At 69.4% G+C, this 55,496-nt stretch carries 57 protein-coding genes (2 of these 57 running past the window's edge); 38 read left to right on the plus strand and 19 right to left on the minus strand.

Annotated elements, in window-relative coordinates:
• The 4 genes from FGL15_RS09000 to FGL15_RS09015 all read left to right on the plus strand — a co-directional run.
• On the plus strand, positions 1-420 hold the final stretch of the coding sequence (locus FGL15_RS09000) for a carbohydrate ABC transporter permease (protein WP_085511469.1). The gene continues 525 nt to the left of window position 1, outside the view; only the last 420 of its 945 coding nucleotides appear in the window; its start codon lies off the left edge, out of view; the stop codon is at positions 418-420.
• Positions 417-1,286, plus strand: a complete 870-nt coding sequence (locus FGL15_RS09005) for a carbohydrate ABC transporter permease (protein WP_079704354.1) — start codon at positions 417-419, stop codon at positions 1,284-1,286. Before FGL15_RS09000 ends, FGL15_RS09005 begins: the two co-directional genes overlap by 4 nt.
• Before the next feature lie 78 nt (positions 1,287-1,364).
• Positions 1,365-2,687: an ABC transporter substrate-binding protein gene (locus FGL15_RS09010; RefSeq protein ID WP_138945772.1), complete on the plus strand. Its 1,323-nt coding sequence runs from the start codon at positions 1,365-1,367 to the stop codon at positions 2,685-2,687.
• Between the two features lie 7 nt (positions 2,688-2,694).
• Positions 2,695-4,794, plus strand: a complete 2,100-nt coding sequence (locus FGL15_RS09015; protein ID WP_370282175.1) for an alpha-galactosidase — start codon at positions 2,695-2,697, stop codon at positions 4,792-4,794.
• An 86-nt stretch (positions 4,795-4,880) separates the two neighbouring features.
• Here FGL15_RS09015 and FGL15_RS09020 read toward each other — a convergent pair whose 3' ends face one another.
• From FGL15_RS09020 to FGL15_RS09030, 3 genes are all read right to left on the minus strand, one after another.
• Positions 4,881-5,294 (minus strand): peptidoglycan-binding protein, encoded by a 414-nt coding sequence (locus FGL15_RS09020; protein ID WP_138945773.1) that lies wholly within the window; start codon positions 5,292-5,294, stop codon positions 4,881-4,883.
• Positions 5,295-5,384: 90 nt separating this feature from the next.
• Positions 5,385-5,816 (minus strand): hypothetical protein, encoded by a 432-nt coding sequence (locus tag FGL15_RS09025; protein ID WP_138945774.1) that lies wholly within the window; start codon positions 5,814-5,816, stop codon positions 5,385-5,387.
• A gap of 105 nt (positions 5,817-5,921) precedes the next feature.
• Positions 5,922-6,461: a hypothetical protein gene (locus FGL15_RS09030; RefSeq protein ID WP_138945775.1), complete on the minus strand. Its 540-nt coding sequence runs from the start codon at positions 6,459-6,461 to the stop codon at positions 5,922-5,924.
• Between the two features lie 272 nt (positions 6,462-6,733).
• On the opposite strand from FGL15_RS09030, the gene FGL15_RS09035 reads away from it, so the two are divergent.
• From FGL15_RS09035 to FGL15_RS09055, 5 genes are all read left to right on the plus strand, one after another.
• A complete protein-coding gene (locus tag FGL15_RS09035; protein WP_138945776.1) occupies positions 6,734-7,582 on the plus strand; it encodes a carbohydrate ABC transporter permease in 849 nt (282 codons plus the stop codon).
• Complete coding sequence (locus FGL15_RS09040; protein WP_240773876.1) at positions 7,579-8,517, plus strand: carbohydrate ABC transporter permease; 939 nt, start codon at positions 7,579-7,581, stop codon at positions 8,515-8,517. The genes FGL15_RS09035 and FGL15_RS09040 overlap by 4 nt, the downstream gene beginning before the upstream one ends.
• 94 nt (positions 8,518-8,611) lie before the next feature.
• A complete protein-coding gene (locus FGL15_RS09045; RefSeq protein ID WP_138945777.1) occupies positions 8,612-9,946 on the plus strand; it encodes an ABC transporter substrate-binding protein in 1,335 nt (444 codons plus the stop codon).
• Positions 9,947-9,985: 39 nt separating this feature from the next.
• Entirely contained in the window at positions 9,986-11,890 is a 1,905-nt protein-coding gene (locus FGL15_RS09050; protein WP_138945778.1) for a BNR-4 repeat-containing protein, read from the plus strand.
• A gap of 73 nt (positions 11,891-11,963) precedes the next feature.
• On the plus strand, positions 11,964-12,857 hold the full coding sequence (locus FGL15_RS09055; RefSeq protein WP_138945779.1) for a LacI family DNA-binding transcriptional regulator: 894 nt from the start codon (positions 11,964-11,966) through the stop codon (positions 12,855-12,857).
• Between the two features lie 61 nt (positions 12,858-12,918).
• Here FGL15_RS09055 and FGL15_RS09060 read toward each other — a convergent pair whose 3' ends face one another.
• Positions 12,919-13,746: a DeoR/GlpR family DNA-binding transcription regulator gene (locus FGL15_RS09060; protein ID WP_205858714.1), complete on the minus strand. Its 828-nt coding sequence runs from the start codon at positions 13,744-13,746 to the stop codon at positions 12,919-12,921.
• 95 nt (positions 13,747-13,841) lie between these two features.
• On the opposite strand from FGL15_RS09060, the gene FGL15_RS09065 reads away from it, so the two are divergent.
• The 4 genes from FGL15_RS09065 to FGL15_RS20850 all read left to right on the plus strand — a co-directional run bounded on the left by FGL15_RS09065 (position 13,842) and on the right by FGL15_RS20850 (position 16,256).
• On the plus strand, positions 13,842-14,840 hold the full coding sequence (locus tag FGL15_RS09065; protein WP_138945780.1) for an acetylxylan esterase: 999 nt from the start codon (positions 13,842-13,844) through the stop codon (positions 14,838-14,840).
• Positions 14,841-14,852: 12 nt separating this feature from the next.
• Positions 14,853-15,374 (plus strand): GNAT family N-acetyltransferase, encoded by a 522-nt coding sequence (locus FGL15_RS09070; protein ID WP_138945781.1) that lies wholly within the window; start codon positions 14,853-14,855, stop codon positions 15,372-15,374.
• A 1-nt stretch (position 15,375) separates the two neighbouring features.
• Entirely contained in the window at positions 15,376-15,795 is a 420-nt protein-coding gene (locus FGL15_RS09075; RefSeq protein ID WP_138945782.1) for a hypothetical protein, read from the plus strand.
• 86 nt (positions 15,796-15,881) lie between these two features.
• Positions 15,882-16,256 (plus strand): hypothetical protein, encoded by a 375-nt coding sequence (locus FGL15_RS20850; protein ID WP_240773877.1) that lies wholly within the window; start codon positions 15,882-15,884, stop codon positions 16,254-16,256.
• A 66-nt stretch (positions 16,257-16,322) separates the two neighbouring features.
• Here FGL15_RS20850 and FGL15_RS21225 read toward each other — a convergent pair whose 3' ends face one another.
• The gene (locus FGL15_RS21225; RefSeq protein WP_205858715.1) at positions 16,323-16,868 is read right to left on the minus strand and encodes an MFS transporter; all 546 of its coding nucleotides are present in this window, start codon (positions 16,866-16,868) and stop codon (positions 16,323-16,325) included.
• Positions 16,865-17,671 carry an MFS transporter gene (locus FGL15_RS21230; protein ID WP_205858716.1) on the minus strand — a complete coding sequence of 269 codons (807 nt, stop codon included), beginning with the start codon at positions 17,669-17,671 and terminating at the stop codon, positions 16,865-16,867. Before FGL15_RS21230 ends, FGL15_RS21225 begins: the two co-directional genes overlap by 4 nt.
• 162 nt (positions 17,672-17,833) lie before the next feature.
• Between FGL15_RS21230 and FGL15_RS09090 the strand changes: the two genes are divergently transcribed.
• From FGL15_RS09090 to FGL15_RS09105, 5 genes are all read left to right on the plus strand, one after another.
• Positions 17,834-19,672, plus strand: a complete 1,839-nt coding sequence (locus tag FGL15_RS09090; RefSeq protein WP_240773878.1) for an FAD-dependent oxidoreductase — start codon at positions 17,834-17,836, stop codon at positions 19,670-19,672.
• A gap of 182 nt (positions 19,673-19,854) precedes the next feature.
• On the plus strand, positions 19,855-20,181 hold the full coding sequence (locus FGL15_RS20860) for a hypothetical protein (protein ID WP_240773879.1): 327 nt from the start codon (positions 19,855-19,857) through the stop codon (positions 20,179-20,181).
• Positions 20,182-20,234: 53 nt separating this feature from the next.
• Positions 20,235-21,017, plus strand: a complete 783-nt coding sequence (locus tag FGL15_RS09095) for an IclR family transcriptional regulator (protein WP_138945783.1) — start codon at positions 20,235-20,237, stop codon at positions 21,015-21,017.
• Between the two features lie 41 nt (positions 21,018-21,058).
• A complete protein-coding gene (locus FGL15_RS09100) occupies positions 21,059-22,027 on the plus strand; it encodes an alpha/beta fold hydrolase (protein ID WP_138945784.1) in 969 nt (322 codons plus the stop codon).
• Positions 22,028-22,105: 78 nt separating this feature from the next.
• On the plus strand, positions 22,106-22,837 hold the full coding sequence (locus FGL15_RS09105) for a YoaK family protein (RefSeq protein ID WP_168223359.1): 732 nt from the start codon (positions 22,106-22,108) through the stop codon (positions 22,835-22,837).
• Positions 22,838-22,875: 38 nt separating this feature from the next.
• Here FGL15_RS09105 and FGL15_RS09110 read toward each other — a convergent pair whose 3' ends face one another.
• A complete protein-coding gene (locus tag FGL15_RS09110; protein ID WP_138945786.1) occupies positions 22,876-23,688 on the minus strand; it encodes an endonuclease/exonuclease/phosphatase family protein in 813 nt (270 codons plus the stop codon).
• Positions 23,689-23,765: 77 nt separating this feature from the next.
• Here FGL15_RS09110 and FGL15_RS09115 point away from each other — a divergent pair, with 77 nt between their 5' ends.
• The 3 genes from FGL15_RS09115 (at position 23,766) to FGL15_RS09125 (ending at position 28,347) form a co-directional block, all read left to right on the plus strand.
• Positions 23,766-24,245, plus strand: coding sequence for a hypothetical protein (locus tag FGL15_RS09115; protein ID WP_138945787.1), 480 nt, complete (start codon positions 23,766-23,768; stop codon positions 24,243-24,245).
• A 131-nt stretch (positions 24,246-24,376) separates the two neighbouring features.
• Complete coding sequence (locus FGL15_RS09120; protein ID WP_138945788.1) at positions 24,377-25,789, plus strand: 3' terminal RNA ribose 2'-O-methyltransferase Hen1; 1,413 nt, start codon at positions 24,377-24,379, stop codon at positions 25,787-25,789.
• The gene (locus tag FGL15_RS09125; protein WP_138945789.1) at positions 25,786-28,347 is read left to right on the plus strand and encodes a polynucleotide kinase-phosphatase; all 2,562 of its coding nucleotides are present in this window, start codon (positions 25,786-25,788) and stop codon (positions 28,345-28,347) included. Before FGL15_RS09120 ends, FGL15_RS09125 begins: the two co-directional genes overlap by 4 nt.
• A 173-nt stretch (positions 28,348-28,520) precedes the next feature.
• On the opposite strand, the gene FGL15_RS09130 is transcribed toward FGL15_RS09125, so the two are convergent.
• Positions 28,521-28,952 (minus strand): Lrp/AsnC family transcriptional regulator, encoded by a 432-nt coding sequence (locus FGL15_RS09130; RefSeq protein ID WP_064293981.1) that lies wholly within the window; start codon positions 28,950-28,952, stop codon positions 28,521-28,523.
• A gap of 162 nt (positions 28,953-29,114) precedes the next feature.
• On the opposite strand from FGL15_RS09130, the gene FGL15_RS09135 reads away from it, so the two are divergent.
• From FGL15_RS09135 to FGL15_RS09145, 3 genes are all read left to right on the plus strand, one after another.
• Complete coding sequence (locus FGL15_RS09135) at positions 29,115-30,143, plus strand: ornithine cyclodeaminase (protein WP_138945790.1); 1,029 nt, start codon at positions 29,115-29,117, stop codon at positions 30,141-30,143.
• A gap of 7 nt (positions 30,144-30,150) precedes the next feature.
• Positions 30,151-31,128, plus strand: coding sequence for a citrulline utilization hydrolase CtlX (gene ctlX, locus FGL15_RS09140; RefSeq protein ID WP_138945791.1), 978 nt, complete (start codon positions 30,151-30,153; stop codon positions 31,126-31,128).
• 177 nt (positions 31,129-31,305) lie between these two features.
• Positions 31,306-32,964 (plus strand): cell wall metabolism sensor histidine kinase WalK, encoded by a 1,659-nt coding sequence (locus tag FGL15_RS09145; protein ID WP_138945792.1) that lies wholly within the window; start codon positions 31,306-31,308, stop codon positions 32,962-32,964.
• Positions 32,965-32,981: 17 nt separating this feature from the next.
• On the opposite strand, the gene FGL15_RS09150 is transcribed toward FGL15_RS09145, so the two are convergent.
• Positions 32,982-33,644 (minus strand): GNAT family N-acetyltransferase, encoded by a 663-nt coding sequence (locus FGL15_RS09150; protein ID WP_138945793.1) that lies wholly within the window; start codon positions 33,642-33,644, stop codon positions 32,982-32,984.
• A gap of 135 nt (positions 33,645-33,779) precedes the next feature.
• Between FGL15_RS09150 and FGL15_RS09155 the strand changes: the two genes are divergently transcribed.
• Positions 33,780-34,769, plus strand: coding sequence for an aldo/keto reductase (locus tag FGL15_RS09155; RefSeq protein WP_138945794.1), 990 nt, complete (start codon positions 33,780-33,782; stop codon positions 34,767-34,769).
• Here the strand turns inward: FGL15_RS09155 and FGL15_RS09160 are convergent.
• Positions 34,757-35,485 (minus strand): NAD(P)H-binding protein, encoded by a 729-nt coding sequence (locus FGL15_RS09160; RefSeq protein WP_138945795.1) that lies wholly within the window; start codon positions 35,483-35,485, stop codon positions 34,757-34,759. The two genes, FGL15_RS09155 and FGL15_RS09160, sit on opposite strands and share 13 nt — an antisense overlap.
• A gap of 63 nt (positions 35,486-35,548) precedes the next feature.
• On the opposite strand from FGL15_RS09160, the gene FGL15_RS09165 reads away from it, so the two are divergent.
• The 3 genes from FGL15_RS09165 to FGL15_RS09175 all read left to right on the plus strand — a co-directional run bounded on the left by FGL15_RS09165 (position 35,549) and on the right by FGL15_RS09175 (position 37,302).
• On the plus strand, positions 35,549-36,184 hold the full coding sequence (locus tag FGL15_RS09165) for a TetR/AcrR family transcriptional regulator (protein ID WP_205858717.1): 636 nt from the start codon (positions 35,549-35,551) through the stop codon (positions 36,182-36,184).
• Positions 36,185-36,435: 251 nt separating this feature from the next.
• Entirely contained in the window at positions 36,436-36,933 is a 498-nt protein-coding gene (locus FGL15_RS09170) for a GNAT family N-acetyltransferase (RefSeq protein ID WP_168223360.1), read from the plus strand.
• A 9-nt stretch (positions 36,934-36,942) separates the two neighbouring features.
• Positions 36,943-37,302 (plus strand): VOC family protein, encoded by a 360-nt coding sequence (locus FGL15_RS09175; RefSeq protein ID WP_138945797.1) that lies wholly within the window; start codon positions 36,943-36,945, stop codon positions 37,300-37,302.
• 57 nt (positions 37,303-37,359) lie between these two features.
• On the opposite strand, the gene FGL15_RS09180 is transcribed toward FGL15_RS09175, so the two are convergent.
• The 3 genes from FGL15_RS09180 to FGL15_RS09190 form a co-directional block, all read right to left on the minus strand.
• A complete protein-coding gene (locus FGL15_RS09180) occupies positions 37,360-37,842 on the minus strand; it encodes a hypothetical protein (RefSeq protein ID WP_138945798.1) in 483 nt (160 codons plus the stop codon).
• A 216-nt stretch (positions 37,843-38,058) separates the two neighbouring features.
• Positions 38,059-39,051, minus strand: a complete 993-nt coding sequence (locus FGL15_RS09185) for a phosphotransferase enzyme family protein (protein ID WP_138945799.1) — start codon at positions 39,049-39,051, stop codon at positions 38,059-38,061.
• Positions 39,052-39,158: 107 nt separating this feature from the next.
• Positions 39,159-39,740, minus strand: a complete 582-nt coding sequence (locus FGL15_RS09190; protein WP_138945800.1) for a uracil-DNA glycosylase family protein — start codon at positions 39,738-39,740, stop codon at positions 39,159-39,161.
• Between the two features lie 39 nt (positions 39,741-39,779).
• Here FGL15_RS09190 and FGL15_RS09195 point away from each other — a divergent pair, with 39 nt between their 5' ends.
• The 4 genes from FGL15_RS09195 to FGL15_RS09210 all read left to right on the plus strand — a co-directional run bounded on the left by FGL15_RS09195 (position 39,780) and on the right by FGL15_RS09210 (position 43,302).
• Positions 39,780-41,336 carry a deoxyguanosinetriphosphate triphosphohydrolase family protein gene (locus FGL15_RS09195; protein WP_138945801.1) on the plus strand — a complete coding sequence of 519 codons (1,557 nt, stop codon included), beginning with the start codon at positions 39,780-39,782 and terminating at the stop codon, positions 41,334-41,336.
• Positions 41,337-41,478: 142 nt separating this feature from the next.
• Positions 41,479-41,811 (plus strand): hypothetical protein, encoded by a 333-nt coding sequence (locus FGL15_RS09200; RefSeq protein WP_079706140.1) that lies wholly within the window; start codon positions 41,479-41,481, stop codon positions 41,809-41,811.
• A gap of 88 nt (positions 41,812-41,899) precedes the next feature.
• Complete coding sequence (locus FGL15_RS09205) at positions 41,900-42,271, plus strand: hypothetical protein (RefSeq protein ID WP_138945802.1); 372 nt, start codon at positions 41,900-41,902, stop codon at positions 42,269-42,271.
• Between the two features lie 77 nt (positions 42,272-42,348).
• Positions 42,349-43,302, plus strand: a complete 954-nt coding sequence (locus tag FGL15_RS09210) for a helix-turn-helix transcriptional regulator (protein WP_138945803.1) — start codon at positions 42,349-42,351, stop codon at positions 43,300-43,302.
• Between the two features lie 18 nt (positions 43,303-43,320).
• On the opposite strand, the gene FGL15_RS09215 is transcribed toward FGL15_RS09210, so the two are convergent.
• The 4 genes from FGL15_RS09215 to FGL15_RS09230 all read right to left on the minus strand — a co-directional run bounded on the left by FGL15_RS09215 (position 43,321) and on the right by FGL15_RS09230 (position 48,255).
• The gene (locus FGL15_RS09215) at positions 43,321-43,596 is read right to left on the minus strand and encodes a hypothetical protein (protein WP_138945804.1); all 276 of its coding nucleotides are present in this window, start codon (positions 43,594-43,596) and stop codon (positions 43,321-43,323) included.
• A gap of 143 nt (positions 43,597-43,739) precedes the next feature.
• Positions 43,740-45,428, minus strand: a complete 1,689-nt coding sequence (locus FGL15_RS09220) for an ABC-F family ATP-binding cassette domain-containing protein (protein ID WP_138945805.1) — start codon at positions 45,426-45,428, stop codon at positions 43,740-43,742.
• A gap of 392 nt (positions 45,429-45,820) precedes the next feature.
• Positions 45,821-46,897, minus strand: coding sequence for a phosphotransferase family protein (locus tag FGL15_RS09225; protein ID WP_138945806.1), 1,077 nt, complete (start codon positions 46,895-46,897; stop codon positions 45,821-45,823).
• Between the two features lie 140 nt (positions 46,898-47,037).
• Positions 47,038-48,255, minus strand: a complete 1,218-nt coding sequence (locus FGL15_RS09230; protein ID WP_138945807.1) for an MFS transporter — start codon at positions 48,253-48,255, stop codon at positions 47,038-47,040.
• A 173-nt stretch (positions 48,256-48,428) separates the two neighbouring features.
• On the opposite strand from FGL15_RS09230, the gene FGL15_RS09235 reads away from it, so the two are divergent.
• The 4 genes from FGL15_RS09235 (at position 48,429) to FGL15_RS09250 (ending at position 52,193) form a co-directional block, all read left to right on the plus strand.
• Positions 48,429-48,887, plus strand: a complete 459-nt coding sequence (locus FGL15_RS09235; protein ID WP_138945808.1) for a MarR family winged helix-turn-helix transcriptional regulator — start codon at positions 48,429-48,431, stop codon at positions 48,885-48,887.
• Between the two features lie 156 nt (positions 48,888-49,043).
• A complete protein-coding gene (locus FGL15_RS09240) occupies positions 49,044-50,009 on the plus strand; it encodes a DMT family transporter (protein ID WP_138945809.1) in 966 nt (321 codons plus the stop codon).
• A gap of 58 nt (positions 50,010-50,067) precedes the next feature.
• Positions 50,068-50,868: a carbon-nitrogen hydrolase family protein gene (locus FGL15_RS09245; protein ID WP_138945810.1), complete on the plus strand. Its 801-nt coding sequence runs from the start codon at positions 50,068-50,070 to the stop codon at positions 50,866-50,868.
• Positions 50,865-52,193, plus strand: coding sequence for a M20/M25/M40 family metallo-hydrolase (locus FGL15_RS09250; RefSeq protein WP_138945811.1), 1,329 nt, complete (start codon positions 50,865-50,867; stop codon positions 52,191-52,193). Before FGL15_RS09245 ends, FGL15_RS09250 begins: the two co-directional genes overlap by 4 nt.
• Before the next feature lie 108 nt (positions 52,194-52,301).
• On the opposite strand, the gene FGL15_RS09255 is transcribed toward FGL15_RS09250, so the two are convergent.
• Complete coding sequence (locus tag FGL15_RS09255; RefSeq protein WP_138945812.1) at positions 52,302-53,018, minus strand: NUDIX domain-containing protein; 717 nt, start codon at positions 53,016-53,018, stop codon at positions 52,302-52,304.
• A gap of 189 nt (positions 53,019-53,207) precedes the next feature.
• On the opposite strand from FGL15_RS09255, the gene FGL15_RS09260 reads away from it, so the two are divergent.
• Both FGL15_RS09260 and FGL15_RS09265 read left to right on the plus strand, forming a co-directional pair.
• Complete coding sequence (locus FGL15_RS09260; RefSeq protein WP_138945813.1) at positions 53,208-54,635, plus strand: glycoside hydrolase family 30 beta sandwich domain-containing protein; 1,428 nt, start codon at positions 53,208-53,210, stop codon at positions 54,633-54,635.
• Positions 54,636-54,718: 83 nt separating this feature from the next.
• Complete coding sequence (locus FGL15_RS09265; RefSeq protein WP_138945814.1) at positions 54,719-55,288, plus strand: dihydrofolate reductase family protein; 570 nt, start codon at positions 54,719-54,721, stop codon at positions 55,286-55,288.
• A 197-nt stretch (positions 55,289-55,485) separates the two neighbouring features.
• On the opposite strand, the gene FGL15_RS09270 is transcribed toward FGL15_RS09265, so the two are convergent.
• Positions 55,486-55,496 carry the final stretch of an acetyl-CoA C-acyltransferase gene (locus FGL15_RS09270; protein WP_138945815.1) on the minus strand. Its footprint extends 1,162 nt past the window's final position, so the window shows 11 of its 1,173 coding nt (coding positions 1,163-1,173); the start codon falls outside the window, past its right edge — the gene reads right to left on this strand; it ends in the stop codon at positions 55,486-55,488.

Consider the following 55,496-nt stretch of genomic DNA (forward strand, 5'->3'; position numbering starts at 1 on the left):
GATCTCGTGCTCTGGGCCATCGCGAACGTCGTCACCTGGGTGTTCGTCGGCTACAACATGCTCATCATCTACTCCTCGCTGCTCTCCATCCCCACGGAGATCTACGAGGCCGCCCGGCTCGACGGTGCCGGTCAGGCGCGCATCGCCTGGTCGATCAAGATCCCGCTGGTGATGCCGGCGATCGTGCTCACGGCGATCTTCTCGATCATCGGCACGCTGCAGCTCCTCGCCGAGCCGCAGGTGTTCCGCACCTTCAGCTCGGCCGTCAGCAGCACCTTCACCCCGAACCTCACCGTCTACACCACCTCGTCCATCCCGAACGTGAACCTCGCAGCCGCCTTCTCGGTCGTGCTCGCGTTGGCGACCTTCGTCCTCTCCTTCGGGTTCCTGAAGTTCACGCAGCGAAAGGAAGGCAAATGACCGCCATCCTGTCCACCGGCCGCGGCCCGCAGGAGAGCCGCCTGTCGCGCGCCGGCGCGCTCATCGTGATGCTCGTCTTCACGCTCTACTTCCTCATCCCGATCTGGTGGCTGTTCATCGCCTCGACGAAGTCGTCAGCGCAGTTCGGCAATTCGGCTCCGCTCTGGTTCGCGGACTTCAACCTGTTCGAGAACATCGGCCAGCTCGTCGCCTACCGCGACGGCGTCTACCTCAAGTGGATGCTGAACTCGGTGCTGTACGCCGGCCTCGGCGCACTGCTCGGCACCCTCTTCGCGGCCATGTGCGGCTACGCCCTCGCGAAGTACCGGTTCCCGGGACGCGACCTGATCTTCAACGTCGTCCTCGGCGGTGTGCTCGTCCCCGCAACCGCGCTCGCTCTCCCGCTGTTCCTCATCTTCAGCCAGGTGGGCCTCACGAACACGTTCTGGGCGGTCTTCCTGCCCTCGTTGGTGAGCCCCTTCGGTGTCTACCTGACGCGGATCTTCGCGGCGTCGAGTGTGCCTGAGGAGCTCCTCGAGGCCTCGCGTCTCGACGGCGCCGGTGAGATCCGGACGTTCTTCACCATCTCCGTGCGACTGATGTTCCCGGCGCTCGTCACCGTGTTCCTCTTCCAGTTCGTCGCCATCTGGAACAACTTCTTCCTGCCACTCATCATGCTGCGCGACGAAGCCCTGTTCCCGGTCACCCTCGGGCTCTACTCCTGGAACTCGCAGGTCAACCAGATCCCCGAACTGCGCCTCTACGTCCTCGTCGGCGCATTCCTGTCGATCATCCCGCTCGTCATCACCTTCCTCCTGCTCCAGCGGTTCTGGCGCTCCGGCCTCGGTGCCGGCGCCGTGAAGTAGTCGGACCGACGAGCTGACACTCCTCTCCATCCCGCATCAACACCTATCCCGCACCATTCACAGAAGAACGGATTCGCTATGAACCTCAAGAGAACAGCGGTCGCCGCAGCGGTGCTGTCGGCCGTCGTCCTGAGCGGCTGCTCCTCCACCGGGTCGGAGGGCGGCAGTGCTGCTGCCTCCTGCGCCCCGGCCGAGGGCAAGGTCGACCTCAGCTTCACCTCCTGGATCCCCGGCATCGAGGAGGTCGTCGACGTCTGGAACAAGGAGAACCCCGACATCCAGGTCAAGGTCCAGACCGGCCCGAACGGCAACAGCGGTACCTACCAGAACTTCTTCAACCAACTGAAGGCCGGCAACGCCCCCGACCTCGGCCAGATCGAGTACGACGCCCTGCCGAACTTCCGCGTGCAGAACGGCCTCATGGACCTCGGTGCGTGCGACGACGTCATGGCCGCCAAGGACGACTTCGTCGACTGGACCTGGGGTCAGGTCTCGCTCGGTGAGTCCGACTCGGTCTACGCCGTCCCGCAGGACTCCGGCCCGATGGCCATGTTCTACCGCGCCGACCTGTTCGAGCAGAACGGGATCGCCATCCCGACGACGTGGGCCGAGTACAAGGAGGCCGCCAAGAAGGTCCGCGCCACCGGTGCGTACATCACGAACTTCTCGCAGGGCGACATCAACCAGTTCGCCGGCTTCGTCTGGCAGGCCGGCGGCAGCTGGTTCGACAACGACGGCTCCGACTGGACCGTCGACCTGACCGACCCCGCCTCCAAGAAGGTCGCCGACTACTGGCAGGACCTGATCGACGAGGACCTCGTCTCGACCGTCCCCACCTGGACGACCGAGTGGGACAACGCCTACAACTCCAGCGCCGCCTGGACCTGGAACTCCGCCGTCTGGGGCGCGAACTCCATCGCGTCGGGTGCTCCCGACACCGCCGGCAAGTGGGCCGTCGCGAAGGCTCCGCAGTGGGAGGCCGGCGACTCCGCGGCCGGCAACTGGGGCGGTTCCTCGACCGCCGTCTTCACCGGTTCCAAGCACCCCTATGAGGCGTCGAAGTTCGCGCTGTGGCTGAACACCTCCGATGAGGCGCTCACCATGCTCAACAAGAGCGCCAACATCTACCCGGCGACGAAGGAGGGCCTGAACCTGCCCGTCCTCAAGGAGGGCGTCGACTTCTACGGCGGCCAGCCGATCTACGATGTCTTCGCGGAGGCTTCCTCCGAGGTGTCGGAAGACTTCGCCTGGGGGCCGACGATGACGCAGACCTACAACGACGTGTCCGACGGCTTCAAGGCTGCGGTCTCCGGCGACGGAACCCTCCTCGACGCCCTCACCAAGGGCCAGTCGGCGACGATCGACGCCCTCAAGGCGCAGTCCATCCCCGTCAAGGAGTAACAGAGCAGTGATCCACCACCTTCGTGCCGCGGGCGTCAGCCTGATCGTCGACGCCCGCGGCACGGAGGTGCCCACCATCCTCCACTGGGGAGCCGATGTCGAACTGGCCGCCGACTCCCTCATCGCCCTCGCCGACGGGCTGACGCCGGCGATCCCGCCCTCCTCCATCGACGCCCCGCCGCGCCTCAGCCTGCTGCCCACCGTGTTCGACGGTTGGAGCGGCCGCCCGGGTGTCGGCGTGCACCGGCCGGGCGGAACCGATGCGTCGAACCTGCTCGCGCTGCGGCTGATCGACCAGCACGCCACCGAGACCTCGCTGACCCTCACGACCTCCGACGAGCGCGCCGCGGTGACGATCGTCTCGACGATCGAGTTGACCCCCCAGGGTGTGCTCCGCGTCCGGCACACGGTGCGGAACGACGCCGAGATCGACCGACCGCTCGCCGTCGACGCCCTCGCCGTCGTGCTCCCGGTTCCCGGCCGCGCCACCGAACTCCTCGACTTCACCGGTCTCTGGACGCACGAGCGCACGCCGCAGCGCCACCGCCTCGGGCAGGGCGCCTGGACGCGCGAGCACCGTCACGGACGACCCGGTCACGACGACGCGTTCCTGTCCGTCACGGGCGCACCCGGCTTCGACTTCCGCAGCGGTGAAGTGTGGGCGACCCACCTCGCGTGGAGCGGCGACAAGGTGATCTGGAGCGAGCGCTCGCCACTCGGCCCCGTGGTCACCGGCTCCGGTGAACTCCTCGCGCCCGGCGAGGTCACGCTGGCGCCGGGGGAGACCTACGAGTCGCCGTGGACGGTCGCCGTCTACTCCGACGCTGGTCTCGACGGCGTCTCGGCGCGACTGCACCCCTGGATCCGCTCGTGGAGCACGATCACGAAGCCCCGCCCGGTGGTGCTGAACACCTGGGAGGCCGTGTACTTCGACCACGACCTGCCGACACTGCTCACCCTCGTCGAGCAGGCGAAGCGCGTCGGTGTCGAGCGGTTCGTCCTGGACGACGGGTGGTTCACCGGTCGCACGGACGACCGCCGTGCGCTGGGCGACTGGTTCGTCGACCCGGAACGCTGGGCGGGCGGGCTGTCGCCACTCATCGACGCGGTCACGGGTGCCGGCATGGACTTCGGGCTGTGGGTCGAGCCGGAGATGGTGAACCCCGACTCGGAGCTCGCGCGCTCGCATCCCGATTGGGTCCTCGGGCACCCGGACGCCCCGACCTGGCGCTTCCAACGGGTGCTCGACCTCGACAACCCGGACGCCTTCGCGTACCTCCTCGGACGACTCGACGCGTTGCTGACCGAGTACGACATCGCGTTCCTCAAGTGGGATCACAACCGCGACCTCCTCGGCGGCTCGGCGCACCGGCAGACGACGGCGCTCTACCGACTGCTCGACGAGGTGCGTACCCTGCACCCCGGTGTCGACATCGAGTCCTGCGCGTCAGGTGGCGCGAGGATCGACCTCGGCATCCTCGAACGGGTCGAACGGGTGTGGACGAGCGACACGAACGACCCGCTCGAGCGGCAGTCGATCCAGCGCTACACGGGGCTCGTGATCCCACCGGAGTATCTCGGCGGACACCTCGGCGCGGCCCGTTCGCACACCACCTGGCGCACCTCGGACCTCTCGTTCCGCCTGGCCACGGCCCTCTTCGGGAGCGCTGGCATCGAGTGGAACCTCAACGAGGCGAGCGAGCCGGAGCTCGAGCTGATCGCGACATGGATCGCGCACTACAAGCGCCTCCGCCCGCTGCTGCACACGGGCGAGATCGTCCGCATGGACAGCGCCGACCCGGCACTGCACGCGCACGGGGTGATCGCCCAGGACCGCTCGTCCGCGATCGTCGCGCAGGTGGCGCTCGCCGCACCGCTGACGGCGATCCCCGCGCCACTTCGCGTGCCCGGCCTCGATCCCGAGCGTCGGTACCGGGTCCGCCCGCTCGACCTCGGCGCGCCCGCCCGGTCGATCCAGGACGTGCCGCCACTATGGCTGACCGAGGGCTCGGTCGTGCTCACCGGCCGCGCGCTGGCTGAGGTCGGGATCGCGATGCCGCTCCTCGCTCCCGAGCAGGCGCAGCTCTTCACGATCGACGCGGAGTAGCCTGCTCCGTTCGTTCGCCCATCTTCGGGCGAACGAGAACTCCCTCGCCCAAAGATGGGCGAGGGAGTGTCGTCGTGCGGGTCCGGTCAGATGTTGCAGCCGGAAGCGCGAGCCGCGTCGTACGGGTACCACGAGATCGGGCCGGGACCCATCTGCGGCCCGCAGAGGATGTTCCAGGTCTCGGCGCCCACGACGCCGTCGACCTGCATGCCCCAGTACGTCTGGAAGGCGACGACGGCTGCTCGGGTCTGGTCGCCGAACTGACCGTCGACCTCCAGGTTGGACACACCACCGGGGATCCTCGGTCCGAAGGCGTTGAGCAGGGTCTGGATGTTGGCGACGCACCCGCCGTCTCCGCCGATGGAGTACTGGTAGTCGACGCACTGGCCGGCTGCTGCGGCCGGTGCGGCGGTCGCCACGCCGCCGACGGAGCCGGCGATGGCGAGACCGAGGACGGCCCCCGCGATGGTGATCCTGTTGCGCATCGTTCGTGTGGTCATGTCATGTTCCTCTCGTTCGACTGCTCGGACATCACGAGCGTAGGTCGAGCGTCACGAACCCTGAATGGGCAGTGGTGCCCATGCCAGGGTTCAGTCCGCGAGGAGATCGGGCGGGGTGACGACCAAGCAGAGGACGCCCCAGAACATCGCGCCGAACACCGAGAGGACGACCGGCAGCGCGACCAGGTCGGATCCCGTGCCGGCCAGCCGGGTGAACTCCACCGACCACATCCAGACGACGAGACCCAGCACGGCTGCTCCTCCAGCGAGTGCTCGCTGCACCCGACGGTTCGCCTGCCACGACTCGCGGAGCCCGGCGATGCCGAGGACCGCGGCGACCACGGACAGCGCGAGCGGGACCGCGACCATGAGCCAGGTCGGCGCGGTCCCGTCGACCACTCCGCTCCGGTCGACGTGGACGTCGAGCGTCGATGGTGCGGTCGGCAGAATGGTCCAAGCAGCGACGATCCCAGCTGCCAGCGGGAGGCACATCATCCCGGCCGAGACGACTTCGCGGACCATCCTGCTCATCGGTTCGCCCCCCAGCGCCTCCGGTGTGTCCGTTCGTTCGCCCATCTTCGGGCGACCGTGTGCTCGTTCGCCCACGTTTGGGCGAACGAAGCACGGTCAGTCGATGCCGATGTCCTCGCCGACGACGGTGATCTGGGCCGGGACAGGCCAGGGGTGGTCGCCGACGGGCGCGAGACGGACGAGTTCGGTGACTCGGGGCGCCGGCGCACCAGCGGAACCGATGAGCCAGCCCCCCACGAGGAAGGTGGTGCCGGGGACCGACCACACGGCGATGCCGGTCACGCCGAAGTCGCCGTAGGCGCCGTCGGAGAACCGCACCGTGACGAGGTCACCGTGTGAGAGCTCGGAGAGCTGCGCGACGACGGCACCCGGGTCGGGGTCCACGGGGTCCAGCTCGGGAATCGTCTCGAGCACCTGCAGCGGCTTCGTCGGCTTGCCGTTCTGGTCGAGCGCCGTACCGGCCAGGAGGAGTCCGCCGATGATCGGCGAGCGGCGGGCCCGGCCGACGAGGTCGAACACGCCGTAGCGGGGCACGCTCAGACGCGCTTGCAGTGAAGCAGTGTCCTCGGCCGACTCGATGGCGGCCGTGAGGCCTTTGATGTCGCGGCGAGCAGGAGCGCTGAGGTCGTAGTTCACCCATCAACTCTCCCATGTCCACTCTGGCAGCGGACGGACGCTCTTAAAAGACAGTTTCAATCAAGTATGAACAGTCCGTTATGGAACCGTGACCACCGCGCGTTGACCTGTCACGCGGACACCGGGCATGCTGAACAACACTTGGCCGCTGATAAGAGCGCCTCCGCCCCAGGAAGCCCCGCATGCAGCGGAATGCTCCTCACAAGGATGTGAGTATGACGACTTCACAGTTAGATACAGTTTCGAACAAACCAAGACGGATGCCGGATGGGATGTTCGCGTTCGTCCTCGTCCTCCCGGGGCTCGCGCTCCTGGTGGCGGTCGTCGCCTATCCGCTGCTGACCGCGCTCGTCACGGCGTTCTTCAAGCAGAGCCTGGTCGTCCCCGGACGAGAGTTCGTCGGATTCCAGAACATCATCGACGTGCTCCAGGGTGACTTCCTCAAGCTGCTCGGGCAGACCATGGTCTTCACCCTCGGGACGACCATCGCCCCCTTCATCATCGGCTTCGCGCTCGCCCTCGCACTCAACACGCGCATCCGCGGTGCCAAGATGCTGCGCGGACTCATGCTGATCCCGTGGCTCGTTCCGGGTGTCGTCGTGTCGTTCCTCTGGATGTGGATCTTCAACGCGAACTACGGAGTGGCGAACGCCATCCTCGGTCTGTTCGGAATCGAGGCGCAGGCGTGGCTGGCACAACCGCAGACGGCCATGTTCGCGGTGATCGTGGCGAAGACCTGGCAGTCCTTCCCCTGGATCATGGTCATGCTGCTCGCCGGCCTGCAGACCGTGCCACAGGAACTCCATGAGGCGGCCGAGATGGACGGCGCCGGGACCATTCGACGCTTCTTCTCGATCACGGTCCCGCAGCTGAAGGGCATCATCGGCCTCGTCCTGCTGCTCGAGTTCATCTGGAACTTCCAGCACTTCGACATCATCTACGTCCTGACGGGCGGCGGTCCGGCTGGGAGCACCCAGACCTTCGCCACCGCCGTGTACGAGACCGCCTTCCGCGGCTTCGACCTCGGCCATGCGGGCGCCCTCGGGCTGCTCTGGCTCATCCTCCTGATGGCGCTCGTCGTCGTCTACGTCCGATTCTCGGAGAAAGGCGAGCAGAAATGAGCGTCTCCACCGCCCCGCCTGCACCGCAGGACACCACGCCGGACCCGCAACCCCCGTTCGTCGCGACCGACCTCGGCACCCTGCGACGCCGTCCGTCGCTCTTCCGCTCCGAGAGCCGGGCCGTGCGGATCAGCGCTTGGGTCGCGGTGATCGTCTGCGGCGGCTTCGGGCTGCTGCCGGTGTACTGGTTGCTGGCCACCTCGCTGACCCCGCGAGCCCAGGTCTTCTCCTACCCACCGAAGCTCTTCCCCACGGAGATCAGCTTCGAGGCCTACACCGCGCTCGCCTCGAACCCGGACCTGTTCGGTTACCTGCGGAACAGCATCATCGTGTCCGTCATCACCGCCCTGCTGTCCGTGATCGTCTCGGCCTACATGGGCTACTCGTTCTCCAAGTTCCGCTACCGCGGGCGTCGATCACTCATGTACTTCGTGCTCGCCTCGCAGATGTTCCCGCAGGCGCTGCTGCTGATCACCCTGTACTCGGTGTTCAGCGCCTACGGGCTCCTCAACACCTATGCGGCGCTGGTGCTCTCGTTCACGACGTTCACCCTGCCGCTGTGCGTCTGGATGCTGAAGGGGTTCTTCGACACGATCCCTGACGAACTCATCGAGGCGGCTCGCGTCGACGGGGCGTCCCGCCTGCGGATCATCCACTCCATCGTGCTGCCGCTGTCCGCACCCGGCCTGGTCGCCGCGGGCCTGTTCGCCTTCGTCCGCGGGTGGAACGACTTCATCTTCGCGCTCACGCTGGCGGGACCCGACAAGCAGACCCTCCCGCCCGGCCTCGTGAACACCTTCGTCGGTGAGGCGGCCACGGCTTGGCCCGAGCTCATGGCCGCATCGCTCGTCGTCTCCCTACCCGTGGCGATCGCGTTCATGGCCCTGCAGCGTCACCTCGTCGGCGGACTGACCGCCGGAGCCGTGAAGGGCTGAGCGCAGCACACCGAACCGGCCCGCCGCCGGTCTCCCCACAATCCGTTCCACCAACCCAGACACGTCCCACCAGGATCACGCTCGAGGAGGAGCCATGTCCCACACCACCCCGTCCTTCGCCACCACCGCCCAGCAGACCGTCATCACCCGCCGCCGTGCCCTGCAGTTCCTCGGCATCGGCGTCGCCGCAGCCACCCTCGCCGGATGTGCGCCCACCGGTGCCGCCCCCGGAGCGGGATCCATCCCGAAGGCGACCGCCGGCGGCACAGCGACCGACTTCGACTTCGCGAGCTGGTCGCTCACCGAGAAGGCTTCGGCACCCGCCATCCAGAGCCTCCTGCAGAAGTACGAGGGCAAGGCCAAGATCGACGTCGGTGAGGTGTCCTTCCCCTACAACGAGTACATCAACCAGCTCATGCTGCAGGTCCGCGGCGGTCAGTTCTCCGGTGTCGCCCACGTCGACGTCGCTTGGCTCGGCTCACTGGCGAGCCTCGGCAAGCTGCAGGACGTGTCCGGGCTGACCGAGGGACGCGGATACACGAAGGCCGGACTCACGGCCGCGACGTTCGACGGCGTGCAGTACGGCCTCCCGTGGACGATCGGCGCGATCGGCCTCGTCACCAACCAGGCGATCCTCGATCAGGCCGGCATCGGAGAGTTCCCCACGACGATCGACGAGTTCGAGGGCTCACTCAAGCAGCTCAAGGGCCTCGGCAACGGCATGATCCCCTACGCGGCGTCGACGAAGGCCGCGCAGCTGAAGGACATCCTCATCTGGATGCAGACCTTCGGCAGCCCCCTGGTCGACGGGGACACCGTGACGATCGGCGACGACGCCAGCATCGAGGCGGTCACCTGGTACAAGAGCCTGTACGACCAGGGCCTCATCGCCGCCGACGTCGACCGCTTCGACGCGCGCTCCCTCTTCGCGCAGGGCCGCACCGCGATCTACGACGACGCGATCGTCGGACGGAGCGCGGTGACCGGCGAGTCACCCGACCCCGACTTCGCGAGCAAGCTGCAGCCGGTCTCCCGGCCGGTCCTCAAGCAGGGGGACACGCCCCGCGCGCTCGTGTGGGGCGGGGCGCTCGCCGTGGTCGACGGTCCGGCCGCCGGCACCGCAGCGGACTTCGCCCAGTGGGTCACGTCCGACCCGGAGACCGTGCTCGAGGACTTCGCTGCCCGTGGTCTGCCGCCGGCGACCGAGGACGCGCTCAACTCCGACGCCGTGAAGAACGACTCGTTCGCCACGAACTTCAGCGACCGGATCACCAAGACGAGCTCGACGAACCCGTTCTGGAAGTTCGTCCAGTACTCGCAGATCGAGACGAAGATCGCGGAGAAGGTGCAGGCGGTCCTCGTCGGCCAGGAGAAGCCCGCTGAAGCCATGAAGGCCGCCGGGGCAGCCGCGCAGAAGCTCGTCGGCTGAGCCGCGGATCGGACGATCGTGACCGGCACCGGGAGAACCATGCGACGCAGCTCATCGAACACCGTCCGCGCGCTCGCCGCGTCCGCGCTCACGGTCCTCGCGCTGGGGGTGACGGCGCCGGCGGTCGCCGCTCCAGGAGGACCAGTGCGGAGCGACGCGGGTGCGAGTACGGTGACCGACTCGGTCGAGACCGTGCCCGTCACCGTCGACACGTCGAACCAGGCCGGCTGGTGGCGGCCGCTCGACGTCGTCGACGGCGTCACCTACTTCGCCTTCAACGCACCGGCGTCCACCGCCTCCAAGCACGAGGTCCACCTGGCCTCGCGGGGCGCGGACGGGACGTGGACCGAAGGGTGCCTGCGCTCGACGGCCGGCGGTGCCTGCGTGACCTTCACCGACGACAACGGTCACAACCAGCCGTCGATCGTGGTCGACGGCGACGGCATCATCCACGCCTTCGTGTCGATGCACAACGAGCAGTGGAACGTGTTCCGGTCCAGTGCACCCGGCGACGTCACCTCGCTCGTGGAGTCGACGTCGTCCATGCCCGACCTCGACGCGGCGATCACCTATCCGGTGACGGCGCGCGGCCCGGACGGCGACGCCTGGGTGCTCGTGCGCGTCGGGACGGACACGCAGGGGCGGCGGGAGGGGCGGCTCTACCGGTACGACCTCGACAGCGGTGTCTGGGAACGTGAGGCGGTGGTCGCCGCGGCGACCGGCTACTCCTTCTACCCCGACGACCTCGAGGTGGACGCCGACGGCCGCGTCCACGTGCTGTGGGAATGGGGCCCATTCCCGGCGGACCCCGCGCGGCACCTCGGCTCGTACGCGACGTACGACCCGTCCGACGGTTCCTTCGCCGACGTCGCGGGGACCGCGCTCACCGGACCGATCACCCCGACCACCCCGGGATCCGTCGTCTGGCGCCCCTTCGGTGCCGGTGAGGCCATCGGCAGCTACACGCCGGCGCTACAGACCGCGAAGCTCGCCCTCGACAACACGGAGCTCGCGGGGATCGTCTACCGGTTCGTCGAAGCCGACGAGACCGCGTACGACGTCCGGTACGTCTCGTGGGACGGCGGCGCCTGGAGCGACGAGTCGCTCGTCGACGTCTCCGCGCTCGGTTCGGGCGTCTCGACGGTCGCCGGCATCGATGCGACGAGCGCCGGTGGTGTCGACCGCGTGTACGCGGTCCTCGCCGTGCAGGTGTGCGGCGAGAACCGCAGCCAGGTGGTCCGACTCGAGCGCGGGGGAGCCGGCTCGGGCTGGGCGGCTCGCGTCGTCGGCGATCCGGCGTCCGGCCCACAGCGCCTGCGAGCGGAGACCTCGAGCGGGACGGACGTCCTGTATCTGACGGCGCCGGTCAGCGAGACCACGCGCGGGACCCTGCGCTGGGCCTCGATCCCCCGCGGTACGGCCGCGGAGACCGGCGGCACGACGCTCGCCGACATCGTGTCCGGACTCCGAGGCGACCTCGGCGGGACGAACGTCGCGCTCGGAGCCACGGTGACGGCTTCCTCCGCGCTCCGCGCCGACACTGGCGGGGCGCTCGCCGTCGACGGCGTGTGCACGGACGCGAGTCGCTGGATCTCCGCGGTCGGCGACACTGCACCCACGATCACGGCCGCCTGGCAGACCCCGACGGCGCTCGCCGAGGTCAGGGTCAAGAGTGGCTACGCCGGGGGAGCCTCGACCGATTCGGTGCTCCGCGACTTCGCGATCGAGGTCCGGACGGGCGGCGCCTGGGTCGAGGTCGGACGGTTCGACGACAATACCGCAGGCACCGTCACCGCGCCCGTGGACGGACTCGTCGTCGACGCGGTGCGCCTCCTCATCACCGACCCGTCCGCCTCGGCGACCGACGTCGCGCGGGTCTTCGAGATCGAGGCGATCGCGGCACCGGCCACCGAATCCGCGAGGAACGATGATGTCCCGAGATAGCGTTGTGCTCAGTCGGGACCGCAACGGTCCCGAGCGGCCGGGATCCACCCGGTCAGCAGTGAGGAGCAGCACCATGTCGGACGCCGCCTTCGGCTCTCAGCGGTCGGCACCGGTACCGCGCCGTTCGCGGACGGGCATGGTGGCGCTCGCCGTCCCGAACCTCGACGAACCGTACTTCGCGGAGCTCACGACGCTCCTCGTCCGTGGTGCCGACGAGCGTGGACTGTCGATCCTCATCCAGCACACGGAGGGCGACCACGACCGCGAGGTCGACATCGCCAACGGGGTGGGCCTGCCGCTCACGGACGGACTCATCCACATCCCCCGCTCGCTGACGGTCGGCGACCTCACGCGGCGGACCTCCCCGGGGCCCCTGGTGCTCCTCGGCGAGCACATCCAGGTCAGCCCGTTCACGCACATCTCGATCGACAACCGGGCGGCCGCCGACGCCGCGACGACGCACCTCGCCGAGGCCGGCTGCTCCCGTATCGCGTTCATCGGGCCCAGGGACGAACGTCCGTCCGACGCGGCGGATCAGCGGTACGCCGGGTATCGGGATGTGGTCGCGCGGCTCGAGCTCGCGCAGGAGCCGTCGCTGATCGGGCACGTCGACGCGTTCACCCCCGAGGAGGGACGCCGCGTGATGCGTCGGATGACCGCCGAGGGCGTCGAGCTCGAGGGCGTCGTCTGCTCCAACGACTCGATCGCCTTCGGCGTGCTCGCGGCCCTCCACGAAGCCGGCCGACGGGTGCCCGAGGAGGTCGCGGTGATCGGCATCGACGACGTCCACGCCGCCCAGTTCTCGACCCCGTCGCTCACGACGGTCGCTCCCGACTACGACGCGATCGTGCGCGCGGCCTTCACCGAGCTCGAACGCCAGATCGCTGCCCCGCCCGGTGCCGACACGCCGGTCCGGCACGTGGTCGTCGACGCACGGATCGTCGTGCGGGACAGCACGGCACGCTGAGGTCCATGAGCGGGAGGACAGGCCGGCGCTCCGCCGTGGCGGGGTGCTGGAGGTGTCGCGGTCAGGCGTCGATGCGGTCGTCGTCGGCGGAAGCGGAAGCGGAGGCGACCGGCGCGAGCCAGACCTCGCCGAACTGCGCGCGGAGCGTGGTCTCGACGTCCTCGGCCACGTCGTCGTCCATCACGAGGTGGTCCACCTCGCGGAGGTCGACGATCGTCGTCAGTCCGACGGCGCCCCACTTCGAGTGGTCGGCGAGGACGACGGAGCGGCGCCCGGCCCCGACGAACGCCCGGTTGGTCTCGGCCTCGAGGAGGTTCGAGGTCGTCAGCCCCGCCTGCAGGTCGATCCCGCGGACGCCGAGGAAGACGACGTCGCAGTGCAGGGACTCGATCGCGCGCACGGCGACCGGACCGACCAGGGCGTCCGAGGGGGTGCGGACGCCGCCGGTCAGCACGACCGTCTGGGTGTACGGCTCGTCGGCGCGGTCGGGCCGTGCGAACACGTCGGCCACCGGGAGGGAGTTCGTGACGATGGTGAGCTCCGGGATGGCTCGCAGCTCCTGCGCGAGGGTCCAGGTGGTGGTCCCGCCGGACAGGCCGACCGACATGCCGGGCTCGACGAGGATGGCCGCGCGACGGGCGATGGCGCGCTTCTCTGCCAGCAGTCGGCGTGCCTGGTTGGGGAAGCCCAGCTCGGCACGGTCGGGCAGCCGGGGCGTGGTGGCGCCACCACGGACGCGGTCGACGAGGCCCTCCGTCGCGAGTTGCTCGATGTCGCGGCGCACGGTCATCTCGCTGACGCCGAGTGCGGTCGCGAGGTCGACGACGCTCGCCGCACCATTGCGGCGCACCTCCGACATGATCTGCGATCTGCGTTCCGCACCGAGCACAGCATCCTCCTTCGACCCGGTTGCCAGTCTGGCACGCGTGCGCGGCGAACCTCGGCACCGGCGATCCACGACGACGAGACGGAGGCGGACGACGCATGCGTGAGGTACGACATCGGGACTGGTTCGGCGACGTGGTTCGCGACGGCACCTACGGCTACGACCTCGAGGCGCTCCTGGCGGTCGAACCGGTCGTGCCGCCGGCCGGATTCGAGGAGCTGTGGCGCGGGTGGTACGCGGCGGCACGTGAGGTGTCTCCGGATCCGGTCTTGACCCCGATCGGCCGACAGGGTGCCCACGAGGTCTTCGTCGTGGAGCACACGGCCGCCGACGGCCTTCGCCTCCGCGGATGGCTCGCCACGCCGGCGGGCGGGCAGGCGCGCTTCGGGATGGTGCACGGGCACGGCTACGGCGGGCGGGGCGCGCCGGACTGGTCCCGCGTCCCGGACGAGGCCGCCGTCATCTTCCCGATCGCCCGCGGTCAGGGCGTCTTCAACACCGGACTCGGGGCACCGACGCCGGAGGACGGGCATGTCCTGTTCGGCATCGACAGCGTCGAGCGGTACGCGCTCGGCCGCTGTGCCGTCGACCTCTGGCACGCGGCGTCGGCGCTGCTCGACGTCGTCGGACCGCTCCCGCTCTACCTCGTCGGTGAGAGCTTCGGCGGTGGGATCGGTGCGCTCGCCCTGCCGTGGGACGACCGCTTCGTCGGAGCGACGCTCGTGGTGCCGAGCTTCGGTCAGTACGACCTGCGTCTGCGCCTGCCGTGCGAGGGGAGCGGGGAGCGTGTGCGACACCACGTCGCCGAGCACCCGGAGGCGCGCGAGGTCCTGCGGTTCTTCGACGCCTCGACGGCCGCGGGGTTCATCCACGTGCCGGTGCGGGTGGAGGCCGCGCTCTGGGACGGACACGTGCCACCACCCGGGCAGTTCGCCGTCGCCAACGCGCTCGAGGACCTCGAGCTGAGTGTCCTCCCCGCCGGGCACACCGAGTACCCGGGGCTCGAAGCCGTGCTGGAGGAGTCGTACGCGGCGACGAGGGCGCACGCACTCCGGTCGGTCGCGCGGGCGGTGGCAGGAGCTGCCGGCGAGAGGTGAGAGGGTGGAACGATGATCGCCGCGCTCACGCTCCCCGCCACCCTCACCACGCCAGGACAGGAGCTGATGCTCCGCCGGGCCACCCTCGCCGACCTCGATGCGCTGATGGCGCTCCTCGCCGACGACCCGATCAGTGCGTCCCGCGGTGACCTGGCCCAGGAGAGCGATCTCCCCGCCTACGAGCGTGCGCTCGCGGACCTCATCGACGACCCGGCGAACGAGATTTTGCTGGTCGTCGACGCGGCGGACGCCGTCATCGCCACCATGCAGCTGACACGGATCCCCGGGATGGCTCGCCGCGGCTCCACCCGACTGCTCGTCGAAGCCGTGCGGGTCTCCTCCGCGCTGCGATCCGGCGGTGTGGGATCGGCCATGATGCGCTGGGTGACGGACGTCGCCGCTCCGGCGACCGGTTCGTCGATCGTGCAGTTGACCTCCGACGAGGCCCGGGTCGACGCCCACCGCTTCTACGAACGACTCGGCTTCGTCGGCTCGCACCGCGGCTTCAAGTACGCCGTAACGGCCGTGAGCTGACATGGAGTTCGTCCGCACACTCGCCCGCTGGCTCCTCGGAGCCGTCCTCACCTTCGCCGGCGTCGGCCACCTCACCTTCGCGCGGCAGTCGTTCGTCGCCCAGGTGCCGCAGTGGCTGCCCCTGCCGGTCGACGTGGTCGTCGTTGCGTCGGGAGTCGTCGAGATCCTGCTCGGCCTCTCGCTGATCCTGCTCGCCCGGTACCGCGTCGCCGTCGGCTGGATCGTCGCCGCCTTCTTCGTCGCCGTCTTCCCCGGCAACATCGAGCAGTTCGTGCGCGAAACCGACGCCTTCGGGTTGGACAGCGACATCGCCCGTGCCGTCCGCCTGGTCTTCCAGCCCCTCCTCGTCGCCTGGGCGCTGTGGTCCACTGGTGCCTGGCGCGCGTGGCGGTCGCGGCGCCGCCGGAACACGACGCGCTGAGCGCGATCGCTAGGAGGCCTAGTCATCTCGCCCGGGTGCCTGTCAAGGGGCCCTGGTTCGCAGCATCCATCCGGCAGGGTTGATCCATGCGATGCATTACCTACGCCGGCGAGAACGTCGTGACGACCGACGAGGTCGCGCAGCTCCTGGTCGAACTGACGGCAGAACTGGCCAAGCGCGGCCGTGCTGAGGCCGTCACCATCCCGATCGTGGTCGAGCCCGACGGCGATGAGGACGGGCCGGCGTCCGCGCAGCTCGTCATCGGCCTCGGCAACGACGTCCTCTCAGTGCCCCACAGCTGGACCGACGAGGTCCCCGACTTCAGTGAGGGACGAGACCGCCTGCAGGGCTACCTCGACGACATCCGCCCGTCAACGACGGCCTACGAGCCGCGCGACTCCATCGAGACCACGGACGTGCTCGAAGACCCTGACCTCGACCTGCGCGACTTCACCCGCTGAGTCGTCCCTGAACGACAACGCCGGCGTCGACCCCTCGGGTCGACGCCGGCGTTCGTTCGGGTCCGCTCAGCGCGGGAGCGGCAGCTTAGCCGTCTCGCGGGCCCGCAGCACGACGATCAACGTGATGAGCGCCGCCGCCATCACGTAGAACGCGGGCGCGAACCGGTTGCCCGTCGAGGCGATCAGGAACGTCGCGAAGTAGGGTGTGATCCCACCGAACACGGCGACCGACAGGTTGTACGCGATCGCCATCGAGCCGTAACGGATACTGGTCGGGAACAGCTCGGCCATCGCAGCACTCGACGCACCGTCGTACGCCGCCATGAAGACGCCGAGGATCACCATCGCGACAGCCGCGGCGGCGAAGTTGCCCGCACTCATGAGCATGAGCGTCGGATACGTCAACACCAGGAACCCGACGCAACCGGCGATCATCACGGGCTTCCGTCCGATGCGGTCGCTCAGCAGGCCCATGAAGGGTACGAGGATCGCGATCGCGAGCAGCCCGAGCACCGTGACCCCGTAGCTGAGCGACTGCGAGTAGCCGAGGTCGGTCTGCAGGTACGACGGCATGAAGGTCTGCAGGATCCAGTGGCCGACCGCCTTGATCACGACGAAGCCGACGCAGAAGAGCAGCGCTTTCCACGAGGTCCGCAACGACGTGCGCAGCGGTGACTTCGAGACGGCCCCTTCGCTTGGATCGCCTGGAATTCCGGGGTGTCCTCGAGCTTGTTCCGCAGGTAGAGGCCGGCGAGGCCGAGTGGCAGGGCGAGGAAGAAGAGGGCGCGCCAACCCCACTCGTTGAGGGCGTCCGTGCCGAGTGTGGAGGTGAAGAGGAGGACGAGACCTGCCCCGACCACGAAGGCCGCGAAGCCGAACACGTCGATGAAGCTCGTCACGAAGCCGCGTCGGTTGGACGGGGCGTACTCGGCGAGGAGCGTGGTGGCGCCGGAGCTCTCGCCGCCGGCGGCGAAGCCCTGCACGAGCCGCACGATCACGAGCAGGATCGGCGCCCAGAGGCCGATGAGGTCGAACGTCGGCAGGAGGCCCATGACGACCGTCGCCCCGGACGTCACGAGGATCACCGTCGCGAGGACGGTCTTCCGGCCGATGCGATCGCCGAGCGAGCCCCAGAAGAGGCCACCGAGGGGGCGCATCACGAAGCCGGCGCCGAACACCGCGAACGCGGACAGGAGGGCCGCCTGCGTGTTGCCCTGCTGGAAGAAGTTGAGGCTGATGACCGTCGCGAGCGTGCCGTACAGACCGAAGTCGAACCATTCGACGAAGTGTCCGGCCCCCGCGGCCCAGATGACCTTCCGCATCCGGCGTGATCGTTCAGCGTCGTCGTAGGGGGTCTGCGCACTGTGCGCGGCGGCTTCGGCCAGGGCTGCGGCCTGGGTCCTGCTCTCGTCCATCGGTCCTCACATCGTTGTCGGGGTGCTTCGAGGTTCACCTGCCGAAGAATCTTACCCACTGAATGGGAAAGTCGTACCGCTGAATGGTAGCGTGGCAACCGTCCGGTGGTCGACACGTGTCCGACGGCTTCCAGGATCACGCATCACGAAGGAGTGTCTCCCATGCAGCACCGCACCCAGTCCGCCGACGTCGTCGTCATCGGCGGTGGTCTCGCGGGGGTCTCGGCCGCCGTCGCGGCCGCCCGTCTCGGCTCCCGGGTCTCGCTCGTCACGAACCGGCCGGTGCTCGGTGGCAACTCGTCGAGCGAGGTGCGGGTGTGGGTCGTCGGCGCGACCGCGCACGGCCACCAGCGGTTCGCGCGGGAGACCGGGATCATGGGGGAGCTCTTCCTCGAGAACCAGTACCGCAATCCGGAGGGCAATCCGTTCTACTGGGACCAGACCGTCCTCGACCTCGTGCGCGCCGAGCCGAACCTGCAGCTGCACCTCAACACCGACGTCCGCATCGTCACGATGCAGGAGCCGGCGGACGGTGAGGAGTCGCCGTCGCAGCGGATCGCGTCCGTCACCGGATGGACGATGGGCAGCGAGATCGAGACCGAGTTCGTCGCCCCTGTCTTCATCGACTGCACGGGAGACGGGCTGGTGGGTCACCTGGCGGGTGCGACCTCCCGCATCGGTCGCGAGGGCCGCGCCGAGCTCGGTGAGCCGTGGGCGCCCGAGGTGGCGGACGACGAACTCCTCGGCAGCTCGATCTTCTTCTACACGAAGGACGCCGGACGCCCCGAGCGGTTCGTCGCCCCTGACATCGCGCGCGACATCCGCGACACCCCGATCCTCACCAACCGGATCATCCGGACCGGCGACAACGGCTGCAACTACTGGTGGATCGAGTGGGGCGGCGAGCTCGACACCGTCGCTGAGAACGAGCAGATCCGCGACGAGCTGTGGAGCGTCGTCTTCGGGATCTGGGACTACATCAAGAACTCCGGCGAGTTCGACGCCGACACCCTCACGCTCGAGTGGGTCGGATCGATCCCGGGCAAGCGTGAGTACCGCCGGCTCCTCGGAGACCACACCCTCACGCAGAACGACCTGCTCGACCAGGTCGACTTCGAGGACACCGTGGCCTTCGGAGGGTGGTCGATCGACCTGCACCCTGTCGAAGGCGTCTACGCCGAGACCGCCGGTGCGCAACAGCGCTTCAGCAACGGCACCTACGGGATCCCCTTCCGCAGCCTGTACTCGCGGGACGTCGGCAACCTGCTGTTCGCCGGACGCAACATCTCCGCCTCCCACGTCGCGTTCGGGTCCACCCGCGTCATGGCGACCTGCGCCACGCAGGGTCAGGCGGTGGGGACGGCTGCGGCGCTCATCGCCCGCGATGGACTGACGCCGCGGGAGCTCGCCGGGCAGGCGCTCCCGCTCCTGCAGCGCACGCTTCTCCGCGAGGACGCCCCGGTCATCGGCATCACCACGGACGACCCCGACGATCTGTCCAGGCGGGCGACGGTCTCCGCCTCGAGCGCGCTCGACGCGATCTCCACGCTGGAGCACCTCGGCTCCGGCGAGCGGTTCAGCCTCGACCGCGACGTCGCGATCCTCGTACCCGTCGCGCCGTCACTCGACCAGATCACCCTGCTCGTCGACGCCGCACGCGACACGACCCTCCGCGTCGAACTGTGGAGCACGGGCAAGCGCCAGAACGCCGTGCCGGTCGAGCACCTCCTCGATGGAGCCGCGGAGATCGCTGCCGGGGTCGGCGTGTCGGCCACCGTCCGCTTCGGATGGACGCCGGAGATCGAGCAGAACGCGGTGCTCGTCGTCCGCGCCAACCCGGACATCAGCCTGCTCCTCACTGAAGGCCACCCCTACGGGCTCCTCGTGCTGACCGCCAAGCACGCTTCGGACGAGGTGTTCGACGACCACATCCCGAGGAGCAGGACCAGGCGATCCTCGACTGGAACGCCCGGAAGCTCCGCGGCCGAAGCGTCGCGCTGACCGTCGGTGGTGACACCACGGCGTACCGCCCGGAGCGGATCGTCGACGGCTACCAACGTCCCTACGGTGGACCGCACCTGTGGTCCTCGGAGCGACTCGACGACAACCGCGATCTGGTCGCCGAGCCCGAGGTCCTCACCCTGCACTGGGATGAGCCGGTCGATGTCGCGTCCGCCCGGATCGTGTTCAACGACGACGTCGACGTGGACCTCATCAACCTGCACCACCACCGCACGGACTTCGAGGCGGTGCCGGAGCTCGTCGCCGACTACCGACTCGAGGTGAGACCGGCGGGTGCGGCTGAAGGGACGTGGACGGTGTTGGCCGAGGTCGAGGGGAACCGCCACCGCCACCGGATCCACGATGTCGAACCCGTGCGGGTCGATGCCCTCCGTGTCGTCGTCACGGCCACGAACGGGTCGCCCTACGTGAGTGTCGCGAGTGTGAAGGTCTTCGAGCAGCCGAGCGGGCGCACCACCCGGCCGCGCCGAGCCCGACCGCTACGCTGAACACGGCCTCCGAGGCCGGACATCCGAACCGACACCGACACCGTGGAGGACCCGTGGCAGGTGAGATCCAGCAGGGCATCGGCCGTGCGGCATCCGTGCTCGCCGTTCTCGGCGCATCGACCACCGGACCGTTGCGGGCCTCCGACATCGCCCGTGCGACCGGTCTCGGCACTTCGACGACCGCACGCCTCCTCGGCACGCTCGAGGAGCTCGGCTATGTGACGAAGGCGGCCGACAGTCCGTCCTACGCCATCGGCGCGACCATCCTGGCGCTCGCTAGCGAGGGGCTCAACCAGAACCCGGTGCACCGGGAGTCGCGTGCTCCCGCTCAGGAGCTCGCGCAGCGGATCGGTCTCAGCGTCAACGTCGGCGTCCTCGACGGCTCGAGCCTCATCTACCTCTGCCACTTCGAGGGAGCCCTCGCACCCAAGTCGCACTCGATGATCGGGCTGCGCCAGCCGCTGCACGCGTCCGCGCTCGGCAAGTGTCTGCTCCTCGACCTCGACGCGGACGGCCTCCGTGCGCTGCTCGGTGACGAGCCGCTCCCGCGCTACACGGCCAACACCGTCACGGAGCACGCGGCGCTCGCCGCCGAGCTCGCGACGGCGCGGGAACGCGGCGTCTGCATGGAGGACCAGGAGCTCGCGTTGGGTCGTCTCGGGATCGCGGCGCCCATCCGCGACGCGAACGCCAGAGTCGTGGCGGCGATCTCCATCTCGGGTCGACTGAGCCTGATGCGTGAGCGCGACCTCGACGTCCTCACCGAGGACCTCATCGAGGTGGCCGACCGCAGCAGCGTTGGTCTCGGACTCATCTCCGCGATCCCGTCCTCCTGACCCGTCCTCCCGCATCCGATCTCACGAACCGAAGGTGACCAGTGGCGCAATTCGACCTCCCCCTCGCCCAGCTCCAGCAGTACCTGCCCGACCGCGAGGAGGCGTCGGACTTCGACACCTTCTGGGCGGACACCCTCGCCGAAGCCCACGCCCTCGCCCAGCCGACGGTGCGTGAACGATCCAACCCTGAGCTGACGGGTCTCGTCATCGAGGACGTCACGTTCTCCGGGTTCGGTGGCGACCCGATCAAGGGTTGGTTCATCCGACCGGCCGGCGCGACCGAGCCGCTCCCGTGCATCGTGCACTACATCGGGTACAGCGGCGGTCGTGGGCTCGCCCACCAATGGACGATGCACCCGTCCGCGGGCTACGCGGTGTTCGTCATGGACACCCGCGGCCAGGGGAGTGCGAACCTGCCGGGCGCGACGGCCGACCCGTTCGGAAGCGGTCCGCAGGTCGCCGGCAAGATGAGCGCCGGGCTCGACAGCCCCGAGACCTACTACTATCGCCGGGTCTTCACCGACGCCGCGCTGGCGGTCGACGTGGTGCGCAGCTTCCCCGAGATCGATCCCGCTCGCGTGGTCGTCTCGGGCGTCAGCCAGGGTGGAGGCATCGCGCTCGCCGCGGCCGGGCTCTGCGAGGGGCTGGCGGCGGCGCTCGTCGACGTCCCGTTCCTGTCGCACTTCCGTCGGGCTCTCCAGATCACCGACGCGAGCCCCTTCGCCGAGCTGAAGACCTTCCTCATCAGCCGCCGTGGACAGGAGGAGGAGGTCTTCCGGACGCTCTCCTACTTCGACGCGACGAACTTCGCCGCGCGCGCGACGGCCCCGGCGCTGTTCTCCGTCGCGCTCTGCGATGCGGTGTGTCCGCCCTCGACGGTGTACGCGGCGTTCAACCACTACGCGGGCACGCAGAAGGACATCGCCGTCTACCCGTACAACGGGCACGAGGGCGGCGGGCCGGTGCAGCAGCAGGCGCAGCTGACCTTCCTCGCGGACCTCCTCGCCTGACGCTCCGTTCGCCCATGTTCGGGCGAGCGAGCTCCCGTTCGCCCGAAGATGGGCGAACGGGCGTGGGACGATGTGCACGTGACTGAGACCGGCGGCACCGACCCGACCCTGACGATCACCCGGCGTCGGACGCGTGCCGGCATGATCGCGGCGATGGCGCTCGTGCTGTCGTTCGCGGCCGGGGCGACCGACGCCTTCGCGTTCCTGCAGCTCGGCGGCGTCTTCACCGCGAACATGACCGGCAACTTCGTGCTGGCCGGACTCACGAGTCGGCCCGACTTCGGCGAGGTGCTGCTCGGGGCGACGGTCGCCGTGCTGCTGTTCTCCGTCGGGACGTTCCTTGCCTTCCGCTTCACGCGGCTCGTCGCCACCCCTGACCGACCGACCCCGGAGGCGCCGCAGCACCGGCTCGTCCTCGTGCTCGGCGGTGCGGTGATCGCGCAGGCGTGCGTCCTCATCGGATGGATCGTGTCTCCCGAGACGCGCACGACGCCCGTGATCTGCGTCCTCATCGCGCTCTCCACGCTCGCGATGGCGGGGCAGACGGCCGTCGCCCGTCGCATCGAACGCTCAGGCGTGACCACCACCTTCGTGACCGGTACCCTCACGAGTCTCATGCAGAGCCTCGCCGACGGTGTCCACGACCACCACCTCATCCGCATCGGCGCGATCGTGCTGCTCGTGGCGGGCGCCCTCTGCGGCTCGCTTCTCACCGGCGTGGACCCGGTGTTCGGTGCCGCGCTGCCACTCGTCCCGTCGATCGTCGGGCTGGTCCTCCTCCGGCTCGCGCCGACGGCCTCCAGCGACTGACCAGCAGTACCGCCCTGGTGTGACGGGTCGGATCGCCGTCAGTGGGTGAGCTGCGCCCGGATGAGGATGGGGAAGTGGTCGCTCGCCTCCGAGGTGGGGTCCTGCTCGTCGACGAGGGCTTCGATCGGTTCCAGTCGGGTGTGCGGGGCGACGCTGCCGGAGCGGCCGAGCACCCAGTCGATGCGCGCGTTCCCGGGACGCTGGGGACCGTAGCCCTGGAACGTGCCGATACCGTCGCTGTCGATCGGTGACAGGTCGACGAAGCCGGCGCGCTCCAGAGCGTCGTGCGCCGCCGATCCGCGTTCGGTGTTGAAGTCGCCGGTGAGGAGGACGGGGACGTCGACGCCGGAGAAGCGGTCGGCGATCAGCTTCGCGCTGCGCGTGCGGACGTCGTCGCCGTGCGGTGAGCTCTCGTGGTCGAGGTGGGTATTGGCGAAGACGAGCTCGTCGCCGGTGCGTCGCTCACGGAGCCTGACCCAGGTGACGAACCGCGCGTGCAGCGACGGCCAGGTGTTCGAGCCCGGCTCGTCGGGGGTGTCCGACAGCCAGAACTCGCCGGCGTCGAGCTGTTCGAACCGCGAGCGGCGGAAGCACACCGGCCCGTACTCGCCGGAGGTGCCACCGTCGCGACCCTGCCCGAACCAGTCGTACTCGGCGAGGCCCGGGAGCAGGTCGTGCAGCTGGTGCTCGCGGACCTCCTGCAGCCCGAGGAGGTCAGGCGCGTTGCGGGCGATGACCTGTGAGACGAGCGGTGCCCGGTCCACCCACTCGTGACCGGGCTGGGCGACGGCGGTGCGTATGTTGTAGCTCGTGACGGTCAGGACGTTCTGGGTCAGGATGGATTCGCTCACCCGGCCAGCGTAGGGGAGCCGGGTGACGGGGAGCTGTCCCCATGTCGCCGGGCGGTCCGTCTGCCTAGACTCGCCCCATGACCTTCGACCTCCGCGACGCCCAGGCCCGGATCCTCGCGCTCAACAGCGAAGAACTCCCCTTCATCTACGACCCGACACCCGACGGCATCGTCGCGCACTGGCGGTACGCCGACCAGCGCTGGCTCGGCTTCATCGGCGCCGGGATGTTCAGTGCCGAGTACGAGCTGCGGGTCGAGCTGCACCCCGAGGACGGGGAGTGGGAGTTCCACGAGCAGTCGTCCTCCTCGAAGACGACCGTCGGTCTCGGCGGTCTGTCGACGAAGCGCACCTGGCAGTCCGGCCCGCAGAAGTCCTTCTCCTTCGGACGGAGCGTCGCGCCCATCTCGCAGTCCACCGACCGCGATGGCACGACGACCGGCCAGTTCATGGGCTACGACTTCACGACCGATGAGGTCAAGCAGCCGGTGATCGACGCCCTGACCGCCGCCGGCTGGAAGCCGCGCAAGGGGTTCTTCGGCAAACTCTTCGGAGGCTGATCAGCCGGCACTGAGTCGCCCGGAACTGCACGGAGATCGCCGAAATCCGTGCAGATTCGGGCGACTCACGCACGCGCGACGACCGCCGCTAGGCTTTCAGGAACCTCGCCGCCAACCGGACGGATGGACCTGTGCTCGTCACCATCACCTCGACCGCGCCCTCGGCCGCCGACCTGGGGCACCTCGTCCGCAAGCATCCCGCTCGGGCGCAGAGCTTCGACCTCAGCGTCGGGCGCGCTCACGTGTTCTACCCGGAGGCGACCGACGAGCGATGCACCATCGCCCTGCTGCTCGAGGTCGACGCGATCGCGCTCGTCCGTCAGAAGCGCTTCGGCGGCGGCGACAGCGCGTCGCTCTCCCAGTACGTGAACGACCGACCGTACGCGTCGTCGTCGATGGTCGCCGTCGCGATCGGGCAGGTGTTCCGCAGTGCCATGACCGGCCGCAGCGACTCCCACCCGGAGCTCGCCGCGGCAGCGCTCCCGCTGACGATCACGGTCGCGGCAGTGCCGTCGCGAGGCCTGGAGCAGCTGGCGACCCGACTCTTCAGCCCGCTCGGCTGGACCGTCGTCGAACGGGCGATCCCGCTCGACCCGACGGTCCCCGCGTGGGGCGACTCGCGATACGTCGACCTCGAGCTGACCGGGCACCTCCGCCTCGCGGACGCCCTCCGTCAGCTGTACGTGCTGCTGCCCGTCCTCGATGACGCCAAGCACTACTGGGTCTCCGACGACGAGGTCGGCAAGCTCCTCCGCGCCGGCGAGGGGTGGCTGGCCGATCACCCCGACCGGGACCTGATCACCAAGCGGTATCTCGCGCACCAGTCGCGGATGGTCACCGATGCGCAGTCGCAGCTGGATCCGGAGGCGCGGACCGACGGTGCCGAGGGAGACGGCGGGGACGACGCGGCCACCGCGTCACAGGCGAAGCGTGCCCCGGCACTCGCCGGCCTACGCGCCGAGGCGGTCCTGCAGGCGCTCACCGACGTGCGGGCGCGGTCGGTCGCCGACGTCGGGTGCGGCGAGGGCGCCCTCCTGACTCGCCTGATGGCGGATCCCTTGGTCAGCACGGTGATCGGCACCGACGTCTCCGCACGCGCGCTCGCATCCGCGTTGCAGCGGCTCGGGCTCCGCGACGCGAGCGATCGCGTCCGAGAGCGCATCCAGCTGCTGCAGTCGTCGGCGACGTACGCGGACACCCGGCTGCGCGGACTCGATGCGATCGTGCTCATGGAGGTCGTCGAGCACATCGACGCCGAGCGCCTCGATGCACTCGAGGCTTCGATCTTCGGTGCTGCGGCTCCCGAGGCCGTGATCGTCACGACGCCGAACCGCGAGTACAACGCGTTGTACCCCTCGTTGCCGGCGGGCTCGTTCAGGCACCCGGACCACCGGTTCGAGTGGGACCGCCAGGAGTTCGCGACCTGGTGCACCGCTGCGGCCGAGCGGTACGGCTACGGCGTCGAGCACCGCACGGTCGGCGACGTCGACCCGCAGCTCGGCTCGCCGACGCAGCTCGCCATCTTCCGGAAGGCCATCTCATGAGCGACCTCGAGCACACCCCCGCCGCCCTGCCGATCCCCGAACTGTCGCTCGTGGTCCTCATCGGCGTGAGCGGGTCCGGCAAGTCGACCTTCGCAGCCACGCACTTCGGCCGGTTCGAGACCCTGTCGAGCGACTTCTTCCGCGGGCTCGTCTCCAACGACGAGAACAACCAGGCCGCCAGCGCCGACGCCTTCGCCGCACTCCGCGATGTGGCCGCTCGCCGCCTGGACGCCGGGCTCCTCACGGTCATCGACGCGACCAATGTCCAGCCGGCCTCGCGCAAGTCACTCATCGATCTGGCACGCAACCACGACGTCCTCCCCGTCGCCGTGGTGCTCGACGTCCCGGAGCGCGTCTGCATCGAGCGCAACGAGGCCCGCGAGGACCGCTCGTTCGGCGCGGCGGTCATCACCCGGCAGCAGGATCAACTGCGTCGGTCGATGCGGCACCTCAGCAAGGAGGGCTTCCGGAAGGTCCACGTCCTCTCCGGGGTCGAAGCGATCGCGCAGGCGTCGTTCGTCCGGGAGCCGCTGCTCAATGACCGTCGTCAGGAGCGCGGTCCCTTCGACGCGATCGGCGACGTGCACGGGTGCCGGAGTGAGCTCGAGACGCTGCTCACGAAGCTCGGGTACGTGATCGAGCGCGACATGGAGGGTCGACCGATCGACGCCGCGCACCCCGAGGGACGCCGCGCGATCTTCCTCGGCGACCTCGTCGACCGCGGGCCCGACACCCCTGGCGTGCTGCGACTGGCGATGGGGATGGTCGGCGCGGGGCACGCGTTGGCCGTGCCCGGCAACCACGAGTCGAAGCTCGTCCGTGCGCTGCAGGGCAAGCGGGTGCAGACCAGCCACGGGCTCGCCGAGTCGCTCGCCCAACTGGCCGAGGAGCCGGAGGAGTTCCGCGCAGAGGTCGAGCGGTTCTGTCGCGAGCTCGTCGCGCACCTCGTCCTCGATGACGGGAAGCTCGTCGTCGCGCACGCCGGCCTGATCGAGCAGTATCACGGACGCGCCTCCGGGCGGGTGCGGTCGTTCGCGCTCTATGGCGACACCACGGGGGAGACCGACGAGTACGGTCTGCCCGTGCGGCTGCCGTGGGCGGAGGACTACCGCGGCAAGGCGACCGTCCTCTACGGCCACGTGCCGACCCTCGACGCCGAGTGGGTCAACAACACGATGTGCCTCGACACCGGCTGCGTCTTCGGCGGCAAGCTGAGTGCCCTGCGGTGGCCGGAGCGCGAGGTCGTCGACGTCCCGGCCGAGCAGGTCTGGTACGAACCCGTCGTGCCGCTCGGCCGCCCGACCGGTCCCGCGGGCGAGCAGCGGGATCCCGGGCTGCTGCGCATCGACGACGTCCTCGGCAAGCAGGTCGTCGAGACCCGCGTCTCGGGCCGTGTCGGCATCCGCGAGGACGCGGCGGCCGGCGCACTCGAGGTCATGAGCCGGTTCGCGATCGACCCGCGGCGCCTGGTCTACCTGCCGCCGACGATGAGTCCGCCGAGCACCTCGCAGCGGAAGGACCTCCTGGAGCACCCCGCCGAGGCGTTCGAGGCGTATCGCCGGGAGGGGCTCGAACGGGTGGTCTGCGAGGAGAAGCACATGGGTTCGCGTGCCGTCGTACTGCTCACGCGTGATCCGGCACCTTTCGGTGCGCCTGCGGGATGGCGCGGAACCGTCCACACCCGCACCGGTCGGCCGTTCTTCGATGAGGAGACGACGCAGACGCTCCTCACCCGGCTCGACGCCGCCGTGGAGCGAGCCGGTCTCTGGGAGGAGCTCGACGCCTCCTGGCTGCTCTTCGACAGCGAGCTGCTGCCGTGGTCGGTGAAGGCGGAGAGCTTGATCCGCGACCAGTACGCCTCGGTCGGAGCTGCCGCGACCGCTGCACTCCCTGCGGCCGTGCACGTGCTGGAGCAGGCGGCGGCGACCGGTGTCGACGTCTCGGACTTGCTCGAACGGACGCGTCGACGGGCCGAGGCCGCTGACGCCTACGTCGCGGCCTACCGCCCGTACACCGCGCCCTCGAACGGCTTGGAAGGCGTGCAGATCGCGCCGTTCCAGCTGCTCGCCTCGACCGGCACGACCCACCTGGGCCGCGACCACGCCTGGCACCTCTCGGTCGCGGACCGCCTCGCGGACGCCGACCCGGAGCTCATCCGCCGGACCCGCTCGATCGAGGTCGACCTCACCTCGTCGGCCTCCGAGGACGCCGCGACCGCGTGGTGGGAGGAGCTGACCGGTGCGGGTGGTGAGGGCATGGTCGTGAAGCCTATGGCCGGCCTCGTCCGCGGTGAGAAGTCGCTCGCGCAGCCCGGTGTCAAGGTGCGGGGCCGTGAGTACCTGCGCATCATCTACGGTCCCGACTACACGGAGCCGCACAACCTCGAGCGCCTGCGCGATCGGGACATCGGCCACAAGCGGTCGATGGCCCTGCGCGAGTACGCGCTCGGCGTCGAGGCGGTCGAACGGTTCGTCGCCGGTGAACCGACCTGGCGGGTGCACCAGGCCGTCTTCGGCGTGCTCGCCATGGAGTCCGAGCCGATCGACCCGCGCCTCTAGCGTCGGCCCGTCGCACCCGTCCGTTCCCTGCGCTCCCCGTCCGGTCCCTGAGCCTGTCGAAGGGCGGGGTCAGGCCGTGTGCCCTTCGACAAGCTCAGGGACCGGGTTTCAGCTCAGGGACCGGGTTTCAGCTCAGGGACCGGGGCTGAAGCTCCGCGACCGCGACCGGGTCGTCAGCGCAGGACGGAACTCAGCAGGAGGCTCGTCTCGCTGTTGACGACGCCCTCGATGCGTCGGATCCCGCCGAGCACGCGGTCGAAGTCGGTCAGCGTCTCGGTGCGGAGCTCCGCGACGAGGTCCCACCCGCCGTTCGTGGTGTGGAGCGCGCTGATCTCCGGGAAGCCGCGGAGCTGGCGGATGACGTGGTCGGTGGTGCGACCCTCGACCTCGATGAAGGCGATCGCGCGGATGGTGCCGGGGTCGAGTTCGTCGCGCACCCGGACCGAGAACCCGACCACCGTGCCGGAGGAGATGAGTCGCTCCAGACGGCTGTTCACGGTCGCCCGGGCGACGTCGAGCGACCGGGCCAGGCTCGCGACCGACGCACGGCCGTCGGCTCGGAGCGCAGCCAACAGCCTCCGGTCCAGATCGTCCAGCGCAGCCATGCACACAATGTACAACGCAGTTACTCACATTGTGCATAACCTGTGCACAAATCGCGCATCTCTGGAATAGAAAGTGCAGATCGTCGAAACCTAGGCTCGAAGCAACCGCGAGTGGTCTGCTCCGGTCGGCTCCGAGCCCGAACTCGTCTGGAAGGGAACGTCATGACGCGTTTCGTCGATGTCCGCAACATGGTCCGCTGGACTGCCGACCGAGGTCCCGAGCGCATCATCGCCGGCATGATCGGCTACCTCGAAGCCGACTTCCGTCGCTGGCCGTCGTTCGACAAGAGCCCGCGCGTCGCGAGTCACACGCCCTTCGGCGTCATCGAGCTCATGCCGACGAGCGACCACGAGACCTACGCCTTCAAGTACGTGAACGGCCACCCCTCCAACCCGGCCCGGGGCTACCAGACGGTCACGGCGTTCGGCGTCCTCGCCGACGTGCACAACGGCTACCCCACCTTCCTCGCCGAGATGACGCTCCTCACGGCGCTCCGGACCGCCGCGACGTCGGGCATGGTCGCGAAGCACCTCGCCCGTCCCGACTCGAGCGTTCATGCCCTCATCGGCGCCGGCAGCCAGGCTGAGTTCCAGGCCCTCGGCATGCGGGCCGCCCTCGGGATCAACACCGTCCGGATCTGGGACGTCGACCCGCTCGCGATGGACAAGTTCGCGCGCAACCTGGAGCCGCTCGGATTCGAGGTCGTCATCGGGACGAGTGCCGCCGACGCCGTGGCGGGCGCGGACGTCGTCACGACCTGCACGGCCGACAAGGCGCTCGCGACCGTGCTCACGAACGACCTGGTCGAGCCCGGCATGCACCTGAACGCCATCGGCGGCGACTGCCCCGGCAAGACGGAGCTCGAGGCATCGATCCTCGATCGTGCCGAGGTGTTCGTCGAATTCCCGCCGCAGACCCGCATCGAGGGCGAGATCCAGCAGATGGCTCCCGACTTCCCGGTGATCGAGTTCTGGCAGGTCCTCACGGGTGCCGTTCCCGGCCGCAGCTCGCGGGAGCAGATCACGCTCTTCGACTCCGTCGGTTTCGCGATCGAGGACTTCACCGCGCTGCGCTTCCTCCGCGACTCCGTCGACGGCAGCGAGTACTTCGAGGAGATCGACCTCGTCGCCGCCCCCGACGACCCGAAGGACCTGTTCGGACTCGTCGGCGCGCTCTCTCCCGTCGGCTGAGTCCGACATGTCCGTGCAGGCGCCGTCGGCCGTGGTGCTCATCCGGCCGCACCGGTTCACGCCAAACCCGCTGACCGCGGCCGACAACGTCTTCCAGGTGGCGGACGGCGTCCCGTCGGCGTCCGTGGCCGGGGTGGCTCACGCGGCCTTCGACGAGGTCACCGCCATGGCGCAGGCGCTCGATGCGGCGGGCGTCCGCGTCCACCTGTTCGACGACGAGGACCCGGACCGCCCCGACAGCGTCTTCCCCAACAACTGGCTGTCCACTCATGCGGGCGGGCACCTGGCGGTCTACCCGATGTACGCGGTGAACCGCCGACGCGAGCGCCGGTGGGACATCGTCGAGATGCTGAAGCGCGAGTACCGCGTGCAGGACGTCATCGACTACTCGGGGCTGGAGCTCGACGACGTGTTCCTCGAGGGCACCGGTGCGATGGTGCTCGACCACGCGGCTCGGGTGGCGTTCGTCGCGCGATCCCACCGGGCCGACCCGATCGCCCTCGAGCGGTTCTGCACCAACTTCGGCTACGAGCCGCTCGTCTTCGACGCGGTCGACCCGCACGGGGTCCCGATCTACCACACCAACGTCATGATGGGCGTGGCGACCGAGTTCGCGCTCATCGGTCTCGACCTGATCGCCTCGCCGGCGCGGCGCGATCAGGTGATCGAGCGGCTCACGGGCCATGGGCGGACGATCGTCGACCTCGACTACGGGCAGGTCTGCGACTTCGCCGGCAACGCGATCGAGCTGCGGTCGGCGACGGGGGAGCGCCTCCTCGCGATCTCGAGCCGCGCCGTCCAGAGCCTGCGGACGGATCAGTTGGCGGTCATCGAGCGCAGCTGCAGGATCCTGCCTCTGGACGTCCCGACCATCGAGCTCGCCGGGGGTTCCGTCCGCTGCATGATCGCGGGGATCCATCTGGACCGGCGGCCCACGGTGACGGCGACCGAGGCGGCATTGAGTCCCCGACTCGTCCGTTCCTGAGTCCGTGGATCGGTGATCCGATTAACGCAAATCCATCCGTCAGACGCGATGGCTGAGCGCTCCAGGCCTCCGACGATGGCTGTCCGCGTGTGCATGGGTTAGATTGACGTCGATCAGCTGATCGACGTGGAATCCGGCCGACGTCCTCTCTGACCGAGCTGGAGAGAGTGGGCGATCATGCCGCTGTTGGAACATGAAGCCTCTCGACGCGGCCGACTCCGGGTGTTCGCCCGTGCACAGCTCCCGTTCGCGATCGCCTTCGGCATCGTCGCGATCCTCGTCGCGATCGTCCTGCCCGAGCGGTTCTTCACGGTCGCCGTCCTCTCGGGCACCGCACTCGCGGCGATCAGCACCATCCTGGCGGGATTCCTGCCCTGGGAACGCTGGCCGACGCACGCGATGGCCGTCGTCGCCGTCCTCGACCTCCTCGCCGTCGCGAGCATCCGGCTCGAGCTCATCAGCGTGACTCCGGGGGCGAGCCTCCTCTGCATCTTCCCCGTGCTGTGGTTGGCGTTCGGGTTCACCCCGCGGATGATCATCCTGGCCGTGGCGGGAACCCTGTTCATCAGCAGTGCTCCCTATGTGCTCCGGGCTCGCACGCCGGAGACCGCTGTGGACTGGCTCAACGTCGCCCTGCTGCCCATGCTCACCATCGGTATCGCGGTCGCCGTGAACATCGGAGCCCGCCAACTGCGGCGGAGCCGACACGCCATCCAGGAGCAGGCCGCGCAGCTCGAACGCTCGCTCGCCAGGGCGCTCGACGCGGAGGCGCTCGCCGAGTCGATCCTCGAGACGGTGGACGCGGGCGTGGCCTTCTACACGGCGGACGGCACCCTGGGCGTGGCGAACGCGCACGCTGCCGACATGGTCGCTGCCGTCGGGTTCCGGCTGGACACCCCGCCGTACGCCGGGGAACACGTCCTCCAAGCCGATCGTCGGACACCCATCCCGTTCGACGAGCAGATCATCCCCAGGGCGCTGCGGGGCGAGCTGCTCTCGAATCATCTCGAATGGGTGGGGGAGGCCGGGCAACAGCGTGCCATCCTCGCCAGCTCCACGCGGGTCATGCGCAACGGCGACACGCACCTGGGAACGGTCATCGTCGCCCACGACGTCACCGAGCTCGCGAACGCGATCGACGTCCGTGAGGCGTTCCTCACGACGGTGTCCCACGAGCTGCGCACGCCGCTCACCTCCATCCACGGCTACCTCGAACTGATCATGGACGACGCCGAGGTCGACGCCCCCGGTCTGCTCCCGGCGCTTCGGGTCGTCCAGCGCAACGCGGTCGAGCTGGAGCGGCGGGTGCAGGAGCTGTTGACCGCGTCGGACTCGACGGTCCAGATCACACCGAGCCGCATGGACCTCAGGGACGTCGCCGCGCGCGCGATCGAGACGGCGACCGCGGGAGCGACCGGTCCGATCGTCCGACTGCACGCCGACGCGGCGGCGGTCGTCTCTGCGGATCCCGAGCAGGTCCACCGTGCGATCACCGAGCTCGTCGCCAACGCCGTGAAGTTCACGCCGGCCGATGGGACGGTCGACGTGGTCGTCGAGCCGGGCGCCGGGCACGCCGCGGTGACCGTCAACGACACGGGCGTCGGGATGAGCGCCGACGAACTCCGTCAGGCTTTCGACAAGTTCTACCGGGCCGACTACGCCCGGGATCAGGCGGTGCAGGGCGTGGGGCTCGGCCTGCCGGCTGCACGGGCGATCGCCGACGCGCACGGCGGTTCCGTGACCCTGCGGAGCACGCCAGCTACGGCCAGCGCCCCCGGGACGACCGTCGCGACCTTCGTCCTGCCGCTGGAGCCGTCGGTCATCCCATCACGATGACGCGGACACTGGCGCTCTCAGTCTGCTGACGGCTCGCCGAGGAGCGCCGACCGTGCCGCATCGAGGCCCGTGACCTCGGCGGTCCAGTCGGGTCGCACGAACTCGTCGCGGTGCAGTCGGAGGCCCTGCGACTCGACGAGCTCGCCTGGCCGCCCGATGAAGCGTTGCAGGCCGTTGTCCCGATAGCCGAGTCGTCGCGAGACGCCCAGCGATGCGCCGTTCCAGACGGCCGCGTCCGACACCGCGACCTGCGCGTCGAGGTGGTCGAAGGCGAACTGGAGCATGCCCGCCCGCATCTCGATGCCGAGCCCCTTGCCCTGCTGTGCCTGCGTCAACCAGGAACCGCTCCCGACCGTCCGCGTGACGGCGAAGTCACGGGCGCCGATGTCCTGCAGCCCGATCGGCGTCCCGTCCAGGAGGATCGCGAGGTTGAGCGTCCAGGACGACGGTGTCGCCCCCGCACGCTGGGTCCAGAGGTGCCGCGCGGTCTCGCGGATGAGTTGTTCGCGCGGCTGGTCGGTCCACGGCGTGGAGAACGGCATGACGGCGGGATCGTGGACGCCGGCGAGGGCGGCCTCGATCAATCCGGGGAGGTCCTCGTCGCGCACGAGGCGAAGGACGAGTCTCGGCGTGCGGATCTCCAGGCCGAAGAGTGGCCAGACATCGGTGAGGCTGAGCATCGTGCCACGGTATCGCCTCGGGCTGTAGCCGGTCGAGGCCGCCCTGTCGAGCCGGGGGTGTGGCGGGCGGCTTCCGTGACACACTCGACGCGCCGCGGGATCGCGGCCCGGTTCGACGATGAGAAGGGCTCCACGATGAAGTACACGCACCTCGGCCGCACAGGGACGACGGTCTCCCGGATCGTGCTCGGCACCATGAACTTCGGTGACCGGACCAGCGAGGAGGACTCGTTCGCGATCATGGACCGGGCGTTCGACCTCGGCGTCAACTTCTTCGACACCGCCAACGCCTACGGTGGCAGCGCCGGTCGTGGGGCGACGGAGGAGATCATCGGCCGGTGGTTCGCAGCCCGTCCCGGCGTCCGTGACGACATCGTCCTGGCGACGAAGGTCCACTCGCCCATGGTCGCCCCGAACGACGACGGTTCGGACGTCGTGAACGCACGTGGCGCGTCGGCCTGGCAGGTCCGTCGTGAGGCGATCGCGTCGCTCGAGCGCCTGCAGACGGACCGGATCGACCTGTACCAGTTCCACCACATCGACCGTCACATCTCCTGGCAGGAGCTGTGGCAGGCGATGGAGGTGCTCGTCGCTCGGGGCGAGGTCGTCTACACGGGCAGCTCGAACTTCGCGGCCTGGAACATCGCGCAGGCGAACGAGGTCGCCTCGCAGCGACACTTCCTCGGTCTCGTCAGTGAGCAGTCGCTCTACAACCTCGCGCAGCGCTCGATCGAACTCGAGGTCATCCCCGCCGCGCAGCACTACGGGCTCGGCATCCTGCCGTGGTCGCCGTTGTCGGGCGGTCTGCTGAGCGGCGGCTCCTCCGACAAGCGCGCGCGATCGGGCGAGTCCCGCATCACCGAGGCCCGAGCCAAGCAGCAGGACCAGCTCGACGCCTACGACCGCTTCGCGGCCGAGCGTGGCTGGACTTCGGCGTCGCTCGGTCTCGCGTGGCTCCTGCATCAGCCCGGCGTGACCGGCCCGATCATCGGACCGCGCACGATCGAGCAGCTTGAGTCCGCCGTCGCCGCGGTCGACATCGAACTGAGCGCCGACGACCTCACCGCCCTCGACGAGCTCTTCCCCGGCCCCGGTGGTCAGGCCCCGGAGGCCTACGCCTGGTAAGCGCGTGCGATGCGGCCGACCGCCTCGGTGATGGCGGTCGGCCCGGAGTTCACTTCGAGGATCCGCCGGCTGATGGTCGGCTCGAGGATGAGTGCCTCGAGGACGGCGGCCACGTCTTCGCGCGTGATCTCGTCATGGAGTTCGGCGGGCCCCAGGGCGACCGTCCCCCGGGCCGGGTCATCGGTCAGCAGTGAGGGGCGGAGGATGACCCAGTCGATCGGCTGGCGGGTGAGCGCGACCTCCGCCCGCTTCTTGACGGCGAAGTAGTGCTCTTCGTCGTCGCTCAGCTGCCGTTCGCGCCAGGCCTCCGGCAGGACGGACAGCAGGATGAGGCGCTTCCCCGGCGTCGCGGCGAGCGAGTCGGACACGCGCCGGAGAGCCGCGTCGTCGATGTCATCTGTCTCGTCCTGGGCTCCGGCGTTCGACCCGGCCGCGAAGACGATGACGTCCCAGTCCGAGATCATCGCCGTGATCTCCTCCGTGGTGGCGACCCCGAGCTCGCCGGTGACGGTCGTCACTCCATTGGCTTCGAGGGCGGAATCCGGCAGCGACGACCTCGTGAGGCCTGAGACGATGACACCTCTGGCGCGGAGCCGGGTCGCCAGGAGTCGGCCGACCCTGCCCGTGATCCCGAAGATGAACACGCGCGTGGTGGGTGCGGCTGAATCGTCGTGGGATGCGTTCTCGGTCGCGGCGGTGGTGTCTCGTGACGTCATGGGTGATCCTCTCGATCTCTTACTTACCAAGAGTAACTTACCAAGAGTAGGTAGAATCGGGGGATGGAAACCACCGCGGACGACAGCTTCAGTTCTGGGCCGAGACGTCGCCTCTCGTGGGATGCACGCCACGCGCAGTTACTCGATGCGTTTCGCGACCTCATCCGCACGCATGACCTCGCGGACGTCACGCTGGCGCGGGTGGCTGCGCACGCCGGCGTGACGAAGCCCGTGGCCTATGACCATTTCGGTGATCTGTCGGGCTTGCTGTCCGAGGTCTACCGGGCCTTCGAATCCCATCAGCGAGACGCCCTGGTCGCGGCGCTCGCGCGTGCACCGCAGGATCTCACCGCCGTCGCGGACCTGGTCGCCGAGGCCTACATCGGCTGCTGCATCGCGGAAGGGATGGAGCTTACAGCCGTCGTGTCCGCACTTCGCGGATCGACGACGTTGAGTGCCCTGCGGGCCGAGGCGGAGCTGGCGTATCTCGAGATCTGCCGCGAGGCGCTGGAGCCATGGACCGGCGCCATCGACCCGGCGCCGTTGAGTGCCATCCCCGGCGCCGGGGACGCCCTCGCCCGAAGTGTCATGTCCGGGGCCCTCTCGACAGCTCAGGCCTGCGCGACCCTCGCCGCGGTGGTTCGGGCCGTCGCGTCGGCCTCGGCCGTTCCCGATGCGACTCGAGAGCTCGGCACCTGAGCGGCGGCTTGCTCAGCGTGGGCCGCCCCCCCGTTATGGTTGCTCCATGGCTCGCGCACCCTGGAATCGACCCGGCGAATCTCCACAGATACGACGGCTTCGCATCGTGATGTTCTGGACCGCCGTCGTCCTCGTCGTGGCATTCGTCGCCATCCTCGTGTACTTCGTCGTGCGATCGGCTGAGATCGCCGGTTTGTAAGAGCGGCTCGCGGCGATGGACGCCCACTGACCACCCGGGCATGATGGCTTCGATGAGGCTGCAACTTGCGTCCACGGATGACTTCACCACGCTTCGTCGCCTGTTCGATGATCCTTCCTTCCACGGATGGGGCGGGCCGGGACGGCTGCCCGACGAGCTCATCCGCGCCAAGTATCTGGGGGCGCGACTGCCCGACGTCGAGTGCTACTTGGTCGTCGTCGACGAGCAGGCGGTCGGGCTCGTTCAGCTGCACCTGGTCGGGGCTGACTGCGCTGGGATCGACCTCATCCTGTCGCCCTCCGCGCGAGGTCAGGGGACCGGTCGACGGGTGGTCGATGCCATGGTGGCCCGCGCAGGGGAACGGAACATCGCTCGACTCACCGTCGACCCGGACGTCCAGAACGAGCGTGGAGTGCGATTCTGGCGAGCCGTCGGGTTCGAGCCGCAATCGACCATCACGGACGACTGTGGACGTGCACCGTATGTCCTGATGTCCCGCAGCACCGATCTCGAGCGTGCGTCGGGGTCGCGGAGTTCCTCGCGTCGATAAGCTCACCCCATGGGCGTTCTCGGCATCGGCGGATTGTTCTTCCGCAGTCATGACCCGTCGGCGCGCGCGGCGTGGTACCGCGAGCATCTCGGCATCGAAGCCGGCGCGGAGGGCGAAGACGCCGTCTGGATGCAGGAGGCCGGCATGACCGTCTTCGCTCCTGTTGCGGGGACGAGCGAGTACTTCGCTCGTGACCAGCCGTTCATGTTCAACCTTCGCGTCAGCGACTTGGACGCCCTGACGAAGCAACTTGAGGGAGCCGGGATCGCCGTCGAGCGTCGAACCGAGTGGGAGACGGAATACGGCCGATTCGTCCGCATTCACGACCCCGAGGGCCTCCCGATCGAACTCTGGGAAGTACTCGAATAGCCGCCTCGTCTACCTCATCGGCCGCGAACGCGGGCCCACATCCTCGGCGACGAGCGCCTAGCTTCCGCTGATGACGCTCACGGCTTGGAGGCCGACGACGATGGCGTTCATCGGCACGGCGATGATCAGCACGACGACGGCGCCGATGACGGCGATGATCGAGTGTCGAGGTGTCCGCTTGTGGACCCGCGCCTGCAGGATGAGCACGACGATCGGCGAACCGATCGCGATCGCGGCGCCGAGCATGAACCCGCCGAGCATTCCGCCGCCGCTGAGCCGGTCCTCAGACGGACCGAACTCGCCCTGCAGCGCGAACGAGAGTTGGACGAACCAGCTCGCGACCAGCAGCCCGAACAGGAGCAGCGTGATGCCGACGCCGGACGCTCGTCCGGTGACCGGTCCGTCCTGGTCGGCCGCGCCGGTTCCGGCGACTGACACGGAACCGGCGTCGGGCACGGCGGGCCCTGTGGCCGAGCTCGGCCCCGATGTCGGTTCGACCGGCAGCCTCATTCCGTCGCCGGTGTTCGGTTCGTCGCTCACGGCTTACCCCTCAACGCTGGATCGGATGCCGGTGTCTCTGCGTCCTCGTCTGCCTGTCGGTCTCCTCGAGAGCGCCGCGATGCACTGGCGGAATCGATGCTGCCACAACGCGACGTGATGCCCGCTCCGAACTGCACCAGAGCCGTGACACGGATGAACCGATCGCCGGGTGAGTCCATCGGTCATGGCCGATCGTGGCGAGGATCAGCGCCCAGCTCAGACGGCCGTCCTGACGAGGAGGTCGTTCGCGGCCGGTCCCCATCCTGTTGGATCCTCTCCCGGAGGAACCAGCACCAGGGAGAACCACAGCACGAGGAGGTTCCACCAGTCGGCCTCTGTCGATGTCAGCGGACGCTCAGACGTGTATCCCTCGAGCAGCCAGGCGTGGACGTGGGGCGATACCGGACCCCAGTCACGGAAACGCGTTCCGAGCATCACGGCCGATTGCGTCAGCTCCATGATGGGGAAATCGAATCGGGCCTCCTCGAAGTCCAGCACCGCGGCGATGTCGTGTCCTGCGCACAGGATGTTCGCGGCCCGGAAGTCTCCGTGGACGAGTTGTGCCGAGAGCGGCTCGGTCGGTGAGTTGTCGACGAGCCTGATCAACGTCTCACGCGCTGAGGGCGTCAGCAGACCCGAACGGTCGGATTCCAGCCAACCGCTGATTCGTGTCGCGAGCGGCTTGGGCGGATCGGCGAACGCGCCCATGTCCTCGGTGTCCGGATATCGCGCCAGCGCAAGGTGCAGCCTGGCGAGAGCGGCGCCGGCGGCGATGACCTGCTCCCTGTCCGAGACGTCCAGCAGCGAACCGCTGATCTGGTGTTGGAGACTCATCGACGTCCCGTCGTCGATCTGCATCTGGACCCGCCCGTCGACCGAGGGCACGGGTGCGGAAACGGGGAGTCCGCGCTCGCCAAGCCATGCGGTGAGCTGCGTCAACGCAGCAAGCCGCGGGAACTTCGGCGGGAGAACGGACCACTTCGCGAGGAACGACCCGGACGGAGCGCTGATCCATGCCAGAGCATTGTGACCGCTCATCACGACTCGCGTGACCGATTCGACGTCGAGACCCCAGTGATCACCAACGGTGGCGGCCACCCATTCGCCGACCGCGGCGGCATCACTGAACCCGAACCGCGCGGCAACCACCTCCGCGGGATCGTCCGTCTCCCACAGCATCTCCAACAGCGGTGCGGCGACCCTGGTCATGCTTCTCCCTCGCGGTCAGAGCTCATGCCGCACGAGGGTACCGTGCGCTCTCGAGATGACGCTGTGCTCGCGACGCCGACGCCTGCCCGGTGACCGGTCCGGCTCGCTCACGTCGTGAGCGCCGACCGCACCTGTGCGGCGAGCAGCGGCACCGTCTCCTCCTGGAACCAGGGGTTCTTGCTGCGCCAGCCGCGCGCGAGCGGCGACGGGTGCACGATCGGGAAGAGCGGCAGGTGGGCCTCCGCGGCCCGGACGTTCTCCGTGAGGGTGCGTCCGGCTCGCGGTCCGAGGTAGGCGCGCTGGGCGTAGGCGCCGATGAGGATCGTCAGGCGCACCTCGGTCAGCTGCTCCAGCACTCGCGGATGCCAGCGCGGCGCGAAGTCGCGGCGCGGTGGGAGGTCGCCGCTCACGCCCTTGCCCGGGAAGTAGAAGTCCATCGGGACGATCGCGATGTTCGCCGGGTCGTAGAACTCCTCAGGTGTCACGCCCATCCAGGAGCGGAGGAGGACACCACTCGGGTCGTTCCACGGGATGCCCGACTCCTGCGCCAGGCGACCAGGCGCCTGACTGATGATGAGGACCCGCGCCTCGGGGGAGGCGACGACGAGCGGTTCCCACCCGAGCTCGGTGGCCCAGGCGTTCGACTCGTGCGCGGCGACCTCGGCTCGGAGTCGATCGATCGGATGCATCCCTGCAGTCTCCCACCCGCCGCGCAATACAGTGAGGGGATGGACGACGACCAGCGGCGACGGCGACTCATCCCCGAGCCGGTGGACCGGTTCGCGACCGGCGAGGAGTACCCCGAGTACCGGGTCGACCTCGAACGCATCCGGTTCTCCCCGTACTTCGCCCGGTTGTCCGCCGTGACGCAGGTCGTCTCGCCCTCCGGCGTCGGCCAGGTCGTCCACAACCGGCTCACGCACTCGATCAAGGTGACCGCGGTCGCCCGTGCCATCGCGATGCAGCTCACCACGACGGATCCCGAGCAGAACGCCATCGTCGAGCGGCTCGGCGGTTGCGACCCGGTCGTCGTGCAGGCCGCCGCTTCCGCCCACGACCTCGGCCACCCGCCGTTCGGCCACCTCGGCGAGCAAGTCCTCGACCGCCTGGCGCGCGATCGGCTCGGCCTCGCGGAGGGCTTCGAGGGCAACGCGCAGTCGTTCCGCATCCTCTCCGCGCTCGACGTGTGCGAGACGGTGAAGGAGGGCCTCAACCTCACGGCCGCCTCCCGTGCCGCGGTGCTCAAGTACCCCTGGGGCCGCACCATCCACCGCCCCGACCTCGACCCCGCCGACCCGACGAGGATGCCGCGCGGGTCCACCGCCAGCCGCTGGGAGACCGCGCCGCCGAAGTTCTCCGCCTACACCCTCGACCTCGACGACATGCTCGACGCCCGCAGTGCGTTCACGGCGATCGCCCCCTGGCAGCAGACGGTCGAGTGCTCCGTGATGGACGTCGCCGACGACATCGCCTACTCGCTGCACGACCTCGACGACTTCTACCGGGCCGGCGTCCTGCAGCAGGCGGCCGTGGCGGTCGAGTTCCGCACCTTCCTCCGCGATCAGCACACGCTCGCCGCGCTCGACGCCGACGAACTCTGGAGCCGCGCACCCGGCCACTCGCTCGAACTGTTGCGCCGGCGGATCGTCTCGCGCGACCCGTGGATCGCCAGCGACGAGCACTTCCGGGCGTCGGTCCAGCGCGTCGCGACCGAACTCGTCGAAGGGCTCCTCGCTGTCCCCTTCGACGGTTCCAGTCGAACCGAGCGCGCCATCGAATCGTTCGTGTCGTCCTGGATCGGTCGCCTCCAGCGCTCCGTCCTCGTCGTCGAGGAGCCGAACGTGCGCTCCGGCCACGTGTCGCTCCTGCCCGAGGCCTGGCACGACGTCACGGTACTGAAGTTCGTGCACACCCGGTTCGTCATCGACCGGCCGGACTTCGCCACCTACCAGCGAGGCCAGTCGCGGGTGCTCGACGTGCTCGTCACCGAACTGGACAGCTGGCTCGACGACCCCCGCGACGGCCCGCGCGCGCCGCAGAAGCTCCTCGACTTCGTCGAACTCGCCACCGACGGCTACTTCCGGCTCCGGGCGGACAACCCCGATTGGCTCCCGGCAGACCCCGAGTCCGACAGCGGCCGCCCGCAGAGCGACCCCCGCGCCCTGGGGCGCCTCGGGCGGGCGCGCGGCATCCTCGACTACGTCGCTTCGCTGACCGACGAACAGGCGACGGCGCTCGCCGCCAGACTGCGCGGCGATCGCGAGGCCTGGGCCTTCGGTAGCTGAGCGCAGCCTGAACGCCGACCCGGTTCCCGGCGATACCCGACGCATTTCGGATAGGTCAGAGCGGGGGATCGCTAGAACATCTAGCGTTATCAACGGCGCCGGGAACCAGCCCGGAACCGAAACAGAACGGATGGCGCGCCTCATGGGAAACCTCCTCTACGGAACCCCTCCGACCCCGCACGAGATCGAAGACCGACTGCTCGCACACCTGCAGACGGTCATCTTCACGAAGTTCCGCCGCAACGAGAGCTTCGCGTTCCACCTCGAAGCCGTTCCCGGCCGTGGGACCGGACGTCAGTCGCTCTGGCTGAACCCGATGATCCCCCTCCAGTTCTCCTTCTACGGCAGCCGTGCCCCCGAGCTCAACCGTGAGTGGTTGGCCGCGCTCCTCGAGCAGGCCAACAGTGCCAAGGGCATGCGTGTCGTCCCTGAGCCGGCAGCCGGCGCGGCGAAGCGCGTCGAGTCCGCGGCCTAGGTCCGAGCGTCCGCTCCGGCGGATCGATCAACGCCACGACGAGCTCCGGCCGTCGGGCATCTGCGAAGCACCAGTTGGGGGTGGGACCGTGACGACCTGGACTCCCAGCGCGCCCGACTTCCTCGCCCTGGAGGATGCGCGAACGACCGGCCGACTCCTCGACCGCACCGACATCGTCTTCGAGACCTCGCACATCAGTGCCGAGTCGGGCGGCGGCCTGTCACTCAGCCGGGCAGCCATCGCCCTGGACGTCGACGGCGACACCGTCCACGTCCTGACGCGACACATCGTCGCGTGGACACTCCGAGCAGAGGGTGGACTCATCGTCGTGACCGTCTGGTCCGAACGACCGACCGCCGTCCACGAGACGACGATCCTGCCGCGCTTCGCCAGCATCACGTCGTCCGCGATGACCGACGTCCTGGGCGCGGAGCACGGCTTCCTGCAAGGGACCGCCTGACATCGAGTGGACTGCTCGTCGTCCGATCCAACCGGTCCAGGGTGACAGTTCGGCATCGTCGTGAGATTCTATGAGCGATGAGCGAACACACGGGACCCGCCGAGCGGTCCGAGGTCGCAGGTCGCGACGTCGATGAGGCCCGCGACCTGTTCGCCGGTGCCTACAACGCCGGCTCGATGCTCATCGAACCCACGGAGTCGGAGTTCACCTTCCGGTACACCGCCATCGGCGACGATGAGCTCACGCTGCGCGGCACCCAGTTCGACGGTCACGTCACGGGCACGGTCCTGACGCAGGGCGAGTACATCGTCTCGTGGTTGACCGGGGGCAGCGGCGCCACCGACCTCGCCGGAGATCCGGTGCGACTCGTGCACGGTCAGCCGGCGATGTTCGCGAACAACCGGCTCGCCGAGTTCGACTTCACGGACTACCGACAGAACCTGATGCACTTCGACGGGTCGTTCCTCGAGCGGGTGGCCGGCGAGGTGGAGGGGACGAGCGGACCGATCCTCTTCGACACCACGGCCCGGCCGACCGGTGAGCAGCTGCGTCGCTGGGCCGCCTCGGTGACGTCCGTCGCCCGGGTCATCTACGACGACGCGAGTCCAACGCTCCTCCGGGCAGAGGCGAATCGGGCGGCAGCGGTCGCGCTCCTGGAGACGTTCCCGCACACCGCGCTCCACGCACCGGTCGAGATCGGGGTACCGACCGGTGGGAAGACGCGCGCCGCCGTCGAGTTCATGATCGCCAACGCGCATCTCCCCATTCGCACCGAGGACGTGGCGGAGGCGACCGGCATGAGCCAGCGCAGTCTGCAGAGTGCCTTCCGCAAGGAACACGACATCACGGCGATCGACTACCTCAGGCGCGTCCGGCTCGATCGCGTACAAGAGGAACTCCGGAAGGCCGACCCGGGGCGGGCCACGGTCGCCGAGATCGCCAACCGATGGGGGTTCGCCCACCTCGGACGCTTCTCCGCCTCGTACACGAACCGCTTCGGCGAGTACCCGAGCACGACGCTCGGCTCATAGACGTCGGGGCCGGTCGGGTCAGAATTCGCCGAACTCGTCGTACTCGTCGAGACCGGACAGCGTCCCCGTCTCGATCGTGGGGACGATCTCCAGGGCACGGTTCGCGAACGACTCCACCGTGATGTGCAGGCCAGGGCTGACGAGCACGTCGATGGTCCGGTCGGAGGAGAGCGGCACCCGGACGAATCGGCCGCCGGCTTGGACGGCGGCTTCGATCTCGGACATGAGCGCAGGCAGGTCGACACCCGGCTCGATGTCGTAGATGGCGCGGCCGATGGTGATGCTGTACTGCAAGACCATCACCTCCGAGCTCGGGTTGTTGCTGCCAGCGTAGGGAACGGTCCTGAGGATGGCGGTGGGTTGACCAAGGCGGCGACTCATGCAGGGGGGTGTCGCCTCAGTCTTCCGGCTGGGCGGTGAAACTGCGGCGACACCCGCTATCGCGCACGGTCGACGCGGGTCTCCTCCCAGACCGGCTCGTCGGAGGCCTGGACCCGGCAGTCGGAGCCGAAGACGAGGAAGCGGTCGAAGCCGCGCGCGAACCAGCGGTCGTGGGTGACCGCGATCACGGTGCCCTCGAAATCCGCAAGACCCTGCTCGAGCGCCTCCGCCGAGACGAGGTCGAGGTTGTCGGTGGGCTCGTCGAGCAGGAGCAGCGTGGCGCCGGACAGTTCGAGCAGGAGGATCTGCATGCGCGCCTGCTGTCCGCCCGAGAGGGACTCGAACGGCTGCTCGGCCGCGCCCGCCAGACCGTAGCGGTCGAGCACTCGGCTGGCGGCCTCGCGGGGGAGACCCGACCGGTGCTCGTCGCCGCGGTGCAGGATGTCGAGCAGGGTCCGGCCGACGAGTTCGGGGTGCCGGTGCGACTGTGCGAACCACCCCGGCTGCACGCGCGCGCCGAGCTTGGCATGGCCGTCGTGCTCGACGGGGACGAGCGCGTCGCCCGCTGCGGCGAGGTGACCCGCGCCCGGATCGGGATCCGTCCCACCGCCGGCGAGCAGCCGGAGGAAGTGCGACTTGCCAGAACCGTTCGAACCGAGGACGCCGATGCGCTCGCCGAACCAGATCTCCGCGTCGAACGGCTGCATGAGGCCGGTCAGTTCCAGCCCCGTGCAGACGATCGCGCGGCGGCCCGTGCGCGCGCCGCGGAGACGCATCGTGACCTGCTGGTCCTTCGGCCGCTCCTCCGGCGGACCGGCCTCCTCGAACTTGGCGAGTCGGGTCTGCGCGGCGCGGTAGCGGGAGGCCATGGAATCGTTGAACTTGGCCTGCTCGCGCAGACGCAGCACGAGGGCGCGCAGCTTCACGCGGTCCTCGTCCCAGCGTCGGCGGAGTTCGTCGAGTCGGTCGAGGCGGGCGTCGCGGGCCTCGTGGTAGCTGCGGAAGCTCGCGCCGTGGGTCCACGTCGTGCTGCCGGCCGCGCCGACCTCGAGGGTGATGATGCGGGTCGCCGCCTGCGCCAGGAGCTCGCGGTCGTGGGAGACGAGGAGGACGGTCTTCCGGGTCTCGGCGAGCATCCCCTCGAGCCAGCGCTTCGTCGGGACGTCGAGGGAGTTGTCGGGCTCGTCGAGGAGGAGGACCTGCTCGGGGCCGCGGAACAGGGCCTCCAGGACGAGCCGCTTCTGCTCGCCGCCGGACAGCGTTCCGAGCGTCCGCCACTGCGCGCGGTCGTAGGGCACCCCGAGCGCCGCCTCGCAGCAGCTGTCCCAGAGCACCTCCTGGTCGTACCCGCCGGCGTCGGCGTACTCGGCGAGCGTCGTCGCGTAGGCCATCTGGGTCGCCTCGACGTCGTCCTCCATGAGGGCGAGCTCGGCGCGGTCGACCGCCTCTGCGGCCGCACGGACCCGCGGAGGCGCGACCTGGACGAGCAGGTCGCGGACCGTCCGGTCGTCGTCGCCGCGACCGACGAACTGGTCCATCACGCCGAGGCCGCCGTCGATGGAGACGACCCCGGAGTCGGGCGGGAGCTCGCCGCGGATGATCCGCAGGAGCGTCGTCTTCCCGGCGCCGTTCGCTCCGATGAGCGCGGCGATCGCCCCCTCGCCGACGCGGAACGAGACCTCGTCCAGCAGGGTCCGTCCGTCGCTCAGCGTGTAGCTGAGGTCGCTGACGTCGATGTAGCCCATGGTGCGCACTCTCCAGGGAGCCGATCGCTCCCGAACGGGCCCACGCTGGTTCGCGCCGGGCCGCCCACCGCCTGGCGAGCCGACCAGTCTAGCCGCGCCGGTCCGGCCGCGCGCAACCGCGGCTGCGCACAACTCCCGGTCACCGAGCTTGCCCGGTCACTGAGCCCCCACCCCGGTCACTGAGCCCCCACCCCGGTCACTGAGCCCCCACCCCGGTCACTGAGCCCCCACCCCGGTCACTGAGCTTGTCGAAGTGCCTACGACCGCCCTTCGACAAGCTCAGGGACCGGAGGAGGTCAGCTCAGGGACCGGAGGAGGTCAGCTCAGGGACCGGAGGAGGTCAGCTCAGGGACCGGAGGAGGTCGGCTCAGGGACCGGGGGAGTCGCGCGAGTCAGGCGAGCGAGGCCGCGATGTCACCGATCCACGTGCGCACCGACGCGTCGTGCTCGTCGAACCAGTCGCCCTCGTAGCCACGCGGGACGCCTTCGACCACCATGACGAGGGCGAGGTACAGGGACCACAGGCGCGCGCGGGCCCGGGCGTCCTCGTCGGGGAGGAGCTCGCGGCCTGAGGTCTCGAGGTAGGCGCGGAGGAGTTCCGAGTCGGCGGCGACCGTGTCCGGCACGTCGGTGAAGAGCGCCAGCGAGACGAGGTCGGCGGCGGGGTCGGCCCAGTGCGCGCGCTCATGGTCGATGACGCCGGTCAGTTGCGCTGCCTCCGCCCCGTGCTCGGGCATGACGAGGAGGTTGCCCTCCCAGAGGTCGAAGTGGACGAGCGTCGGCTCCGTCACGCTGTCGAAGGCCGGCAGTGCGTTGTCGATCAGGTGTCGGATCTCGTCAGCAGCGACCGGGAGGTCGACCCCGAACCGCAGGGCGTCGGCGAGGACAGCTTCCACGATGAGTCGGTAGGCGTCCGCGGCGCTCGCCGCCTGGAGCTCCGGGCGGAAGGGGTAGCCGAATCGGTTCCCCTCGGCGAGGCCGGTCGCCGGATCGGTGGACGCGGCCTCCGCCGGGAGGTCGACGTCGCCTGGTTCCACGTGGAACGGCGTGCGCCCCGCCTCGTGCAGACGGGCGAGCGTGCGGCCGAGGACGTCGCGGGCGAGGGGGACGGTCTCGGTACTGTTCGCCGGTCGGCCGGTGAGTTCGGTCATCACGAGGGCGTCGCGTCCGTCGAGCGTCGCCTCGAAGACGATCTCCGGCTGCGGCACCTCCGCACGGCCGAGGATGCGGAGGGCGAGCGCCTCGGTCGCCATGAGGGACCGCTCGTAGGTGAGGCCGGCCGCGTCCGCAGGGGAGAGCTTCACGATGACGCGCTCGCCGCCGTCGAGTTCGACCGCTGCGACCTCGTTCGCCGTGCCCGCGCCGAGCATCGTGATGGTCGGGCTACCGGGCTGCATCGCCGGTCGCTCGGCCGCCCAGTGCTCGGCGACCGCGATCATGGTGTCACTGGGGCGAGGGGTTCGGCTCATCCGCCCACGGTAGCGCGCCCTCCGCCCTCCGCTCGCCGCTCGCTGCTGTCCCGGTCACCGAGCGCGCCTACCCCGGTCACCGAGCTTGTCGAGGTGCGCAGCCCAGAGCGTTCACAACTCCTGCTGGAGTCGCGCGCGGCTCACACGGGGTGCGGGATCTCCTCGCGGGCGGCGACGGCGGTCTCATCCTGCAGGAGTTGTGGACGACGGCGGGAGCGCTTCGCGGCGGTGGACGCACCGATGATGACTATCAGGCCGAGCAGGGTGATGGCCGCACCGGCCCAGATCGGCGAGGTGTAGCCGAGGCCGGCGGTGATCGTGACGCCGCCGAGCCAGGCGCCGAGCGCGTTGCCGAGGTTGAACGCGGCGATGTTCGCGCCCGAGGCGAGCGTGGGAGCAGCCGACGCGTACCGCATGACCCGCATCTGCAGCGCGGGGACGGTCGCGAATCCGAAGCCGCCCATGAGGACGAGGGCGATCACGGTGGCGACGGGCGACTGCGCGGTCGCGGCGAAGGCGACCAGGATCACGGTCAGCACCGCGATGACGACGATGAGCGTCCGGTCGATGTTCCGGTCGGCCGCCTTGCCACCCACGATGTTGCCGACCAGGAGCCCGACGCCGAAGAGGATGAGTAGCCACGGCACCGTGGTCGAGGCGAAGCCGCTGACCTCCGTGAGTGTGTACGCGATGTAGGTGAAGGCGCCGAACATGCCGCCGTAGCCGAGGACCGTGACAGCGATCGAGAGCCAGACCTGGCCGGAGCGGAACGCGCGCAGCTCGGCGAGGAGCGACGCCGGGGCTTCGTCACGCTTCGGTTTCGGCACGAGTGTCAGGATGCCGACGAAGGCGATGACCCCGATCACCGTGATGGCCCAGAAGGTCGAGCGCCAGCCGAAGTGCTGGCCGAGCAGCGTGCCGAAGGGGACGCCGAGCACGTTCGCCGCGGTGAGGCCGGTGAACATGATCGCGATCGCGCCGGCCTGTTTGTGGGCGGGGACCATCGCCGCCGCCAGGACCGAGCCGATGCCGAAGAACGCTCCGTGGCTGAGGGCGGCGAGGATGCGGCCGGCGAGCATGACCTGGTAGTCACCGGCGAGTGCGGAGACGAGGTTGCCGGCGATGAAGAGCACCATCAGTGCCAACAGGACGGGCTTCTTCGGCAGTCGGGTGACCGCCGCGGTGAGGGCGAGGGCTCCGACGACGACGGCTAGGGCGTAGCCGGAGATGAGCCAGCCGGCGGCGGCCTCCGAGACGCCGAAGTCGGCCGCCACCTCGGGCAACAGCCCCATGATGACGAACTCCGTGAGGCCGATGCCGAAGCCGCCGAGGGCGAGGGCGATGAGACCGAGTGGCATAACGATTCCTGCGATTCCGGGGGTCGTGGGGAGAGTGCTGGTGGCCTGCAGCCGGGACGCGTACGCTGATAGTTGCAGACGCGCGATAGATATCGTTGCACGCGCTAGGTAATAGCGCAAGCAACTATGTGCGTCTGCAATCAATTGATCGATGTTCGAACCGAGGAGTCCCGATGGGCATCGCCGACGACGCTGTTGAGATCCGCGCACAGGGGTGGCGGACACTCGCCGCCCTGTATGGATCGATCGAGTCCGATCTGGAACGTGCGCTGCAGGCCGAGGCCCGGCTCTCCGTGGTCGAGTACACCGTGCTCGACGCCCTGGGGCGCCAGGACGGCTGGCACATGCGCATGCAGCAGCTCGCCCGCGCGACGGCCCTGTCGCCGAGCGCCACCACCCGGCTCGTCAACCGCCTCGAGGACCGCGCGCTCCTCACCCGCGTCCTGTGCGCCGACGACCGCCGAGGGGTCTACACCGAGCTCACGGCCGCCGGGAAGGCGCTGCTCGAGGAGGCCCGACCGGTGCACGACCACGCCCTGGAGGAGTCGCTCACCACCGCGGAGTCGCTCCCGGAACTCGCGCCGCTCGTGGAGGCGATCCACCGGCTGGAGCCCGTCGCCACCGCCGTCTGACCGACCGGACCGTTCTCAGGAGAACTCGGCGCGTCGCCCGGGGAGCAGGGCGGCGTGCCGGAGGAGTCCTGAGACAAGGACGTCCGGGTCGCAGAACGGTGCACTCGCGCGTCGGTGGGTGATGCCAAGCTGAGTCGTCCGACTCGAGGGAGCACGATGAGCACCGCAGCACCGAACACCCGTGTCACCGCGCTCGTCGCACCAGGGTCCCGCAGGGTGCTGGGCGCCTATCTCGGCGCCGCACTCATCTGGGGCGCCAGCTTCCTCTTCATGAAGACCGGCCTGACCGGACTCGCTCCGGCGCAGGTCGCGCTGTCCCGCGTGGTGCTCGGCGCCCTGACGCTCTGCATCATCATGCTCGTCACCCGCCGCCGCTGGCCGCGGGAGCGTCGGCTCTGGGCGCACCTCGCCGTCGTCTCCGTCTTCCTCTGTGTCGCCCCCTTCCTCCTGTTCTCCTGGGCGGGACAGTTCCTGCCGTCCGGCCTGTCGAGCATCCTCAACGCGACCACGCCGATCATGACGCTCGCCGTCGGCGCGGTGTTCCTGCCGAAGGAACGGCTGAACCGCCTGCAGGTGTTCGGCATCTTCGTCGGCGCCCTCGGCGTCGCGATCGTCGTCGGCCCCTGGCGCGTCCTGGCCGACCCGGCGATCCTCGAGTCCATCCCGGCGCAACTCGCCTGCCTCGGCGCAACCCTCTGCTACGGCATCGCCTTCGTCTATCTCCGGAAGTTCGTCCTCGGCACCCACAGCTACGACGCGGTCGTCATCTCGGCCGTGGAGATCTCGCTCGCCGCCGTCATCATGCTCGTCCTCTCGCCGTTCATCGCGATGCAGCCGGTGTCGCTCGACGCGCCGGTCGTCCTCAGCATGCTCGCGCTGGGAGCGCTCGGTACCGGCGTCGCCTACATCTGGATGACGACGATCGTCGACTCCTGGGGCCCGACGGCGGCGTCCACCGTCACGTACCTCACGCCCCTGGTCGGTGTCGTCCTCGGCATCCTCGTGCTCGGTGAGATCCTGCACTGGAACGAGCCGGTGGGCGGCGTGATCGTCGTGCTCGGCATCCTCGTGAGCCAGGGCCGGCTCCGGCTCCGGCGGCGCACGCCCCCACTCTCGGCATAGGGTGGCTGGACGGCCGCGCGCTGACGGTCGCGGCCCTTCCCACGGAACGAGGTTTCACATGCGCATCGCATCCGGGCAGTTCTCCGCCGGAACGGACATCGACGAGAACCTCGCCAGTGTGGTCGCCCTGCTCGGTGAGGCCGCGGCGGGCGGCGCCGAACTGCTCGTGCTGCCGGAGATGAGCAGTTACGCCACCTCGGAACCGCCGAGCGCGCTCGCCGCGATCGCCCAACCACTCGACGGCCCATTCATCACGGGTGTCGCTGCCGCAGCTGCCGCGCGCTCCCTCCCGACGGTCGTCGGCACCATCGAGGAGAACCCCGGTGGGTTGCCCTACAACACGCTCGTGGCGATCGACGCCGAGGGGGACATCACCGCGACGTACCGGAAGGTGCACCTCTACGACGCCTTCGGATACGCGGAGAGCGACGGCATCTCGGCCGGCGAGCTCACCGAACCGTTCGTCCTCGAGCTCGGCGACCTCCGCATCGGCGCCTTCACCTGCTACGACCTCCGCTTCCCGGAGAGTGCCCGGCGTCTCATCGACGCCGGCGCCAACGTCATCCTGTTGCCCGCGATGTGGATCGTCGGCCCCGGCAAGGAGGACGCCTGGACCACCCTCGTGCGCGCCCGGGCCATCGAGAACACCGCCTACGTCGTGAGCGCCAACCAGACCGGCCCGCTCGCCACCGGCAACTCGATCATCGTCGACCCCGCCGGCGTCGTCATCGCCGCCGCCGGCGAGGCACCAGGGGTCGTCTTCGCCGAGCTCGATCCGGCGCGACTCGACGCCGTGCGGGCGCGGGTTCCCTCGCTCGCCAACCGCCGGTTCACCGTGGTCCCGCGGACCGCCGAATGAGCGTGGGCGAGCGCGTGAGCGACCCGGTCGGTCTCTCGGAGGTCGTCTCCATCACGCGCGACCTCATACGGATCGACACCTCGAACTACGGCGGCGGGCGTGCCGTCGGCGAGTCCCGCGCGGCGGACCTCGTCGAACGCCTCCTTGGTGAGGTCGGGATCGTGTGCGAGCGCTTCGAGGCCGAGCCCGGCAGGACGAACCTCGTCGCGCGGTGGCCAGGACGCGACCGCACCCTGCCCGGTTTGCTGCTGCACGGACACCTCGACGTCGTCCCGGTCGACGCGGCCGCATGGACGGTCGATCCGTTCGGCGGCGAGATCGCCGACGGCATGCTGTGGGGCCGCGGCGCCGTCGACATGAAGAACATGGTGGCGATGATCGTGGCATCGGTCCGGCGCATGGTGACGGCGGGGGAGCAGCCCGAGCGCGACGTCGTCCTGGCGTTCTTCGCCGATGAGGAGGCCGGGTGCGTCCTCGGCTCGCAGTGGATGGTCGAGCACCACCCGGAGCAGTTCGCCGGCGTCCGCGACGCGATCAGCGAGGGCGGTGGCTACAGCGTCACCCTCGGCGACCGGGCCGACACCCGCGCGTACCTGCTCAACACCGGCGAGAAGGGCGTGCTCTGGTTGCGGTTGACCGCCCACGGCGCCGCCGGTCACGCCTCGCTCGCGAGCCAGGATTCGGCGATCGTCAAGCTCGCCGCCGCGGTCGGTCGGATCGGCGCGCTCGACTGGCCGGTGTCGTTCACCGAGACGACGACGCACCTGTTCCAGCGGCTGCGCGAACTGACCGGAGCATCCTCCGAGCTGTCGCCGTTCGAACTCGCCGCGCTCGTCGGTCCCAGCGCGTCGCGGCTGCGCGCCGGCCTGCAGAACGTGGCGAACGTCACCATGATCTCCGGCGGGTACAAGGAGAACGTGATCCCCGAGTCCGCGACCGCGACGGTCGACGCCCGGTTCCTGCCCGGCCAGCGGGACGAGGTCATCGCGCGCATCCGCGAGGCGGCCGGCGAGGGGGTCGACGTCGAGGTCCAGCTGGAGCTCATCGCGATGGAGTCACCGAACGACGGCGAGCTGGTCTCGGTGATCGAGGCGGTCATCGAGCGTCACGATCCCGGTGCGACCGTGCTCCCGCACCTCATCCCCGGCGGCACCGACGCGAAGGCGCTCAGCCGACTCGGCATCACGGGGTACGGGTTCATCCCGCTCAGGTTGCCGGCGGACTTCGACTTCCCCGGAATGTTCCACGGTGTCGACGAACGTGTGCCGCTCGACGCGCTCGACTTCGGCTGCGCGGTGCTCACGGACGTCATCCGCTCGGCCTGACGGGCAGGGGACCGGGGGGCCGACCGGTGTTCGGGTTCGCCGATCGGCCACCCGGAGACGGGTGGCACGGTGTTCTGGCGAGCTCGGGGTCCGGGAGTCTCGGCGGTACTAGCGTGCGGGTGGTGCAGGCGGAACAGGCGTCGGTGCTGTCGCGAACGGGCCGGAGAGCCTCGCCCACTGCAGCAGCATGATGGTCTTCGCGTCGATGATGTCGTCGCCGATGCGCGCGATCGCGTCGTCGATGTCGAGTTCGAGGAGTTCGATCTCCTCGCCCTCCTCGGCGAGCCCGCCCCAGTCGCCGAGACGCGCAGCGGGGTCGTACTCGGCCGCGTAGAAGTGCAGGCGCTCGGTCACGGAGCCGGGGCTCATGAAGGCGTCGAACACATGCTGGACTGCCTCGACCGCGAACCCGGTCTCCTCGCGGGCCTCACGGGCGACCGCCGTCTCGGGATCGTCATCGTCGAGCAGGCCGGCGGCGGTCTCGATGAGCTCGCCGGTCGGGTGTCCGTTGACGTACGCCGGGTAGCGGAACTGCCTGGTGAGCAAGACCTTCCGGGAGTCACCGTGGTAGAGCAGGATGGTCGCGCCGTTGCCGCGGTCGTAGGTCTCGCGCTGCTGCGTCGACCACGCGCCTGAGCGGTCCTGGACCCGCAGGGTCGTCCGGCGGAGGACGTGCCAGGCGGCGGCGACCAGTTCCACGTCGGTCACCTGGACGCGCGGGTTGCCGGTGAGGTCGAGACCGGTCCGGTGCAGCCCGGTGCGCCCGCGGGCGTCGGGGAGGTCTGCTCCGGGTTGCGGCTCCCGGACCGTCGTGGAATCGGCCATCCACCGAGTGTACGACCGCCCGCCGACGGCGTACCAGCGGGGTTCCCCGGGTGTGCCGCTCGGGTGAGCCCTGCTGCGCGCCGCGCCCGATCGTGAATGCCGACTGCTCTTCGGTTTTCGCGGGTTCTGCAACATACTGGTGGGAGCACCGGTCGCGGTCCACGGAGGACCCCTGTCGAAAGGCACTCGATGACGAGCAGCAGTCCCGCCAGCAGCCCCGTCGCCAGCGGAGGCACCACGCCTTCAGCGCGGTCGGTCAGCTGGGTCGTGACCACCCAGGACGCGCCCTGGCAGGAGCAGGAGCCCCTCGGGTTCGGACGACTCGCGGGGATGCCGAACGTCATGGTCGACGTGACGAACCCGCAGCAGACCGTCGACGGTATCGGCGGATGCTTCAACGAACTCGGCTGGACGGCGCTGGGCCTCCTGCCCGAAGCGGACCGCGAGGGCATCCTATCCGACCTCTTCACGCCGGGTGCAGGACTGAACCTCTCGCTCTGCCGCATGCCCGTCGGCGCCAACGACTTCTCCACCGACTGGTACTCCTACGACGAGGTCGACGGCGACTTCGACCTCGAGCACTTCAGCATCGACCACGACCGCGCGACGCTCGTCCCCTTCATCCAGGCGGCGCAGCGGTACCAGGGCGACCTGCGTCTCTGGGCGTCGCCGTGGAGCCCGCCCACCTGGATGAAGACGAACGGGCACTACGCGGCCGCACGCCCATGGCCGGGGTCCGGCGTCGACAACGGCATCCGAGACGACCAGCTGGGCTCCGAGGGGACCGATCTCTTCATCCTCGAGGACCGCTACCTCGAGGCCTACGCCCGGTACTTCGCCCGCTTCGTCGAGGCTTACGGCGAGGAGGGCATCCGCGTCGAGATGGTCATGCCGCAGAACGAGTTCAACTCGGCGCAGGTCTTCCCGAGCTGCGTGTGGACGGCCGAGGGGCTCGCGCGGTTCATCGCCGTCCTCGGCCCGGAGATGGACCGTCTCGGAGTGCGGGTCTTCCTCGGCACGCAGGAGCGGCCGCACGACGCGCAGATCGAGACCGTGCTCCAGGATCCGGCGGCCGGCCCATGGGTCGCCGGAGTCGGATTCCAGTGGGCCGGCAAAGGCGCGATCGCTGCCGTGCATCACGCCCACCCGGACCTCGCGCTCTACCAGACCGAGCAGGAGTGCGGCGACGGCCGGAACGACTGGCGCTTCGTGCGGCACACCTGGGGACTCATGCGCCACTTCTTCACGCACGGCGCGCAGGCCTACACGTACTGGAACCTCGCGCTCACCGAGGGTGGGGTCAGCCGCTGGGGATGGGCGCAGAACTCGCTCGTCGTCGTGGACCCCGAGACCCGGACCTTCCGCTACACCCACGAGTACTTCCTCATGCGGCACCTGGGGCACTTCCTGCAGCCGGGTGCGCAACGGCTCGCGACGATGAGCTGGACCGGGCACGAGAACCTGCTCGCCTTCCGCAACCCGGACGGCGGCGTCGTGCTCGTGATGCAGAACGACCTTGGCGAACCGCTGCCCGTGCAGATCGTGGTGGGCGACGACGTCATCACGCCGACCCTGCCCGCGGACTCCTTCGCGACGCTTGTGATCCCGCCCGCCTGATCGCCGGTGCCGGAGCGACCCCTTGTGGGCGGTCGCCTCTGCGGCCTAGCCTCTCGCCTACCGGCACTGGCGACGGAGGACACATGGGCAGGCTCATCTACTCGGCGATCAGCTCGCTCGACGGCTACCTCGCCGATGAGGAGGGCCACTTCGACTGGAGCGCACCGGACGCCGAGGTACACGCCTTCGTGAACGAGCTCTCCCGGCCGATCGGCACCTACCTGTTCGGCCGACGCATGTACGAGATCATGACGTTCTGGGAAACGGCGGACGAGCTGCCGGACGAGCCTCGCGAGATCGCCGACTTCGCCGCACTGTGGCTCGCGGCCGACAAGGTCGTGTACTCGACGTCGCTCGATGCGGTCTCGACGGCCCGGACGACGCTCGAGCGATCGTTCGACCCGGAGGCGGTGCGCCGGTGGAAGGCGGAATCGGACCGCGACCTCAGTGTCGGCGGCCCGCACCTCGCAGCCGAGGCGATGGCCGCCGGGCTCGTCGACGAGGTGCAGTTGTTCCTCTCGCCGGTGATCGTCGGTGGCGGCTTGCGTGCGCTGCCGGTCAACCTCCGGCGACGCCTGGAACTCGTCGACGAGCGTCGCTTCGAAGCCGGCGTCGTCCACCTCCGCTACACCGTCACCGGCGAGCCCGTCTGAGTCGGCAGCGCGGCCAGCTCGCCCCGCGCACAACTCCTGCTCCTCCGAGGCGGTGATCCCCGCCCGTGCGCACAACTCCTGCTTGGAGCTGTGCGGCTCACCCGACACGCCGGGGCGTGCGGCGACGCGGCGCGATCAGCAGGAGTTGCGCACGGGCGGGGATCGGCGCCGAGCGCCCAGCAGGAGTTACGGACGGGTCAGACGGCCT

The sequence above is a fragment of the Plantibacter sp. M259 genome (assembly GCF_006065115.1).
GTDB lineage: Bacteria > Actinomycetota > Actinomycetes > Actinomycetales > Microbacteriaceae > Plantibacter > Plantibacter auratus.

Excerpts from the sequence above, each read along its gene's own strand:
- FGL15_RS09035 (WP_138945776.1), top strand. The coding sequence starts at position 6,734 with ATGTTCGCGTTCGTCCTCGTCCTCCCGGGGCTCGCGCTCCTGGTGGCG.
- FGL15_RS09125 (WP_138945789.1), top strand. The coding sequence starts at position 25,786 with ATGAGCGACCTCGAGCACACCCCCGCCGCCCTGCCGATCCCCGAACTG.
- FGL15_RS09195 (WP_138945801.1), top strand. The coding sequence starts at position 39,780 with ATGGACGACGACCAGCGGCGACGGCGACTCATCCCCGAGCCGGTGGAC.
- FGL15_RS09135 (WP_138945790.1), top strand. The coding sequence starts at position 29,115 with ATGACGCGTTTCGTCGATGTCCGCAACATGGTCCGCTGGACTGCCGAC.
- FGL15_RS09225 (WP_138945806.1), bottom strand. The coding sequence starts at position 46,897 with ATGAGCCGAACCCCTCGCCCCAGTGACACCATGATCGCGGTCGCCGAG.
- FGL15_RS09090 (WP_240773878.1), top strand. The coding sequence starts at position 17,834 with ATGCAGCACCGCACCCAGTCCGCCGACGTCGTCGTCATCGGCGGTGGT.
- FGL15_RS09200 (WP_079706140.1), top strand. The coding sequence starts at position 41,479 with ATGGGAAACCTCCTCTACGGAACCCCTCCGACCCCGCACGAGATCGAA.
- FGL15_RS09130 (WP_064293981.1), bottom strand. The coding sequence starts at position 28,952 with ATGGCTGCGCTGGACGATCTGGACCGGAGGCTGTTGGCTGCGCTCCGA.
- FGL15_RS09040 (WP_240773876.1), top strand. The coding sequence starts at position 7,579 with ATGAGCGTCTCCACCGCCCCGCCTGCACCGCAGGACACCACGCCGGAC.
- FGL15_RS09070 (WP_138945781.1), top strand. The coding sequence starts at position 14,853 with ATGATCGCCGCGCTCACGCTCCCCGCCACCCTCACCACGCCAGGACAG.
- FGL15_RS09240 (WP_138945809.1), top strand. The coding sequence starts at position 49,044 with ATGAGCACCGCAGCACCGAACACCCGTGTCACCGCGCTCGTCGCACCA.
- FGL15_RS09005 (WP_079704354.1), top strand. The coding sequence starts at position 417 with ATGACCGCCATCCTGTCCACCGGCCGCGGCCCGCAGGAGAGCCGCCTG.
- FGL15_RS21230 (WP_205858716.1), bottom strand. The coding sequence starts at position 17,671 with ATGGACGAGAGCAGGACCCAGGCCGCAGCCCTGGCCGAAGCCGCCGCG.
- FGL15_RS09055 (WP_138945779.1), top strand. The coding sequence starts at position 11,964 with ATGTCGGACGCCGCCTTCGGCTCTCAGCGGTCGGCACCGGTACCGCGC.
- FGL15_RS09165 (WP_205858717.1), top strand. The coding sequence starts at position 35,549 with ATGGAAACCACCGCGGACGACAGCTTCAGTTCTGGGCCGAGACGTCGC.
- FGL15_RS09075 (WP_138945782.1), top strand. The coding sequence starts at position 15,376 with ATGGAGTTCGTCCGCACACTCGCCCGCTGGCTCCTCGGAGCCGTCCTC.
- FGL15_RS09145 (WP_138945792.1), top strand. The coding sequence starts at position 31,306 with ATGCCGCTGTTGGAACATGAAGCCTCTCGACGCGGCCGACTCCGGGTG.
- FGL15_RS09250 (WP_138945811.1), top strand. The coding sequence starts at position 50,865 with ATGAGCGTGGGCGAGCGCGTGAGCGACCCGGTCGGTCTCTCGGAGGTC.
- FGL15_RS09255 (WP_138945812.1), bottom strand. The coding sequence starts at position 53,018 with ATGGCCGATTCCACGACGGTCCGGGAGCCGCAACCCGGAGCAGACCTC.
- FGL15_RS09155 (WP_138945794.1), top strand. The coding sequence starts at position 33,780 with ATGAAGTACACGCACCTCGGCCGCACAGGGACGACGGTCTCCCGGATC.
- FGL15_RS09020 (WP_138945773.1), bottom strand. The coding sequence starts at position 5,294 with ATGACCACACGAACGATGCGCAACAGGATCACCATCGCGGGGGCCGTC.
- FGL15_RS09025 (WP_138945774.1), bottom strand. The coding sequence starts at position 5,816 with ATGGTCCGCGAAGTCGTCTCGGCCGGGATGATGTGCCTCCCGCTGGCA.
- FGL15_RS09220 (WP_138945805.1), bottom strand. The coding sequence starts at position 45,428 with ATGGGCTACATCGACGTCAGCGACCTCAGCTACACGCTGAGCGACGGA.
- FGL15_RS20850 (WP_240773877.1), top strand. The coding sequence starts at position 15,882 with ATGCGATGCATTACCTACGCCGGCGAGAACGTCGTGACGACCGACGAG.
- FGL15_RS09050 (WP_138945778.1), top strand. The coding sequence starts at position 9,986 with ATGCGACGCAGCTCATCGAACACCGTCCGCGCGCTCGCCGCGTCCGCG.
- FGL15_RS09045 (WP_138945777.1), top strand. The coding sequence starts at position 8,612 with ATGTCCCACACCACCCCGTCCTTCGCCACCACCGCCCAGCAGACCGTC.
- FGL15_RS09185 (WP_138945799.1), bottom strand. The coding sequence starts at position 39,051 with ATGACCAGGGTCGCCGCACCGCTGTTGGAGATGCTGTGGGAGACGGAC.
- FGL15_RS09115 (WP_138945787.1), top strand. The coding sequence starts at position 23,766 with ATGACCTTCGACCTCCGCGACGCCCAGGCCCGGATCCTCGCGCTCAAC.
- FGL15_RS09150 (WP_138945793.1), bottom strand. The coding sequence starts at position 33,644 with ATGCTCAGCCTCACCGATGTCTGGCCACTCTTCGGCCTGGAGATCCGC.
- ctlX (WP_138945791.1), top strand. The coding sequence starts at position 30,151 with ATGTCCGTGCAGGCGCCGTCGGCCGTGGTGCTCATCCGGCCGCACCGG.
- FGL15_RS09190 (WP_138945800.1), bottom strand. The coding sequence starts at position 39,740 with ATGCATCCGATCGATCGACTCCGAGCCGAGGTCGCCGCGCACGAGTCG.
- FGL15_RS09010 (WP_138945772.1), top strand. The coding sequence starts at position 1,365 with ATGAACCTCAAGAGAACAGCGGTCGCCGCAGCGGTGCTGTCGGCCGTC.
- FGL15_RS09065 (WP_138945780.1), top strand. The coding sequence starts at position 13,842 with ATGCGTGAGGTACGACATCGGGACTGGTTCGGCGACGTGGTTCGCGAC.
- FGL15_RS09265 (WP_138945814.1), top strand. The coding sequence starts at position 54,719 with ATGGGCAGGCTCATCTACTCGGCGATCAGCTCGCTCGACGGCTACCTC.
- FGL15_RS09260 (WP_138945813.1), top strand. The coding sequence starts at position 53,208 with ATGACGAGCAGCAGTCCCGCCAGCAGCCCCGTCGCCAGCGGAGGCACC.
- FGL15_RS09160 (WP_138945795.1), bottom strand. The coding sequence starts at position 35,485 with ATGACGTCACGAGACACCACCGCCGCGACCGAGAACGCATCCCACGAC.
- FGL15_RS09230 (WP_138945807.1), bottom strand. The coding sequence starts at position 48,255 with ATGCCACTCGGTCTCATCGCCCTCGCCCTCGGCGGCTTCGGCATCGGC.
- FGL15_RS09210 (WP_138945803.1), top strand. The coding sequence starts at position 42,349 with ATGAGCGAACACACGGGACCCGCCGAGCGGTCCGAGGTCGCAGGTCGC.
- FGL15_RS09175 (WP_138945797.1), top strand. The coding sequence starts at position 36,943 with ATGGGCGTTCTCGGCATCGGCGGATTGTTCTTCCGCAGTCATGACCCG.
- FGL15_RS09245 (WP_138945810.1), top strand. The coding sequence starts at position 50,068 with ATGCGCATCGCATCCGGGCAGTTCTCCGCCGGAACGGACATCGACGAG.
- FGL15_RS09235 (WP_138945808.1), top strand. The coding sequence starts at position 48,429 with ATGGGCATCGCCGACGACGCTGTTGAGATCCGCGCACAGGGGTGGCGG.
- FGL15_RS09170 (WP_168223360.1), top strand. The coding sequence starts at position 36,436 with ATGAGGCTGCAACTTGCGTCCACGGATGACTTCACCACGCTTCGTCGC.